General features: G+C 51.3%; 37 protein-coding genes, 2 rRNA genes and 1 pseudogene. 15 read left to right on the forward strand and 25 right to left on the reverse strand.

From position 1 onward, the window contains the following. Positions 1 to 737, reverse strand: a pseudogene (locus B5F34_RS14100) (conjugal transfer protein TraG); the annotation flags it as partial. 494 nt (positions 738 to 1231) lie between these two features. Here B5F34_RS14100 and B5F34_RS14105 point away from each other — a divergent pair. The 3 genes from B5F34_RS14105 (at position 1232) to B5F34_RS14115 (ending at position 5302) form a co-directional block, all read left to right on the forward strand. After that, positions 1232 to 2368, forward strand: coding sequence for a DUF4932 domain-containing protein (locus tag B5F34_RS14105; protein WP_087340302.1), 1137 nt, complete (start codon positions 1232 to 1234; stop codon positions 2366 to 2368). Between the two features lie 219 nt (positions 2369 to 2587). Then, positions 2588 to 3853, forward strand: a complete 1266-nt coding sequence (locus B5F34_RS17615) for a S41 family peptidase (RefSeq protein ID WP_162609342.1) — start codon at positions 2588 to 2590, stop codon at positions 3851 to 3853. A gap of 546 nt (positions 3854 to 4399) precedes the next feature. Further along, positions 4400 to 5302, forward strand: coding sequence for a DUF4377 domain-containing protein (locus B5F34_RS14115; protein WP_087340303.1), 903 nt, complete (start codon positions 4400 to 4402; stop codon positions 5300 to 5302). A 4-nt stretch (positions 5303 to 5306) separates the two neighbouring features. Here B5F34_RS14115 and B5F34_RS14120 read toward each other — a convergent pair whose 3' ends face one another. From B5F34_RS14120 to B5F34_RS14195, 16 genes are all read right to left on the reverse strand, one after another. Continuing rightward, positions 5307 to 6833 carry a cell envelope integrity protein TolA gene (locus tag B5F34_RS14120; RefSeq protein ID WP_087340304.1) on the reverse strand — a complete coding sequence of 509 codons (1527 nt, stop codon included), beginning with the start codon at positions 6831 to 6833 and terminating at the stop codon, positions 5307 to 5309. Between the two features lie 321 nt (positions 6834 to 7154). Then, complete coding sequence (locus B5F34_RS14125; RefSeq protein WP_087340306.1) at positions 7155 to 7880, reverse strand: hypothetical protein; 726 nt, start codon at positions 7878 to 7880, stop codon at positions 7155 to 7157. Between the two features lie 34 nt (positions 7881 to 7914). Then, positions 7915 to 8262 (reverse strand): hypothetical protein, encoded by a 348-nt coding sequence (locus tag B5F34_RS14130; RefSeq protein ID WP_087340307.1) that lies wholly within the window; start codon positions 8260 to 8262, stop codon positions 7915 to 7917. Beyond that, positions 8259 to 8654 carry a helix-turn-helix domain-containing protein gene (locus tag B5F34_RS14135; protein ID WP_087340308.1) on the reverse strand — a complete coding sequence of 132 codons (396 nt, stop codon included), beginning with the start codon at positions 8652 to 8654 and terminating at the stop codon, positions 8259 to 8261. The genes B5F34_RS14130 and B5F34_RS14135 overlap by 4 nt, the downstream gene beginning before the upstream one ends. 34 nt (positions 8655 to 8688) lie before the next feature. Next, entirely contained in the window at positions 8689 to 9795 is a 1107-nt protein-coding gene (locus B5F34_RS14140; protein ID WP_087340310.1) for a site-specific integrase, read from the reverse strand. A gap of 33 nt (positions 9796 to 9828) precedes the next feature. Then, a complete protein-coding gene (locus B5F34_RS14145; RefSeq protein ID WP_087340359.1) occupies positions 9829 to 10650 on the reverse strand; it encodes a helix-turn-helix domain-containing protein in 822 nt (273 codons plus the stop codon). Between the two features lie 168 nt (positions 10651 to 10818). Then, positions 10819 to 12246, reverse strand: coding sequence for an ATPase (locus B5F34_RS14150; protein ID WP_087340312.1), 1428 nt, complete (start codon positions 12244 to 12246; stop codon positions 10819 to 10821). Between the two features lie 108 nt (positions 12247 to 12354). Beyond that, positions 12355 to 12651 carry a DUF4133 domain-containing protein gene (locus B5F34_RS14155; protein ID WP_087340313.1) on the reverse strand — a complete coding sequence of 99 codons (297 nt, stop codon included), beginning with the start codon at positions 12649 to 12651 and terminating at the stop codon, positions 12355 to 12357. Positions 12652 to 12664: 13 nt separating this feature from the next. Further along, positions 12665 to 13033: a DUF4134 domain-containing protein gene (locus B5F34_RS14160; RefSeq protein WP_087340314.1), complete on the reverse strand. Its 369-nt coding sequence runs from the start codon at positions 13031 to 13033 to the stop codon at positions 12665 to 12667. Positions 13034 to 13078: 45 nt separating this feature from the next. Beyond that, positions 13079 to 13408 carry a DUF4134 domain-containing protein gene (locus tag B5F34_RS14165; RefSeq protein ID WP_087340316.1) on the reverse strand — a complete coding sequence of 110 codons (330 nt, stop codon included), beginning with the start codon at positions 13406 to 13408 and terminating at the stop codon, positions 13079 to 13081. Between the two features lie 2 nt (positions 13409 to 13410). After that, on the reverse strand, positions 13411 to 13851 hold the full coding sequence (locus tag B5F34_RS14170) for a hypothetical protein (protein ID WP_087340318.1): 441 nt from the start codon (positions 13849 to 13851) through the stop codon (positions 13411 to 13413). 246 nt (positions 13852 to 14097) lie between these two features. Next, positions 14098 to 14985: a toprim domain-containing protein gene (locus tag B5F34_RS14175; RefSeq protein ID WP_087340320.1), complete on the reverse strand. Its 888-nt coding sequence runs from the start codon at positions 14983 to 14985 to the stop codon at positions 14098 to 14100. Between the two features lie 108 nt (positions 14986 to 15093). Further along, positions 15094 to 16191 carry an AAA family ATPase gene (locus B5F34_RS14180; RefSeq protein WP_087340322.1) on the reverse strand — a complete coding sequence of 366 codons (1098 nt, stop codon included), beginning with the start codon at positions 16189 to 16191 and terminating at the stop codon, positions 15094 to 15096. Then, positions 16169 to 16564 carry a helix-turn-helix domain-containing protein gene (locus tag B5F34_RS14185; RefSeq protein WP_087340323.1) on the reverse strand — a complete coding sequence of 132 codons (396 nt, stop codon included), beginning with the start codon at positions 16562 to 16564 and terminating at the stop codon, positions 16169 to 16171. The genes B5F34_RS14180 and B5F34_RS14185 overlap by 23 nt, the downstream gene beginning before the upstream one ends. 178 nt (positions 16565 to 16742) lie before the next feature. Then, entirely contained in the window at positions 16743 to 17453 is a 711-nt protein-coding gene (locus B5F34_RS14190; RefSeq protein ID WP_162609343.1) for a hypothetical protein, read from the reverse strand. A gap of 196 nt (positions 17454 to 17649) precedes the next feature. Continuing rightward, the gene (locus B5F34_RS14195; RefSeq protein WP_087340324.1) at positions 17650 to 18786 is read right to left on the reverse strand and encodes a site-specific integrase; all 1137 of its coding nucleotides are present in this window, start codon (positions 18784 to 18786) and stop codon (positions 17650 to 17652) included. A gap of 481 nt (positions 18787 to 19267) precedes the next feature. Here B5F34_RS14195 and B5F34_RS14200 point away from each other — a divergent pair, with 481 nt between their 5' ends. From B5F34_RS14200 to B5F34_RS14240, 9 genes are all read left to right on the forward strand, one after another. Then, positions 19268 to 22453, forward strand: a complete 3186-nt coding sequence (locus B5F34_RS14200) for a TonB-dependent receptor (RefSeq protein WP_087340326.1) — start codon at positions 19268 to 19270, stop codon at positions 22451 to 22453. Positions 22454 to 22487: 34 nt separating this feature from the next. Continuing rightward, positions 22488 to 24437, forward strand: a complete 1950-nt coding sequence (locus tag B5F34_RS14205) for a RagB/SusD family nutrient uptake outer membrane protein (RefSeq protein ID WP_162609344.1) — start codon at positions 22488 to 22490, stop codon at positions 24435 to 24437. A 262-nt stretch (positions 24438 to 24699) separates the two neighbouring features. Then, on the forward strand, positions 24700 to 25578 hold the full coding sequence (locus tag B5F34_RS14210; RefSeq protein ID WP_239448983.1) for a discoidin domain-containing protein: 879 nt from the start codon (positions 24700 to 24702) through the stop codon (positions 25576 to 25578). 110 nt (positions 25579 to 25688) lie between these two features. Further along, a complete protein-coding gene (locus tag B5F34_RS14215) occupies positions 25689 to 28556 on the forward strand; it encodes a M60 family metallopeptidase (protein WP_087340331.1) in 2868 nt (955 codons plus the stop codon). Positions 28557 to 28799: 243 nt separating this feature from the next. Then, a complete protein-coding gene (rpoN, locus tag B5F34_RS14220) occupies positions 28800 to 30293 on the forward strand; it encodes an RNA polymerase factor sigma-54 (RefSeq protein WP_087340333.1) in 1494 nt (497 codons plus the stop codon). 18 nt (positions 30294 to 30311) lie between these two features. Then, positions 30312 to 31004, forward strand: coding sequence for a hypothetical protein (locus tag B5F34_RS14225; RefSeq protein WP_087340334.1), 693 nt, complete (start codon positions 30312 to 30314; stop codon positions 31002 to 31004). Positions 31005 to 31344: 340 nt separating this feature from the next. After that, on the forward strand, positions 31345 to 31725 hold the full coding sequence (gene gcvH, locus B5F34_RS14230) for a glycine cleavage system protein GcvH (protein WP_087340336.1): 381 nt from the start codon (positions 31345 to 31347) through the stop codon (positions 31723 to 31725). Positions 31726 to 32071: 346 nt separating this feature from the next. After that, the gene (gene purE, locus B5F34_RS14235) at positions 32072 to 32581 is read left to right on the forward strand and encodes a 5-(carboxyamino)imidazole ribonucleotide mutase (RefSeq protein WP_087340337.1); all 510 of its coding nucleotides are present in this window, start codon (positions 32072 to 32074) and stop codon (positions 32579 to 32581) included. Positions 32582 to 32675: 94 nt separating this feature from the next. Continuing rightward, a complete protein-coding gene (locus B5F34_RS14240; RefSeq protein ID WP_087340339.1) occupies positions 32676 to 34523 on the forward strand; it encodes a 4-hydroxy-3-methylbut-2-en-1-yl diphosphate synthase in 1848 nt (615 codons plus the stop codon). Between the two features lie 88 nt (positions 34524 to 34611). On the opposite strand, the gene B5F34_RS14245 is transcribed toward B5F34_RS14240, so the two are convergent. Then, on the reverse strand, positions 34612 to 35538 hold the full coding sequence (locus tag B5F34_RS14245; RefSeq protein WP_239448984.1) for a helix-turn-helix domain-containing protein: 927 nt from the start codon (positions 35536 to 35538) through the stop codon (positions 34612 to 34614). Between the two features lie 210 nt (positions 35539 to 35748). On the opposite strand from B5F34_RS14245, the gene B5F34_RS14250 reads away from it, so the two are divergent. From B5F34_RS14250 to B5F34_RS14260, 3 genes are all read left to right on the forward strand, one after another. Beyond that, entirely contained in the window at positions 35749 to 36780 is a 1032-nt protein-coding gene (locus B5F34_RS14250; protein WP_087340341.1) for an efflux RND transporter periplasmic adaptor subunit, read from the forward strand. A 305-nt stretch (positions 36781 to 37085) separates the two neighbouring features. Next, positions 37086 to 40193 carry an efflux RND transporter permease subunit gene (locus B5F34_RS14255; RefSeq protein ID WP_087340344.1) on the forward strand — a complete coding sequence of 1036 codons (3108 nt, stop codon included), beginning with the start codon at positions 37086 to 37088 and terminating at the stop codon, positions 40191 to 40193. A 108-nt stretch (positions 40194 to 40301) separates the two neighbouring features. Beyond that, on the forward strand, positions 40302 to 41585 hold the full coding sequence (locus tag B5F34_RS14260; RefSeq protein ID WP_087340346.1) for a TolC family protein: 1284 nt from the start codon (positions 40302 to 40304) through the stop codon (positions 41583 to 41585). A 183-nt stretch (positions 41586 to 41768) separates the two neighbouring features. Here the strand turns inward: B5F34_RS14260 and der are convergent, their stop codons facing one another. The 7 genes from der to B5F34_RS14300 form a co-directional block, all read right to left on the reverse strand. Further along, entirely contained in the window at positions 41769 to 43082 is a 1314-nt protein-coding gene (gene der / locus B5F34_RS14265) for a ribosome biogenesis GTPase Der (protein WP_087340349.1), read from the reverse strand. 61 nt (positions 43083 to 43143) lie between these two features. Continuing rightward, on the reverse strand, positions 43144 to 44025 hold the full coding sequence (gene era / locus B5F34_RS14270) for a GTPase Era (protein ID WP_087340365.1): 882 nt from the start codon (positions 44023 to 44025) through the stop codon (positions 43144 to 43146). Positions 44026 to 44111: 86 nt separating this feature from the next. Continuing rightward, entirely contained in the window at positions 44112 to 45116 is a 1005-nt protein-coding gene (locus tag B5F34_RS14275) for a beta-ketoacyl-ACP synthase III (protein WP_087340351.1), read from the reverse strand. A gap of 123 nt (positions 45117 to 45239) precedes the next feature. Next, complete coding sequence (gene rpmF, locus B5F34_RS14280) at positions 45240 to 45425, reverse strand: 50S ribosomal protein L32 (protein WP_087340352.1); 186 nt, start codon at positions 45423 to 45425, stop codon at positions 45240 to 45242. Positions 45426 to 45439: 14 nt separating this feature from the next. Further along, a complete protein-coding gene (locus tag B5F34_RS14285; RefSeq protein WP_087340354.1) occupies positions 45440 to 46018 on the reverse strand; it encodes a DUF177 domain-containing protein in 579 nt (192 codons plus the stop codon). A 676-nt stretch (positions 46019 to 46694) separates the two neighbouring features. Further along, positions 46695 to 46805: ribosomal RNA gene (gene rrf, locus B5F34_RS14295) — 5S ribosomal RNA — on the reverse strand. Positions 46806 to 46997: 192 nt separating this feature from the next. After that, a 23S ribosomal RNA gene (locus B5F34_RS14300) occupies positions 46998 to 47100 on the reverse strand; the annotation flags it as partial.

Consider the following 47100-nt stretch of genomic DNA (forward strand, 5'->3'; position numbering starts at 1 on the left):
AACACGTCCATGATGATGAGCGTCACGATGGGGAACAGCTTCTTGTTTTCCTTGATTGCGTCCACTTCGAAGACGATGAAGGTCTCCGAGAACAGGGTGGTGTCCACGTTCTCGTTCAGTATCTTGTCGTAGTTGCCGCCCTTGTAGAACGGCTGTATCATGTAGGTGTACTTGTCGTAGTCTATCTCCGTGATGTTGTTTTCCAGGCAGATGAGTTCCAGCCGCTCGCAGGAGTATTCATAGAAGGTGTTGAACGACAGCGAGGCCACCTTCAACACTTTCCGGCGTTCTTCCAGCATACGGATCTTGTCATCCACTTTCTGTTCCAGGGCCGGCAGGTCTTCCGCGCCCCAGGTGCCTTTCCGCTTCTCGGCGGCTGTCAGGGTCTTGCGCAGGGTCTCACGCTGCACGGGGTCGTAGCCGTCAAAACCGTGGAAGTAGGCGTCGTAGTAGTCCGTCACCATCTGCTCAACGATGCGGAACTCCAGTTCCGTAATCCTGGTGTCCGAACCTTTCCATATCAGCAGGATCAGATTTTTCAGGAAGTCTATCTTCTCGATGTTCAGCTCCGCCTGCGTGATGTTGAACGGGTTCATCGTGATGGGCTTTTCCTCCGTATAGCTGATGTACTTGCCGCCCAGGTATTCGCACAATCCCTCGTAGGAATTACCCGTATCGACCATCACCACGTCCGTGCCCTGCTCGTGGAGCTGGCGCACCACGCTGTTCATGTGGAATACATATGAGAGAGTATTTATAGTTGATTATCAACGACATAAGAAAATATCGGTACAAAAATAATCGCTGTAAGAAACAGGGTGAAAAAGCCGTTTTGGGGTGAAGCAAATAGGGAAAGAAAAAGGTAGGTTTAAGATGAAGATTTAACAAGATCTTAACAAGTAACAAGTATTTTTATACTTTACTGGTGGAAGTTCAGAGTATGGTCAAAACCACAAAGGACTTAAATCTGGGAATTGATTATACCTATTGATTTTCAATACCTTCTATACTTTGAGAGCCAACAGGGGTACAAATAGTGTATAAAATAAGAAATAAGTATTAAAACTCTGATTTTTGCTCTGCGCAGAAGGTCATTTAACAGGGAATTCACTACTTTTGTAATCAGATTGAGGCAAATCTTTCCAAAACATACGAGAAAAAGAAGAAGCGTTATGCTAACCTTAAATTTGCATAGTTGGCTTACGTTTTCTTTCACAAAAGAAAGTGAAATATGAATAGATTTTTTACATTAGCATTGGCAATTCTGTTTATTTCAGCCACTTATGGGCAAAGCTGTGGAGCAATAAAGATTAAAGCCCATTACGATGAACGCATAGAGTTGATGAGCATAATATGCCATCTTGCAGGTTTTCAGGAATATAATATGAACATCGGTGGGGATTATATTGCAGATATTGACACTTATTTTGGAGATGTAAGAAATCATCCTGCTGTGGAAATGATGGATAGCCTCCGCAAGGTAAACGGCATCTCTTTTGATTCACCTATGTTTTTTGCGGTCAATCTTAAAAAAGTCGGAAATGGTTTCGTCTTAGCTAACGACTCAGTAGTTCCTGAGAAACGTTGGGCAGGGGTCGATTTGAATAAAACGACCGCAATAATTTCTGACTTCTATAACCAAAGTAATTTTGCGAACTTCTTTGAGTTTCACAAACCTTTTTATGAAAGAATCTGCTCGCTTTTTGACACCAATGTTATTTCTAAGTTCAATCAGAACTGGTATGAACTGTTTTATGGTGTACCTCCAACTGACAACTTTGAGATTATATTAGGATTTACCAATGGAGGCGGTAATTATGGTCCGTCCCGTCAATTACCGGGCAAACCTCGTGATGTATATGCAATTATCGGTTATGCGTTGGACGATAACGGAGAACCTTATTATTCTTCTGAACCGGAAATGTATCTCAGCACGTTAGTACACGAATTCAATCACTCGTTTGTCAATCCTCTTGCCGGTAATCCTCAATTTGCTCTGACTATGGAAACAGCCGGGAACGCTATGCTGACGTACTCAAAGAAAGTAATGCATAAAAATGCATATTCGACTTGGCAAAATCTTGTCAATGAATCCATAGTCCGTGCTGCCGTGATTATATATCTGATTGACAACGGAGTTGCACCAAATAAAATACGTCAGAGCGTGATTGACGAAATGTCTGTTGGCTTTTATTGGACACCTGAATTGGTGAAATGCCTGCAATACTACTCCCAACATCGGGATAAGTATTCTTCTATTGAGTCATATTATACTGAAATAGCCGATTTCTTCAACAATTATGCAAATAGTTGTTCGGCAAAAATTGATGCTATATTTACATTAAATGTATATAACAATGAAAACTAAAGTTTTTCTTAAAATCCTTTTAAGCACAAATGTGTAGCTTTGCCGCAACGGAAAGTTCAACGACCTTACAATGGACATAACCTTACGGACTATCTTTTTATGCAGCTTCGCATCCGTGGGATAAAATTGATTGAATATCAACCTATAAAGTGATTTTTAAGGGTAGACTATTATAATATTAGCAAGTTAAAATTAGTATCAACCAAACAAATCATAGAAATGAATAAAAGAATTATAATAAATTGCTCACTTCTTTTGTTTTGTAGTGTTTCTTTTGGGCAAAAATTAAGTCCAACCCGGCAAATGGCCGATTTTGACACTTTATGTGCAAAATTAGAATATGTGCACCCGGATCTTTATCTCTATCAGTCAAGAGAAGAGTATGAAAACTACAAAACCAAGATTAAGTCCTCCATGACTGATTCAATCAGCATATCCGACTTCTATCTGAAAATAGCACCTTTTATGGCTAATATAAAGGATGGCCATAGTATGATGCTGCCGCCTATTTCTAACGATCTGATTGCTAACGCAGAGAAAGATGGCAAGACAATGCCTTTGAGAATAAAAGCATCCGGAGATTTCTTTATTGTAGATTATCCGGTAATTGATAACTCCGGAGTATGTGAAGGTGACACGATTCTCGGAATAAACGGAATCCGTTCAGAAGATATACTTGAAAAGATGTATAGCCTTTGGGGTTCGGAGAAAGGAAATGGCATTAAGGAAGGCAGTGTAAACGCCTATTGGTCTCCATTGTTGTGGTACATGTACAGATGGGGCGAGTCGTATGAGTTTACGGTAAAACGTGATGATAAAATGGAAGAGATACGTTTGGAAGGAGTTCCGCAAAGTGTGGCCATAAAGGTCATCAAGGAAAGACAATCCAAGAAAAGACCTGAAAGTTTCAGTTGCAGTTTCTCTTCCGATTTCACAAAGGCAACTCTCACCATTCGCAATGTATTCCAGGAAACTGAACTAAAGGCGTTTTGCGATTCAGTCTTTAAGGAAATAAACCTGAGAAAAATAAAGGATATAACCATTGACTTACGAAATAACACAGGCGGTTCAAGCAAGTGCGTAGAAAGACTTATTTCCTATTTCCCACATCCGGACTATTCATTGTATTCTAAAAGCCAGTTGAAGGTCAGTGCATATTCCAAAGCCTATAATAAAGACAAACATCCGGAAATATACAGGCAAATCTGCAATTTGAAGGACGGAGAACTTTTTGTGATGGAAGATACTCCAGTCAAGAGTAATTTGAAAAAAGCGGATCTATATCATGGCAAGACTACTATTCTTGTGAACAACAAGACTTACTCTGGTGCATCCACTCTGGCCCATACGATGGAGAAGTTGGGCATAGCGAGTGTGGAAGGAGAAACAGGATGTCCTGATGTATATTTCGGTAACTATCTGCATTTCACCTTACCAAATTCCAAGATAGATTATTATATCAGTTTTTCCAAATTCTTTGAATGACAGCAATACCCCTATGACAATAATGGATTTTTACTTATTTCACCATATAAACATTTCATATGAGAGAGTTTTTGTTTTGAATATCAGTAATATAAGAAAATAAAGGTACAAAAATCCGGCAAGGGAGAAACGGGGTATAAAAGCTGTTTTTGAGGAAGTGAGAGGATAGGAAGAAGATGCGTGTGAAGATGAAGATTTAACAAAAACTTAACAATCGGAAGGCATTTTTATCTTTTGCCGCAGGTCTGTCGGAACGGGGACAAAACAACAAAGGACTTGTCGGGGAATTGCTTGCCACGATTGATTTTTAGTATGTTTTGCACTTTAAGAGCCAATAGGAGTACAAATGCTGTATGAAATAAGTCTTAGAACTCTAATTTTTGCTCTGCGCAGAAGTTCATTGATAGGAAATTCACTACCTTTGTACTTGGATTGTGGATTGGAGCAACTTTATTCAAGACATACGGAATTAAAAGTTGCATCCGAGATGCAATATTTTTAGAGTTTCTGCATTTTTATAATAGCTAACAATTAAAAAAGATAAAAATGAATGCGAAAGACTTTTTCGGAATACTGCTTATGGCAATGTTTGCAGTGGTAGGACTGACAGCGTGTAGTGACGATGATGAAGAAGGCAGGAAAGTAACAGACTACAAAGAGTATGTGCTGACTGTGGCTTCGGAAAAAATACCGGGTGTCCTTTGGTCTGATGGATTAAATTATTTGTCGGAAGTTTATGCTGCAAAAAAAGAGCAATCCGATGAATGGAGTGCCTTTGGCTCTATCGCTGGGTTTGAGTTTGAGAAAGGATATGAATACCAGATAAAAATCAGTGAAACCAGTTATTTGGATTATAGTATGGGAACTCCTGCATGGACAGAGCGAGAGTTGCTTGAAGTGATATCCAAAGATAAAAAGGACTCGGAAAACTTGCCGTTACACTTTATTCCAGAAGCATTTTACGAAAATATCCCACTTCCACAATACAGATATGCGGTAGAAGCGGATAATAAAGACCTCATTGAACAGGATTTGAAAGACAACTCTCTCATTCCTTTGGATTATCACGACATGCTTTATCGTGGAGAAGACAATTTCCTTAGGTGTATAGCCCTGCACGATAGCGACAAAGTGCTTGGCCCATATATCATACAGACCAAAAATAAAGCACCGGAAGAAATGCCGGAGTCTTATAAAATACTTCCCCCAGATGCACAAATAGCAGGTTATGGAGAATGGACTTTTTTAGATGAAGCAGAAACCCCGATTGATAATCTGTCATTTGATGTATTTATGGGCTATGCTACTCAAACAAAAGATGTTGATAGAACACCAAGTGCCATCTATCTTTATAAAGACCTGACCGAGTATTACAAAACCAAATATCCGGAAGCCAACGTAAAAACGGTCGTGATATCTTATATGGTATCTGGAGAAAGCCTTTCGTAGGGCATTATATTCCTATTCCTTGTCCGTTTTTGATTTTCCAATCATACATACCCTCTGCGACATCGCCAACCTCTTTGAGCGTATGGCGATGTTTTATTTCGTCAAAAGGCTGTCGGCTCTCCGCATAGTCACAGAGCCATGCACCGACCATATTCTGTTGTTCGGTCGTTTCTCCGTACTCCTGCATCACGCTCTTGATGTCGGCGGCTTCGGACGGGGCGAAGAATGACTTGTGCTGTTCCGTTCCGAAATGGATAATCGCATCTATGGCTCGTTTGAATACCTCGCTTGCCTTGTAGAGCATATCCGCAAACAGGCTTAGGATATGCCTGCTCGCTTTCAGCGTACTCTGCAGCAGGCGGATGGTTTTGTCTTTCTCCGCCGTGGCTTGGCTCACCGCTTGGCTGATGCGCTGCCGCTCGCCGTCTTTCTGTTCCTGAAGCTGCCGTACTGCCTTGTCCTTTTCAATGGCAATTGAACGGTTTTGCACCAAAGCCCGGTCACGCTCGGCTTCGGCTTTCTGCTTTTCAGCTACCAATGCCTTTGTCCGTTCCTCCGCCTTTTTCTTTACGGCTTCGGCAAAGGCTTTTTTCATGCGCTCGTTCTCGGCTTTCAGCTTTGCGTTTTCCTTTTCGACCGCTGCGGACTTGCCGACCCCCACAAGGTTGCCAACGCTGTCCAGTATGCTGTCCACTTTCGCCTTTCGCTCGTCTTTTAACTGTTTCTCCTTTTCGGCAATCTCGCTGTCAAGGGAAAGGCGGTATTGCTCTTTCGCCTTGTTCTCGCCCTCCACGAATAAAAGTTCTGCTTCGGCTTCCTCTTTGGCGGCGATGGCGGCTTGCCTTGCAGCTTTCGCCTGTTCCGCTTCCTGCTTCTGCTTGGCGATGATGAAGTCTGTGCGCTCCAGATGTTCCATGCCCGTCACCTCCTTTGAGGTGCCCCTTTCCATTTCCAGACACCCAGCCAAAACGGTCTGCATCTCGCTCATGGCTTTCTCATCCAGTTTGCAGGACTTGCCCGTATCGTGGTTCATCCAGTCCCATACGATATGTGCGTGGAGATTGGGCTTCCATGTGGCATTGTCGCCGGGTATTCCATAATGTCCCTCGTCACGGTGGATGAACACCTGCAAGGCTGTGATATCCCAACGCTGCTTACACACCTCGCAGAAGTGCCGCAGCTGCTCCATCGTGGTGTCGTCCTTGATGACGACCACGCCCTCCTTGAGTGGGGTGCTGCCACGGACGATGGTCACCTTGCCCGTCTTCTTGTTCACCCGTTCCCGGTCTTTGGTCTGCATCGCCCGTCCTGTCTTTTCCTTGACCATAGTGGCTATCTGATTGTAGCGGTCAGTGAGCGTGGCTTCACCGAAATCAGGTGATACCCATGCCTCGTTTCCTGCCATGAGGTCGGTACGGATGTAGAACTTCTCCTTGCAGATATTGGCGAGGTATTCCGCTGTCCGCTTGTTATGCGCTTCGCTGCTGCCGATGTTGCACGGCTTGATGTTGATGGATGTCTTCTGTGCCATAGGCTTGTCTGTATTTGGGTTTCACTTCGGGTTATTAGGGCGGAGCCTTAATCGGAGGGTGCAGGGAGAGGGTCACTTCCTGCTCCGGGTTCTTAGGGGTGGAAGCCACTAAGCGGAGTTTCCAAAGAGGGGGTCACTCTTTGGTCGGGTTGCACAGGGCTGAAAGCCCTTGCCGGGTTCTTAGGGCAGCGTCCTAAGCCCCTCGGGAGAGCCCACAACTTCGGAGTGCAGCGGAGAAGTTATAGTGGGCTATATCTGGGCAAGCCCAGTCAGTCACGCCACGCCAACGGAGTACCGCTGAAATCCTGCGCTGTGCGCCCGTCAGTTCCTTCCGGCTATGTCGGGGTCTTCCACGCTGCCATTCGTGCCGTCCTGCGCTTCTTTCGGGCTTTCTACAGGGTTATTGCCATGCTGCCCTTTGCCGTTGTTTCCGGCATGGGAATTGTCGGTTTCGTCCTCCGCATCCGCTTTGTCATCCGACCTGTCGGAAACCACAGGCGAACATAGGGAAGAAGAAAGGGCGGCTGCTCCGCCTGCCATGCTGTCCGCATCCTGCCTTGGGCATTGGTAACCGTCCGGCACGGTACACGGCTTGTTCTCCAACGGCGTATCATTAGAATATGGTGTCCGCACTCCGTCTGTCTGTCCTTTAGAAAGTGCCGCAGGCTTGACATAATGGGGATTGGTCAGCAGGACACCATCCACATACCAACCTGTCAGGAAATGCAGGGTGTGTACGGAAGTGCGGTTGTTGGTTCGGGTGGTCAGCATACCGAGCCTGTTGAAACTGTCGATGAGCTTTCCGATGGTCTTGCGGTTGCAGCCCATGTATTCCGCCAGTTCCACATCGGAAGCTGCCGCCTGTCCCACCTCCAAGGCAATCTCAACGCCCTTGATGCGGAGGGCAGTCTTTGTCCGCACGGCTGCGGTCATCAGCCTGTGCAGGCACTTCTGCCTGTCGATGGCGGCTTTGCCGTCCAAAAGGAAATCCCACTGCCCGGCGGAAAGGATGGTGCAGTAATGTATGGTCTGTTCGTTCTTGCACATAGTCTATGATGTTTATAGGTGTTACACTGGTCAGCTACCTGCCCATGCCGTACCCGTGTTCCGGCATGTGGTATTCCCTGTCCGCTGCGATATGGTTCAACACATCCTGCAAGCGGTCGAGCTGGTCATGGTCAAGCACACGGATTGCGTTAATGGTTATCACCTGCGTGGCAATCCTGCGGTGTGCAATATTGTTCTCGCTCATCGTGCCGTCACCGTCAGCATGGACTGAACGGAGGTAGGCATTGACCGCTTCCGTCTGTTCCTTTGAGGGGTACGGTGCTGCCCACCTGTCCTGAATGTAGCCTACCATTTTGCCGACCGCATCAGCTAAAAGTGGGTCATACCGTGCGATGGCGGCTGTCAAATCTTCTGTCTTCATAAGGCTTCTTGTTTGTTGTCCGTCTGTAAAGAGCCCGGCTTGCGCTTCTTGCCGCTGCGCAATGCTTCGAGCCGTCTGTTGAAATCCTCCTCGCTGCCTGTCCCCGATGTTCCGCCCTGTTCAATCCACTGCATGACTTCATCCTCGAAGAAATAGAGCTTGTTGCCACGCTTGCGGTACGGTATGCGCTTTTCGGAAGTCATGGCATAGATGGTGGAAGCCGATTTGCCTAGCAGGGCGGCGACTTCTTCAAGGGAAAGCAGGCTGCGCTTGCCCGTGTCTCTTCCTGCCGCCTTGCCCAGTACCTCGTCCACCTTTCCGGCAAGCTGCTCCACCCGTTCTATCAGGGTGGAAACAGCCTGCGGCAGTTGTTCAAATGTGATGTTACCCATATTCAATCTTTTTACTTTGGTTGTCCTGTTCCGGTTATTTGAGTGTTATCTGTTCGGAAGCCTTGCGCTTCAGGTCGTTCACCACATCCGCATAGACCTGCGTTGTCGCCACGGTGCTGTGTGTAAGCATTTTTGATATGGTGTAAAGGTCAGTCCCTGCGGCGAGTTGCAGGGTTGCGTAGGTATGCCGGAAGCAATGAAAGGTTATGTGCTTCGTTACCCCGGCAGACCTAATCCAGTCCTTGAGATACAAGGGGAGCAGGGCTTGTGTCATTCCCTTGAACACCTGCCCCGTGGAACGCTCGCCACAAAGCGCAAGGGCTTCATCGGACAGCGGCAAGACGGCTTCCGTCCTTGTCTTTTTGGTCACGATGTGCATACACCAACCGCCGTCCGCACCCCTGATGATGTTCTCCCACTGCAGGCGTATGATGTCGCTGATGCGCAGTCCCGTAAGGCAGGAGAAAAGAGCCGCCGACTTTACAACAGGTTTCTCGCATGGCGTGTTGGCAAGCATCTTCACTTCCTCCAGTGTCAGGAACTCACGGCGTGTATTGGCTTCCTTGGCGTGTTTCAGCCGTGTGGCGATATTGTCCTTGATGCGCCTTTCCTCGTATGCCTGCCGCAGTACGCATTTCAGCTTGTTCAGGTTGTTGTTGGCTGTGGACGCCATCATCTTGGTGCGGTTATGCGTGGTGAGCGACAGCATGTAGGTAAGGAAGCCCTGACAGTATTCCACCGTCAGGTCGTCAAAGGTGCAGCTACCGCCGCAATACTTCTCGAAATGTTTGTAGGCAACATTCCAGTTCCTAAAATTGTCATCGTCCGCCATTTTGGAGCGGAAATACTCCAAGAAGCTCTCCTTGCCCCTGTTACGGTCGAGGAAACCGAACTCTTCGTTGATGATGGCTTCCGTCCGCTTGCACTTGATTAGCTCCGCATTGCGCAGCATGGTCTTGTTGAACTCTGCTTCAAACTTCTCTGTCGGGTTGGCATAGATGTAAATGCCGAGGTACTCCCTCCGTGTCAGCCTGCCCGTTTTCGGGTGCCGGACAGGTGGGTAGAAGTCCAGATAAAGCGATAACTGTCCGTTCTTGATGGGTCGTTTCCTGACCGTCACTTTCGTACAAATGTTCGTCATATAGCTAATGTATTTTGAATGTTTGAAAATATCTTATTCTTCCCGTTTGGCTTTCGTGCTTGCGCTTTTCCGCTCGGCTTCCTTCCGTGCCGCATCCCAGTCGGCTTTCAGGTAGTACAGGCGGTTGCCGTGTATGCGCTTTGTCCGTACCCCGTGGGTGAGGGCGAACCTGCGGACTTGGGTCTTACCCAGCCCGAACAGGCGCATGATGTCGAAGCACGAGTACCAATGCTCCGAAAGGTTGTTGCCCAGCCGTTCCGCTTCCTCCGCCATAGCCCTGTCCACTTCCGCTTTCGGAAAGCACTTGGTGGCATTGGCTTTGATGCAGGGTATCGAATAGCGCATACGGAGGTTGTAGAAACGCCCGTAGGTGTAATTGAACTTTTGGCATATCTCCGCCATCGTGTAAAGGTCGCCTGCGACATTCTCCCTGTCCGTAAACGTGTCACGCACGGACTGCTTGTAGTTAGCCGCCGGAATGAGCCGCCGTTTTGCCGTGCTGCCCTTTGCTTTCTTCTTTCCCTCCAGTCGTGTGAGGGCTGTTTCCTCTGTTGTCTGCATATCTTCTTTCATCTTCCCTTTTGTCTTTTTCCCCTGCTTGGCGAACACTGAAACGCTCCGCTTGCAGTAGGTTTTCTCTTTAATCATCAGGAAGAAATCCTCCTTGGTGATTAGCGTAATGTGGTATGTAATCCTGCAAGCCCGGAGCGTGCCGCTGTATATCAGGTTGTACACGGTACGGCTGCTCACTTGCAGCAGGTTCGCCACCTCCCCAATGGTGAGGAACGGCTTGTCTGGCATGACCCGTCCGAAGTCGGGCTGACCTGTTAACTTGTGTTCATTTTGACGGTCCATCATCGAAGAAATTTATTTGCACACTGTTGAAAGCTGTTGCACGCTGCTGAAAGGAAATCGAACCGTGCGACCCCTCCGGCGAGGTACAACTGTGGTACAAATTTACTCCAATAAGGACTAAACGCCAATAGCCGGTTTCTTCGTTTGTTAAAATATATTGGCTGTAAATCAAGTATTTATAACAATCATTTTTGTAATCGCTTGCCGCCGTTTTGTCCTGTTTTTCTCCATGTGGAAGCTCTTGCCGCTGCCGCTGGGCCCGAGGCAGAAGAAGTTCGAGTTGTCCGTCAGCTTGTTCTTTCCCTCCTTTCCCGTGATGTCGATGGCCACCGGCACGCCCTGGCGGTCGGTGTAGTAGATTTTCAGCGGCGTGTCCTCGCTATGCTGGATGTGCTCCTTGTACATCAGGCACATGGCGGCGTCGCTCAGGGTAAGGAAGCGGTCGTATTCCTCGTTCATGGCGTAACAGTTGCCGGGGAATGAGGCTACGAACAGCTCCAGCTGGTTGTAGGCGTGCTTGCTGATGTGGATGCCCATGCGCCCGAAGGCGTTCTCCAGATAGTTGGTGCATTTCTGTATGTCCCTGTCGGCTGACACTTCCACGATAAGGTTGAAATGGCTGTACACGAGCATCTTGCTCTCCCTTGCCACGACTTCCTGCACACGCCTGATGTCCTCCACGGCCATCTGGTTGCCGGGGTTGGGGATGCTCGCGTGGCGGTTCTTCTTCTTGTCGAGTGCCGCCAGTTCGCGCTTCTGGTTGGGCAGGAAGATGATCTGGTTATACACCACCGTCTCGGCTTCCGGGATGCTGTCGATGACGGACAGCAGGTCAACGGGCATCTCCGTATTGTTCACCTCTATGTTGGTATAGGGTCTGACAAGCGACGGCAGGGCGACGCAGTCCACGTCCACAAGGCTGTACACCTTGCAGCGCCTGCCGCCCATCGAGACCGTCTCGTCATCCACCTTGAAGTTAGTCATCGAGACAACCCTGTCCCTGAAGTTCATGGCGAAGTAGCGGTCAACGAACTCGCTTGCCCGCGACTTGTCCAGAAACTCCGCCTGTATGCCGGCATCGTGCAGCTGGTCATGCACCTTGCGTATCTTCACGAGGAAGTCGCGCCACTTCTTGCCGTCGAAAGAGAACAGGCCGCTCTTCCGGGCTTCCTGCGTGACGGTCAGGTAGCATACGCTGTCCGTGTACCTCCGGCCTTTGAAATACCGGAAATAGGCGGAGGACAGGAACTCGTGCATGTCGCCCGACCCGTCCTCGAACTGCTTGCGGACGAACACGTCCTGCTTGTGTATCGCATAGCCTTCGCCCAGCGTCTGCGCCACGGCCGTGAGCAGGCTCGAGAACTCGTAGTAGCTGTCGATGTCGGCGGAATGTTTCTGCACGGGATTCTCCATCCGCAGGACGGCGGAGTATTCCCCGGTCTTGGTGTACAGCACGCCGATGCCGTCCACGTCCTCCACGGTGAAATAGATGTCCTGGAAGATGCGCTTGCGCTTTCCTCCCGTGCCGAAGGCATAGACCGAGACGGCCATGCCCGCGCAAAGGGCGGCGAATGTCAATAAGATGTACAGTGTCATTGTCGGTTGCTTCAGCTTAAGTAAGGGCAGACTCGCTCTTGCACAAGCGGGCCTGCCCGGGTTCAACATTCAATAGGGCCACACGCTCTCCGTAATGGCTTTTCTCTTTCATATCTTCTTCGAGTGGGCATAGACATACACTCCTTTCCTGTTCTTCTTGGTGTGCAGTCCCTTCCTTTGCTTGAGGATGATGAGCGAGATGCCGGCTGACAGGATGACGGCCAATGCCGCAAGCCCCGCGACGAAACCGGCAAGGCAGTAGGCGACGATGAAGCCGGCAATGGCTCCGCCTGCCGACCCTGCCGCCCAGTAGATGTAGCGTCCCTGCATTCCCATGAACTCAAGAGGCCGCTGAAGCCCCTTGAACAGCGGGTAGTCCGGATAGCGTTCGTCACTGCCTTTCATCGCTCCTCCTTTCTTATCCGCCGATACCGAAGAACAGTGGCAGGGCCTGTGCCGCCGCTATCAGGAAGATGCAGGCGCCCACGACCATCATGATCTTCTTCTTGACGTCCTGCTCCTCGTTGTTCATCGCGATATAGACGCTGATGGCGCCCACTATCGCAACGACTCCGGCGATGGCATAGCACAGCTTCACCATGATGGGCACATACTTGGCGATTTCCTCCGCCACGGTGGTCAGGGCGTTGGTACCTGCCGTGTAGTCGCCTGCGGTGTTCTGCGCCATCAGTGCGGCAGGCCCCGACACCAGCAGGAGGGCGAGCATCGCAACCTTGTACAACACCGCGCCTACGATTCTTTGCATTGCTTTCTTTAACTTCTTCATTCTCATTGCTTTTAGTGATTATATCGTTGAATCTCAAATCCGTTTTCAGATGCGGTAGCCGAAGAAGGCCGGGAATACCAGGGTGGCTCCGATGAAGAACAGGCACGCACCGACCAGCATCACGATGTATTTCACGATGCTGTCGTCTCCCGTATTCCATTTGATATAGATCTGGAGCGCGGATATGACGGCCACCACCGAGGCGACGGCAAAGCAGATGTACTGCACATACAGCATCATCGTCACCACAAAGTCGTGCATGGTGGCAAGCGCGTCCGCTCCCCAGGAGTAGTTCACGGCTCCGCTCTTGGCGAAGACGCAGCAGGGTACTGCAAGCATGGACAGGGCGCATAATATCTTCTTCGTTTCTTTCATCGCTAAATTTTGTCCACCGGTTTCCAGTCCATTGCGGGACGGTTCTCCAGACGGCCGCCGCAAATCATCGCCTTGTACATATCGTCCGGCGTGAATCCGTCGGACAGGTAAGGGGTGCTGTCCTCCATCTTCGCCTCGGCTTCGGCCTTTATCCGGGCGAACCGTTCTTCGGCCGATTCCGTGTCCGCCTCCGCCGGACCGTCCTGCACGGAAGCGCCGGTGCCCTCAAAGGCGGTCTCGTACTTCTCCGTCCCGACATTGAAGCCGGTCTCGCTTTCCGTTACCGTCACGCTCTCCTGGCCGTCGTCGGGATCGAGTTCAAAGACTTCCTCTTCCGTCCCGCCACGGCTTTTCTTTCCGTACAGGTCTCTGGCGATGTTCACCGCATAGTAGATGATGTAGGCTACCGTCAGTACGATTGCAAATATCCAATATGATTTCATATTCTATCGTAATAGTATTATTTTGTATTCTGAATTTGGTTTGCAAAGAAAAACCAACAGAATTATATTAGGAAATAATTGATATACAAATCTTCATTTTCTTAATAAGATTTATGCTATTTCTCAAAATCATACTCTAAAATCATATTCTGACGGCTGTTTTATGCCTGAACAGGGTCGCTTGCGGACAAAAAAAAGAAGCCCTCCGGATGGAGGGCTTCCTTGTGTTCCGGCACGCCGGCCGCGTCAGAGCCTTTTGCCTCTCAGGTAGTCGTTCAGGTCCTTGTAGCCGTCGTACCTGTAGGCTTCGTTGTTGACCTTCCCGGCAAACAGCGAGGCGACGGTCTCCACCGTCTTCCGCCCGGCAAGGTCGTTGTCGAGGTAGCAATGGATGAAGGAATACTCCTGCAGGTGTCCCAATGCTTTTTTAAGGTTGGCCACAGAGTTCATCACAAGATGGTCGCTGGGGGCATCGAGGCATACCGTCCTGTCTCCGGCCTGCCGCAAGGTCATATAGGAGAGGAAGTCCATGAAGCCTTCAAAGACGCACACATGGCTCTGCGTCTCGCCGTGCGAGTGCCTTATCAGCGATATGTCCTTGTTCTTCAGGCAGCCTTTGTAATAGGGGTTGCGCACCTCGTAGCCGCCGGACAGGTTGCCGAACGCCAGTCCGAAATAGTGCCGCCTGCGCAGCTCGTAATGTATCTCCTTGCAGAACATCCTTCCGATGTCGGCGTCGATCATCCGGGAACGGAGGTACGACAGCAGCGCATGGTGACGCAGCGGCACCAGCCTCACGTCCTTCATTTCCGCTTCCACCGGCCGGAGCACCGCCGCCGGGAGCCGCACCCTCGGCAGGCTGCTGATGCCGGCGTGCCTTTCAATATGTGCCAGCACCTCGCTCACGCTGTCCGTCCCGTACAGGTGCTTCCCCAGTTCCACGAGGTCGCCGCCGGTGGCAGCCCCGAAGTCGTACCATTCATTGAGCCGGTCGTTCACCTTGAACGACGGCGTTTCCTCCCGACGGAACGGCGAGAGGTACCAGTATTGTCCCGATTTCACGTATTGCGCACGGTGTCCGAGCTGCGCCAGGAAATCCACGATGCGTATCTGTTTTGCTTCCGATATGTTCATGCCGTTTTTTCTTTCATTTATTTTCACGAAACAAGTTTAGTTTAGTTTGTTTCCCTATATATATCTGTACTAAATTAAACTGGATTATATATATGCCCGCGCCCGCCGTCATTCCTCGTCGAAAAGCATGGCCTCGGCGGGCGACATGTCGTAGTAGAACAGCTTGTCCCGCTTGCGTATCAGCTTCAGGTTGTCGGTCAGGTAAAGCAGCAGCTTGACCATCACGTTCCGCCCGCGCTTGAAGCCGATCGCCTCGTAGGAGGCCATGAGTGCCTGGAGCATGTTCTCGAACCCCTTGATGGGCTTGTCGCCGAAAGCGGCGGCGAGGGCTTCCCGGTGCTGCTCGATGCTCAGGTCCGTGAAGCTTGTCCGCTGCCTCGGCTTGGGATGCTCACATGCGGAATGGCCTTCCGCAATGACGGGCAGCCCGGCTTCGTCTATCGTGAAGGCGAACGGCCTGAACTCCTTTTCCCTGATATGGAGGGCGTGCACTTCGCTGACGCCGGGATTCTCGCTGTCCTTGCTGATGACCAGCACCGTTTCCGCCTTGTTGCTCATCTCCGTTCCGATATGCCCGCGCACGTTGTTGTCCCCTTTGTTCAGGTGCAGCACGCAGTGGATGTGCAGGTTGTATTTCGACGACCACTCCATCATCTTGTTGATGACCTCCACGGATTCGCTGGTGCTGTTGATGTCGAGCATCAGGTCGCGGATGCCGTCTATGACCACCAGCCCGTAGCCCTTGCCGCGCCGCAGCGCATAGTCGATCACCTCTATGCGGATGGCGGGGGAATATTCGCGCAGGCAGATGAAGTCGAGCCTGTCGTTGTCCGTCGTGTCCGGCAGTCCCGCCAGCTTGAGGATGCGTTCCAGCACGTTGTGGCAGTGGAAACGGCTCTGTTCCGTGTCCACATACAGGATACGCTGCTTCCCTTCCGGCAAATGCGCCCGGTAGTTCAGCACCTGCTTGCCTGCCAGGGAAGCGGCGACGATGGCCGACACGTTGAAGGTCTTCTTCGACTTCGCCTTGCCGGTCGATGCGCTGAAGTTGCCGAGCGTGGCGATGGTGGAGTTGTCTATCCAGATAATCTGCGGCGGGGTCTCGTAGCTGTCCGTCACCTTTATCTGCGAGGCGGACAGGATGTCCGAAAGGCGGCTGTCGTCAAGCTCCGCTCCGATGATGTTAGTCCTTCTTTCGCTTTCCATTTCGTCTCTGGTTAAAGAACGGTTCAACGGTTGCGGATTCGGCGGCCTGACGGGTCGCGTCGTCTATGGCGGGCTCGCAGTTCTGCAGGAGCCATGCGTCCAGCTCCTCCTTGGCGAAATAGACCATCTTGCCCCTCGGCTTGTAGTGGGGTATCTCCTTGTTTGCGGTGAGCTTGTACAGCATGCTTTCCGACACGCCGATGTACACGCACGCCTCCTGGAATGTGAACACTTTTTTTGTTGAGTAGAAAGAGTCCTCCAGCATTTCCAGCCTTTGCAGCAGGCTTTCGACCGGTTCCAGCTTCTTCAGTACCGATTCTACCGCGCTGAGCCTTTCGCTCAGCCGTTCCATGAATGTTGTTCTGTTCTGCATTATGTGTATGATTTGATTTTACAATGAAAGGCAAGCCTCCGTCGGGCGTTGCGCTGACGGAGGACAAAGTTATGCGATGCGGACGGCAATGGCAGGGAACCGGCAGTGATACCGGCTCCATATCATTGCTACGGTCAGCCTTTTATCTTTCACATGTTTGCCGTTCTTTCAGTTGGTTTCATTCACGGAGCTGGCTGACGGCTTTTCTTATGGCCATAGTGGTGGATGTCATACAGCTTCTTGCGGCGGACAGGGCCGTCGAGAGGCTCGAGGCGGTCACGAAGCGTTTGCCGTCCTTGGAAACCAGGAATTTCCCTCTTTCGAGGACGGACTGCCAGTGCGCCTGTATGTACGACCCTTCGAGCAGCGCGTCAAACAGCACGGCCACATGCCGGATGTTGTTCACCCGGATACGGAAACCCTCCCTGCAGGCAAAGAGGGCCTCCATGTCCTCCATGCTCACCGCAGAAACACAAAACAGATGATAGGTATTTGCGCAAGCCACGATACCTGTCATCTGTTTCTCGGTAAAATTGCAGTCGAAAGAAATGGGCGGGGCGTCCGGGACAAGGCCGGTTCCGTCCCGGCCGGCGGGAGCCCCCGGGTCTGAAATGTCATACACCATTTTTAGCTCCATGCAGTCCCCGAACGAAAAGGTGTCCGCCGCGAACGAAAGGCGGGTACGTTCGGCCAGGTCGGTAAGAAGGACCCTGGCGATGTGAAGGTTCATTGCGTGGCAGTTCCGGCAGACCGCGCTGTCGCAGTCTATGTACCGGTGGCTGTTGATGAAGTCATCCACAAAGCGGCCATACCGTTTGCCGCCTGCCACGACGTCATGCAGATAGATTTCCCTCGCTTCAGCGAGCAGTGCGAAAAGTTCTTCCGCCACATCCTGTGCTGCCGCAAAATGACGGCAGTGCTGCCTCCCTCCAAAAAGAGAGAAGGCCTTTGTCTGGTCTGTTCATGTCGAATTACTTTTTAATTGGTTAAAAATATCGTTACATAGCATTGCTTCAAATTTACATATAAATGAAGCCACTTCCTGTAAATATGCCCGTAAATTTGACATGATGATGGTGCGGCCGTCAGTCGAACAGGCCGTTTACAAGATTGACAGCCTCGTCTTTCTTCTTGTTGATGATCTTGGCATACACCTGGGTCATCTTCACGTCGGCATGGCCGAGCAGCTTCGAGGTCGTGTAGAGGTCCGCGCCGAGGGTCAGCATCATCGTGGCGAAGGTGTGCCGGCTGGTGTGGAATGAGAAACGCTTGCTGATGCCTGCCGCCTTCGCCCACGGTTTCAGCAGTCGGTTGATTTCGTTGCCGCTCGGCAAGTCGAACACAGTGTCGTCCGGAGTCTTGTCCCCACGTTCCGGCATCCACTTCAGGGCTTCGGACGAAAGCGGCAGGTAAATCGGTTCCTTGGTCTTCTTCATGGATACTGCCAGACGGTACTGCCCCTTGTCGATAAAGACATCCTTCCATTGCAGCCTCTTGACATCACTGATGCGCAGGCCGCAGAAGCAGGAGAACAGATAGGCACACTTTATCTCCTCATATTTCATAGGCGTTGCGATGAGTGCCTTCACCTCCTCGATGGTCATGTAGGAGCGTTTGCTTTCCGGCAGCCGGATTTTGTCCGACTTGTCTATTTTGTCAAAGGGATTCGACCTCATGAGTTCCGCACGGACAGCCGCGTTCAAGGCGCTGTTCAGCACACGGTAATAGTTCTTGAGCGTGAAGTTCGACACGCGCTTGCCTCTCGGACGGTATTCCATCATCAGATAGTCGATATAGCCCTGGCAGAACGCCTTGTCTATCTGGTCAAGCGTAACCCTTTTCCCCGCATAGTCCTCGATGATGCGGATGGCCACCTTGATCTGGTTCTCGTCTTTCTTTCCCCTCTTTTCCTGATTCTCCTTGTAGGTTTGCATCCAGTCCAGCAGAAAGACTTTCTCCTTTTCGTTCTCGATGCCCGCCTCTCCGTTGGTCATCTCGATGATGCGTTTCGACTTGATGGCATTGGCCGCATTCATGGTCGTCTTGTTCCGCTTGCGGGCATTTTCATCGGTCTCCGGGATGAGATACATCTTCAGATACTCATAGGTCCGCTTGCCGTTGCGGTATATGTCCAGATACAGGCTCTTGCTACCGTCGCTCAGATCCTTCATTCGGAGACGCACAGGCTCCTTCACTTTTTTAGGTTGTCTTATTCGTGCCATAGAAAATCGCTCTTTGTTTCTTCTGCCACAAAGGTACGAATAATAATCCAAAACGAGGAACAAACAAGAAACAAAAATGCACCAAAAAAGAACCAAACAACTGCAAACAATGAAAACAACTGCAAATAACAATACCCTTATAAATCCCTGTAATAAAGCCGTTTTCTTTGCACTTGTTTGGATGTTGTTTTCATTTCACACCTTTACATTATAAATCTGGAAAGTTTTCTCAGACAGATAAAGATTTGTCAAATTAGAAACTGTTTTTGATAAAAGAAACAATTTTAAAATTTTTAATACTAAATTTATAGCATGAAATTAAAATTTGACTTATCTTTGCAAAAACAGGCAGTTTTCCGCTTTCATGAAGCATACTTTTACCAAACAAAAGCCTACTCACGTTAATTAAAACAAGCGCAAGACTTCCTGCAGAGAATTTAAATTATTAACCAATTAACCAACTAATTTCATCATCAGAACTATGAGAAATTATCGGAAACACGTTTCCCGGACCACATTCGCCGCCTGCTGCCTGCTGGTATCCCTTTCAGGCAAAGCTTCCGGTCTGCCCGTCCCGGAAAAACCCGACGGCATTGCCGTAGAGGAATCGCAAAGCGTCCTGCAGACACCAGCCTTTTCCGTCAAAGGAGTAGTTATTGACTCCAATACCGGAGAACCGCTGATAGGATGTACTGTCAAGATTAAGGGCAGCAACCAGGGTGCAATCACCGATGTCAACGGAGAATTCAACATCCGTGCCAAAAAAGGCGATATGCTGGAAATCAGCTATATCGGCTACACAACGAAAGAAATCGAAGTAGGGGATGTCAAGATTCTGTCCATCACCCTGCAGGAAGACGCAGCCCAACTGGACGAAGTGGTAGTCACGGCCTTTGCCACCGGCCAGAAAAAAGAGACTGTCACGGGAGCCATCCAGACGGTAAGACCCGACGACCTGAAGATTCCCTCTGCCAACCTGTCCAACAGCTTCGCCGGACGCCTTTCGGGCGTGATAGCCTACCAGCGAAGCGGCGAACCGGGCAGCAACGGCTCCAACTTCTACATCCGAGGTATTTCGACCATGAGCGGCTTGACCAGCCCGCTGCTCATCATGGACGGCGTGGAAATCAGTTCGGCCGACCTGAACGCCATCGACCCGGAAATCATCGAGAGCTTCTCCATCTTGAAAGATGCCACGGCCACAGCCATGTATGGTACACGCGGTGCAAATGGTGTCATGATTATCAAGACCAAGTCGGGAGCTGATTTGGAAAAGCCGGCCATCGGGTTCCGTGTGGAATCCTACGTCAACCAGCCGACCAAGGTGCCGGAATTCGTAGATGCTGTCACCTACATGAAGATGTACAACGAGGCCGTAACCAACCAGGGAACTGGCTCCGTGCTCTTCACACAGGAACAGATGGACGGCGTGGCTCAAGGAAAAGACCCTTATATCTACCCGAATGTCAACTGGTATGATGAAATCTTCAAGAATGCCACGTTCAACCAGAAAGCCAACTTCAACATACGGGGCGGCACACAGAAGATTACCTATTTCATGAACCTCAGCATGAATCACGAGACCGGTATGCTGCAAGACAACAGCAGCAAGTACTACTCGTACAGCAACAACATCGACCTGAAGAAGTATGCTTTCCAGAACAACATAGACTTCAACCTGAGCAAATCGTCCAAGATTGCCCTGCACCTGAATGTACAGCTGAACGACTATACCGGACCGTATAACAGCGTAGACAACATCTTTACACAAATCATGAACAATAACCCGGTGGACTACCCCATTTCCTTCCCCAACACAGGAGACGGCGACTGGATACACTGGGGCAGCTATCAGGGTGGCAACGAGCAGGGGGCAGCCAACCCCATGGCATACGCCACACAAGGCTATACCGACTATACAGAAAGCACTGTCATCGCCAACATCGACTTTGACCAGAAGCTGGACTTCATTACGCCGGGGCTTTCGTTCAAGGCACTCTTCTCGTTCAAGAACTGGAGCTATACGTCAACCAGCCGTTACCAAGACTATAACAAGTATTACTTAGCCGGGTACACACAAAATGACGATGGGAGCTACGAATACGATGTCCAACCCATGGGCGAACCGTCCCGCCACAGCATGACGACATCGAACGGCACTACCGGCGACCGTAAATTCTACTTCCAGACCTACTTCAACTACGACCGTACCTTTGGCGATCACAACGTGTCGGGACTGCTTCTCTGGAACATCGAGCAATATAACAGCAATGCACCCAGCAGCCTCATCACCTCGCTTCCACAGCGCAAAATGGGATTCGCCGCCCGACTGGCCTACAACTACAAGCAGCGCTACATGCTGGAAGCCAATGCCGGTTACAACGGTTCGGAAAACTTTGCCGCCGGACACCGCTGGGGCTTCTTCCCGTCTATCTCTGCCGGATGGAACATCTCCGAAGAGAACTTCTGGCAACCGCTGAAGAATGTAGTAAGCCACCTCAAACTGCGCGCATCCTACGGTCTGGTAGGTAATGACCAGCTTTATGAAAGCGGCTCATTGGTGCGCTACATCTATCTGGCGCAAGTTGATCTCGACGGTTCCTCTGCCTACCAGACCGGATACGGGAACAACACAGTCAGTTACTCCGGTCCTACCTATACCCGTTTCCAGAACGACAACATCACTTGGGAAGTGGGACATAAGCTCAACGTAGGTGTCGATATGCAGCTGTTCAACTCGCTGAACCTCACCGTAGAGGCTTTCCAGGAAATACGCAGCGACATCTTCCAGGAACGCAACTCCATCCCGAACTACTTCGGCACAGGAAGCACGTCCATTTACGGCAACCTGGCAAAGGTCAAAAACTGGGGAGCTGAGATTTCCGTGGATTATGGCAAGCAGTTCAGCAAGGACTTCTACATGCAGTTTAAGGGCACATTCACTTTCGCCCGAAACAAAGTGTTGGAGTACGACGAAGGGGCAGGCGTACGTCCCGCGCTCAGCCAAGTGGGGAAAAGCCTGAACTCCATCTGGGGATATGTGGCCGACGGGCTGTACATCGACGAGGCCGACATAGCCAACAGTCCCACTTCGACCTTGGGTAACATCGCAATTGCTCCGGGAGACATCAAATATGTAGACCAACCGGATGCTGACGGCAACTATGACGGACAGATAACAAGCGACGACCGGGTTGTCATCGGAAACCCGACCGTACCGGAAATTGTCTATGGTTTCGGGCCGAGCTTTGTGTATAAGAACTGGGATTTCTCCTTCTTCTTCCAAGGACAAGCCAAAGTTTCACTGATGATGAGCGACTTCGAACCTTTCGGCGAATCGTACAACCGAAACGTATTGTCGTGGATTGCCGATGACTATTGGAGCGAAAACAACCAGAACCCCAATGCCGCCCACCCGCGCCTTACCCAATATGTCAACGACCACAATACCGTCAACAGCACCTACTGGCTGCGTAACGCCGCTTTCCTGAAGCTGAAGAACATCGAACTGGGCTATACTTACAAGAAAGCACGTTTCTATATCAGCGGTGCCAACCTGCTGACTTTCTCGCCGTTCAAATTGTGGGACCCGGAAATGGGAGGTGGCAAAGGCCTGACCTATCCTACTCAGCGCACATACAACATCGGCGTACAAGTCTCATTCTAACTTAATAAAAGCACAGAATATTATGAAACAGAAAATCAACCATATATATCTTTTATTGCTGCTCTCTGTCATGGGATTCACAGCAATCGGGGTATCATCCTGCAGCTTTCTGGACGTAGTGCCCGATGAAATCGACACGGAAGAGGATGCTTTCTCGGACTATACAGCCGTACGGAACTATCTGTATTCCTGCTATTCCTACCTCCCCGAGTCAAGAAGCGGTTCCTCATCGCTCGACCTGATGACCGGCGATGAGGTGGTGACGGCCTTCGAGCATGAAACTTTTGCCTCTTTCCCCAAAGGCAATTACTCCAGCTCCAATACGGTCATTTCCTATTGGAACACATTCTTCAACGGATTGCGTCAGTGCTACCTGTTCATGGAGAATGTAGACGGAGTGGTAGATGAAGAGTTCACAGAAGACGTGAAAGCTGACTACAAAGCCCAGGTGAAATTCCTGATAGCCTATTACCACTATATGCTCATACGCTGCTACGGTCCCGTCATCATCATCGACGGCGTGCAGGATGTCGAGACGCCTGCCGAGGATTATAAAGCACGCACGCCGCTGGACGACTGTGTGGACTTTGTCTGCAACCTGCTGGACGAAGCTGCAGCCGGCCTGCCTGCCGTACGTTCCGATTCCCAAGAGTTCGGGCTTGCCACCAGCCTGACGGCCAAGGCAGTCAAAGCCAAGATGCTGCTGTATGCCGCATCGCCCCTGTTCAACTACGGCGGGGGAAATCCCAGCCAGGAAATGCAGCAGTATTATGCCGCCCTGCAAAACAATGACGGCACGCCCCTGATGCCGACTGCCTACGATGCCAACAAATGGGAAGAATGCAAAACGGCCATGAAAGACGCCATTGACTCCGCCGAAGCGGCAGGCTTCAGCCTGTATGCGGTCGACGACCATACCGAAGACAGCAATACCTCTCCGGAAGACCCCTACCAGCACCGGCTGCGGTGGAACCTTATGGACTATCAAAGCGGAGGTGGCGGTGGCGGAAACTGCGAAGTGATTCTGCCCGATTCGCGCAGCGAAGGCTATTACGGCATACAAAACAAATCCATGCCCTACTGTTCGGGCTGCGCCTGGAACGGCATTGCTCCCACCTGGACCATGCTGAACCGCTTCTATACCAAGAACGGACTGCCCTGGGATGAGGACCCTGAGACCAAAGACCTCGACCCGCTGGAGATAGTCACCGTAGACAGCGAACACGAGAACGAAGCGGCTGTGGGAGAACAGACCATCCTCTTCAACTTAGACCGTGAGCCGCGCTTCTACGCCTGGGTAGCCTTCCAGGGAGGATATTACGAAGTGACAAGCGCTTCGTCATTAGGAGCCTATGCCGACGATGAAACCTACGACAGCGAAAAGCGCCGCCTGATATGCGACTTCGTGTTGGGTGGAAATACTTCCAGAGGCACCACCTCGTCGACGCGCACCAACAACTATTCGCCTACGGGATACCTGAACAAAAAAGGCGTGAGTCCCGACATGTCCATGACCACCAGCCTGCAAACACCGTTCTTCTATCCGTGGTCGGTCATCAGACTGGCCGACCTCTACTTAGGCTATGCAGAAGCCTGCGTGGAAACCAACGACCTGACCACCGCCAAGACGTATCTGAACATGGTCAGAGAACGTGCCGGAATTCCCGATGTAGACACTTCGTGGAGCGGCGTGGCCACACTCACCCAGGACAAGCTGCGTGAAATCGTCCGGCAGGAACGCATGATAGAACTGTATCTGGAGAACCAGAACTTCTGGGACATGCGCCGTTGGCTGCTGGCAGAAGACTACTTCAATGTCAAGGCACAAGGCATGAACATCAATGCCTCGACTTTGCAGGAGTTTGCCACACTGACAGAGGTGGATTTTGAACGCAAATTTACAAGCCCGACAAACTACCTGCTGCCTATCCCCAACAGCGATTTGAACACCAACGAAAACTTAGTGAACAATCCAGGGTATTAAAATGGCTTAAACATTTGGCAGCACAGGGCAGGGATGCCGGACCGAGCGGACGAGCAGCCCGGTTGACCCCGGGCTGGCTTCTAAGCGCCCGGAAGCAAAATTCCAGGCGATACGAAGCGGCTTTCCAAGGTATCAGAAGCAGGCTTCTTATATATAGGAAGCAACAAACTGTCATTCAACCAGTTGCGTATCCGTCCATCCGGTATCCCGCACAACCTGCCCCATTTATCAGTATCAACATTTAAACTAAATCATCATGACAATGAAATACATCAGCTGTTGGTTATTGACCATAGCGTCCGTAATCTTCCTCGGCGCCTGCTCTGAAGAGAGCACGCCGCCCACCTCACTGGACGAGTCGTCCATCACCACCCAATCGGGTCCCGGTTCTGTCACCATTTACTGGGACATCCCCGACGAAGCCAACTATTATTACGTGCGTGTCAACTATTCCACACCCGACGACGGCGACTGCATGAAGGCAGCCAGCATCTACAGCGACTCGCTGCTGATAGACAACCTGCTGGCACGCTACGGGAGTATAGATTTTGCCGTATGCACCGTGTCGCGCGACGGAACAGAAGGAAACACCTATCACATTTCGGCCCAGGCAGACCCGGCTGAATCGACCATCGAAATCATCAGCGAAACTGAGCTCACGCTCTCGGCCGACGGGCTGTATACCGACAACCAGGAATCTACCGAAGGCCCTATCGCCAACCTGATAGACGGCGACGAATCGACCTACTTCCACATGAACTGGTCGAACCCGAGCGCCTTCCCGCACTACATCGTGGTAGATGTGCAGAAAGAGATTTCCTCGTTCAGGTTTGCCTATACCACCCGCAACAACAGCAACAACGACAATCCCAAGACGATGAACATCTACGGCAGCAGCAGCTTTGACGAGACCTACGACCCGGAAGCCAACGGAGCCACGCTGATTGCCGAACTGGACGACAGCGTACTGCCCAGCGGCGTCACGTCGTACACCTCCGACAACTTCATCACCGAAGGAAGCTACCGCTACATCTGGTTTGAGGTGACCTCCAGCTATTCCGGTTCCAACTGGATTGCCCTGGCCGAATTGTCCATCACTGAACTGGAAACCGAAATATACGACCCGGAAGCGGAAGAATAATCTACGCAATCTTTCCACTTTACATTTAAAGTTCTACATTTGCAGGCGGATGTATGGAAAGGAACTCCAACGCACATCCGCCTGTTATTTTTTAACCAACAAAATTCACCATGAATCTGAAAGACATTCTCCACAGCCTCACGGTTGGCATCCTCTGCAACCTGATGCTGCTGCCTGCCTGCAGCGCGTGCAGCGACGAAAGCCCGGTAACGGAACAAAACCCGTACCTGAACGTAGAGACCACCAACGTCAACTTCGAAGAAGCCTCTTCGGAAAAAGAAATCACGGTCAACTGCAACACCACCTGGACATACACCACCCAGGGCGATGACACCTCGTGGCTGCACCTTAGCCAAGACAACCAAAGCCTGCTCATCTCAGTAGACGAAAACGAAGATAAGAACGTGCGACAGGCCAGTATCGTGATTACAGCCTCCAGCCTGCAAGAAACCATCGAAGTGGCCCAACTGGGATGGGGGAAGGCCATTCTCCTGTCACCCGCATCGGCCTCACTGGCTGCCGTTGGAGGCACCATCAGCTTAGAAGTAACGACCAACGTCGATTACGAAGCGCTGATACCTGAAACATGCGAGTGGATTACCCCGTCGACCGACACGCGCAGCACCGACAGTCATCCGGTAGTAACTACCTCGCTGACATTCAACGTGCTTCCAAACGAAAGCGACGCCGAACGCAAAGATACCATCACCTTGCAGGACACCGATGCCACCGCCGATACGGAACCGGTGAAGTTTGCCGTCACACAAAGCGGACTGGGCGAATACGAGGCACTCGACCCGGACGAAATTGCCGATGACATCCTCGTGGAGATAAGCAGCGGCGAAGCTTCCTCGTTCCAATCCGGCGAAGGAATCGAAAACTCGTTTGACGGCGACAAAAGCACCATCTACCACTCGAACTGGACAAACAGCGGAGACGATTATTTCCCCATCACGCTGACTTACTACTTCAACGAAGGCAGCGACATGGACTACTTTGTCTACTACCCGCGGGAAAGCGGGACCAACGGCCTGTTTAAAGAAGTGGACATCGAAGTGATGAGCAATGCCAACACGCGTAATGTCAACGAATGGAAGTTTGTCATGACACACGACTTCGGAGGCAGTTCGTCGGCAGCCAGGGTGGAATTCCCGGAATCACAGATAGGGGTGTCGGCCGTCCGCTTCACGATAAAATCCGGAGCTGGCGACGGACAAGGCTTTGCCTCGTGTGCGGAAATGGAATTCTACAAAAAGAATCCGGCCGGCTTTGACTACACCACGCTGTTCACCGACCCGTCGTGCTCCGAACTGAAACCGGGCATCACGGAGAATGACATCGTGGAATGCTCTTATTCGTTCTTCAAGAACATAGCCTGGTATATGTACCACGACAAATATGAGTCAGAGTTTCGCATTGCCGACTACTCTGCCTATCCACACCCCGACTTGCAGGCAACCTCCAACAAAACCTCACCTTACAGTCTGCTGGATAATCCTACGGGCATCAGCGTATCTGCCGGTGAAGTGCTGGTGGTGATGGCCGACCTGCAGGGACAGAGCGTTTCCCTGCGCGTACAAAACCTCGACGAACCGGGCGGAGACGGATTCGGTGGGTCTGAATACCCGCTGGCCGACGGTGTGAACAAACTGGACATCGAAGAGAAAGGCTTGGCCTATGTCATGTATCATACACCAGATTATGAATCCGCACCCGAAATCCGCATACACTTCGCCAACGGTACGGTCAACGGTTACTACGACAGCCAGAACCCCGACCACGAAGGACGCTGGAAAGAACTGCTCGACGGGGCCACGGACAAATATTTCGACGTAGTGGGACAATACGCACATCTCACATTCCCCACCACACGCTTCCGCAACCATACCAGCGACCTGAAGGCACTGATCGACGCCTACGACCAGATTGTTTACCATGAACAGGCTTTGATGGGACTGGAGAAGTACGGAAAGATGTTTGCCAACCGGATGTACTTCAACGTCATCTATACTTCTTATATGTATGCCACCAGCTACCACACCGCCTACAACGATGAAACACTGCCCGAATTGTGCGACGAAAGCCTGCTGACCACTTCTTCCTGCTGGGGACCGGCACACGAAGTGGGGCACTGCAACCAGACGCGCCCGGGACTGAAATGGCTGGGCATGACGGAAGTGACCAACAACATCATGTCGCAATACATTCAGACCAGCGTGTTCGGACAAAACTCCCGGCTGCAGACAGAAGACATGGGAAGCACCGAGTCGCCCAACCGCTATTCCAAAGCCTGGAACGGCATCATCGTTGCCGAAATGGCCCACAACGCCCACGATGACGTATTCTGTAAGCTGGTGCCCTTCTGGCAACTGGAACTGTACTTCGGGAAAGTGCTGGGACGCACTCCGATGCAACAGGACGACAAGGGTGGATTCTACCCTGATGTCTACGAATATGTCCGCACACACGACGACCTGTCCTCTGCAGGCGAGCAGCAGTTGGAATTCGTCTACAACGCATCGGTGGCAGCCGGCATGAACCTGCTGGACTTCTTCGGTAAATGGGGATTCCTGACACCCATCGACCAGGAAATGGATGATTACGGCACGGGGCAGTTCACCGTCACCCAGACACAAATCGACGCCCTGAAGGAAAGAGTGGAAGCATTGGGGCTCCCTCAACCGGAAGTGGCATTGGAATATATCACCGACAACAACTGGGAGACTTTCAAGAACAAAGCCTCCGTCGTCAAAGGAACCGCCACACGCAACGACGACCAGCTGACCATGAAGGACTGGCAGAACGTAATAGCCTATGAGGTTCGTGAAAATGATGCCGACGGCCAACTGATCGGAGCTTCCGATGGCATGCTTACCCCATCGACAACCGCCACCTTCACCGTGCCCGGCGGCTGGAAAGACAACTATAAAGTATATGCCGTATCGTTCGACAACCAAAGGACAGAAGTGATATTCTAACAAAACAAGACCGGCTGCATCCCCAATGAAGCAACAAGCATGAACTTCATGAGGATGCAGCCTTTGTATACGCATCTTACTAACACAAGCCTGCATAAAATCCTTCCAACCGACCAGACCAACCAACAGAACCTGCCAAAATCTGCCTCATCCCGAGAAATATCGGCCCGCAAAGTTTCGCTTTCACAAACTATTCACTACATTTGTGCCCGTAACAAGAGAAACGCAAGGAATAAAAGAAAAATGACACAGGCTTCCCGACAAGTACAGACGCAGACGCAACAGCAAGTGCAAACGCTCTCGCCCCAGCAGGTTCTGGTAGTGAAACTGCTGGAGTTACCCGCCATAGAGCTGGAAGACCGTGTGCGTGCCGAACTGCTGGAAAATCCGGCCCTCGAAGAAGGCAAAGAAGAAACTTCGGCAGACGACTACGCCGATTCTCCCGACACCGACCGCGAAAGTCCGGAAGACGGAGGAGACACCGACTACGACTCGCTAAGCGACTATCTGACGGAAGACGACATTCCCGATTATAAATTGCAGGAAAATAACCGGAGCCGCGATGACAAGGCCGAAGAGATTCCTTTCTCCGACTCTACCTCTTTCTACGAAACACTGAAAGAACAATTAGGAGAACAGAACCTGACACCTCATCAACGCGAACTGGCCGAATACCTCATCGGTTCGCTGGACGATGACGGCCTGCTGCGCAAGTCGCTGGACAGCATCAGCGATGAACTGGCCATCTACTCCGGAATCGACGCCAGCCCCCAGGAATTGGAAGAAGTGCTGCACATCATACAAGACTTCGACCCGCCCGGATTGGGAGCACGTAACCTGCAGGAGTGTCTGCTCATACAAATACGGCGCAAGATGCAACAGCGCCGCTCCAATCCCGACCCGTTGTTAAAGGTGGAAGAACGCATCGTGCAGAACTGCTACGATGAATTTACCCGCAAACATTGGGACAAGATCCAGCAGAAACTGGACATAGATAAGGATACAGCCGAACATGCCATCCGCGAAATCTGCCGCCTCAACCCCCGACCCGGTGCATCCATGGGGGAAACCATCGGCAAAAACATGCAGCAGATTGTGCCTGACTTTATCGTAGAAACGGCCGACGATGGCACCATCACCCTCTCACTGAACAACCGCAACGTGCCTGAACTGCGCATGAACCGCGATTTCACCACCCTGCTCGAAGAACATACCAAGAACAAGGCCAACCAGTCGAAGGAATCGCGTGAGGCGTTGCTCTTCCTCAAACAAAAGGTGGATGCCGCACAAGGATTCATCGACGCTGTGAAACAACGGCAAAACACATTGCTCAAAACCATGCAGGCTATCATCGACCTACAACGCCCGTTCTTCCTGGAAGGCGACGAGTCGTTGCTGAAACCCATGATTCTGAAAGATGTGGCAGAACGCACGGGGCTGGACATCAGCACCATCTCTCGCGTAAGCAACAGTAAATACGTGCAGACCAACTACGGCATCTATCCACTGAAATTCTTCTTCAGCGACGGCTACGTCACCGAAGATGGCGAGGAGATGTCGGTTCGTGAAATACGGAAAATACTGAAAGAATGCATTGAAAGCGAAGACAAGGCCAAACCTTACACCGATGACGAACTGACTGAAATTCTCAAAGAGAAAGGTTATCCCATAGCCCGACGTACCGTGGCCAAATACCGCCAACAGATGAACATCCCCGTAGCACGGCTGCGGAAATAATAAAGAAAAGACGCAACAATGACAAACGAAATACAAGAAGCGACCCCAACAGCCGAAGCCCGGGAAGAGAAAAGCCTCATCCGGACGGCACGGGTGATATCGGCCGTTTTCACGCCGTTCTCCATCCCTTTTCTGGCATTCCTGGTGCTGTTCTTCTGCACCTACCTGCGCATGATGCCCCTCACCTACAAACTGTTGGTACTGGGGGTAGTCTACTGCTTCACCATCTTTCTGCCTACCTTCACCATCTTCCTTTTCCGCAAGATGAACGGTTACAGTCTGCGCGACATGCTCGACAGACGGAAACGCTACATACCGTTCCTGCTCACCATCACGTCATACGCTTTCGGGCTGGCCATGATGTACCGCATGCGACTGCCGTGGTATCTGATCAACATGCTGTGGGCAGCACTGGTCATCATGGTCATCTGTGTAGTGCTCAACCTGAAGTGGAAGCTCAGTGAGCACATGGCAGGGGCCGGAGCGGTAATAGGAGGCATCACCGTATTCAGTTCGCTCTTTAACTACAACCCTGTGTGGTGGCTGTGCATCTTCATCCTCATAGCCGGCATGCTGGGAAGCGCGCGCATCATCTTGCGCCACCACACGCTGGGCGAAGTGTTGGGCGGCTTCGTTGTGGGACTGGTGTGTACCATACTGACACTCGACCCGATGCCGGCCATCTTCCTGAAACTATTGCTGAACGGATAAAAACGGTGGAAGCGTCTCTCACCCAATGGAGCAAGAAAAAAGAAACAAGCCTCCATGAAGAACAGGAAAAAGACTTGGTACACTCAAATAAAAGCATTACTTTTGCGCACATTAGTATCAACTCAGCCTTTGCGAGTTTATGTTGCAGCCTACAAAGGGTAGCCTGATAAAGACAGACCCCGGCTTTGAGCAGAAGAAAAGACACGTTTCCAACGCCAGCCCCCTGCAGGCTTGTCAACAGAAAAAACAGCAATAAGTGCTGTGCGCCTTACTCACCATAAGACCAATATGGGAAAAATTCAAATTACCATCATTAATAACCCGTTAAAATCAAACAATTATGAACTACCCGACTAACGTAAAGTACACCAAGGAACATGAGTGGATCCGCCTGGAAGGCGACATTGCCTACGTGGGCATTACCGACTATGCACAACAGCAGCTGGGCGACATCGTATTCGTAGATATCCAGACCGAAGGCGAGACCCTGGAAGCTGGAGATACATTCGGCACCATCGAAGTGGTGAAGACCATCTCCGACCTGTTCATGCCCGTCGCCGGTGAAGTGCTGGAACAGAACGCCGCCCTGGCCGACCAGCCCGAGCTGGTGAACCAGGACCCCTACGGCGAAGGCTGGCTTATCAAAGTAAAACCCGCCGCAGATGCCGACTTCGACAGCTTGTTGGATGCCGAAGGCTACAAAGCGCTGATTAACGGTTAATGGCAAGTGATAAATGGTTAATGGGGAGATGCGGTTCCGTACTCCAGACATTAACCATTTATCATTTTACACGCATCATTAACCATCTGTCACTGAAGTTATCTAAACTTCCGCATGCCTCCCGAAGACCTTGTGTACATAAGGGTACCCTTTCTGATAAGCCCTTCACAGGAAACAGCCAAGCGATAAGCAGCATGCTTCCAGGCGATAAGCAGTAAGCTCGTTATATATAAGAAACAGCATACTGATTACCAGCCAAGTAGCAGTCGGACCATACGGCAGTCGGAAAGTTTAAATCACTTCATCACCATCAATCATTAATCATTAACCATTAACCATTCAAAGAATGACTCCCTTAGTAAGCATCATTATGGGCAGCACCTCCGACCTTCCCGTTATGGAGAAGGCCGCCCAGTTGCTCAACGACCTGCACGTGCCCTTCGAAATGAACGCGCTCTCGGCCCACCGTACGCCCGAAGCCGTTGAAGAATTTGCCAAAAACGCCCGCAACCGCGGCATACGTGTCATCATTGCCGCTGCCGGCATGGCGGCTGCCTTGCCTGGCGTGATTGCCGCCAATACGACACTGCCCGTCATCGGCGTGCCCGTCAAAGGCAGTGTGCTCGATGGCGTAGACGCGCTCTACTCCATCATCCAGATGCCTCCCGGTATCCCCGTAGCCACCGTCGCCATCAACGGCGCCATGAATGCCGCCATCCTGGCCGTACAGATGCTGGCCCTGAGCGACGAAAAGCTGGCCGAGACCTTCGCTGCCTACAAGGAAGGGCTGAAGAAGAAAATCGTCAAGGCCAACGAAGAGCTGAAAGAAGTGAAATACGAATACAAGACTAACTGAATGCCTGGCTGCATGGCTCATGACAAATGGGCAATAGGCACCAAGCCGGCCCGCGTTATCAACCATTAGCCATCCATCATTAACCATTGAAAGAATGGACTTATTCAATTATTCCCGGCGGGAATCGTCCGTCGTAAACATCGGTGCCACGCCGCTGGGCGGCGACAACCCCATTCGCGTGCAGAGCATGACGAACACCAGCACGTTGGATACCGAGGCTTGCGTGGCACAAACCGAACGCATCGTTGCAGCCGGAGGCGAGTACGTGCGTCTCACGGCGCAAGGCACCCGCGAGGCTGAAAACTTGCGCAACATCAACGCTGCCCTGCGTGCCGACGGCTGCATGGTGCCGCTGGTAGCAGACATACACTTCAACCCCAACGTAGCCGACGTGGCTGCCCGCTACGTGGAGAAGGTGCGCATCAATCCGGGCAACTACGTGGATGCAGCCCGTACCTTCAAACACATAGAATATACGGACGAGGAATATGCACAGGAGTTACAAAAGATACGCGACCGCTTCGTCCCCTTCCTGAACATCTGCAAGGAACATCACACAGCCATCCGTATCGGCGTGAACCACGGTTCGCTGTCGGACCGCATCATGTCGCGCTACGGTGACACGCCCGAAGGCATGGTAGAATCGTGCATGGAATTCCTGCGCATCTGTGTGGAAGAGCACTTTACAGACGTGGTCATCTCCATCAAGGCATCGAACACCGTGGTGATGGTACGCACTGTGCGCCTGCTGGCTGACACGATGGAGCGCGAGGGCATGCACTTCCCCCTGCATTTAGGCGTGACTGAAGCGGGTGACGGCGAAGACGGACGCATCAAGTCGGCTGTGGGTATCGGTGCTCTGCTGGCTGATGGGCTGGGTGATACCATCCGCGTATCGCTGAGCGAAGCACCCGAGGCAGAAATCCCCGTGGCCCGCAAGCTGGCGGACTACATCGCCCAACGGGCAGGACATCCCTACATCCCCGGTCCGCAGGATACGTCCTTCGACTTCCTGCATCCCGTACGCCGTGAGACCTGTGCTGTGCGCAACATCGGCGGCGACCATGTGCCCGTGGTGCTCTCTGCCCGGTTAGACGGTTGCCTGGACTTTGACCCGCAGTTCACTCCCGACTATGTGTACGTGGGCCGACAGCTTCCCGCCAACCGTCCGCAAGGGCCACAATACATTGTCGATGCCGATCTCTGGCAAGGGCAGGCGGACTGCTGGCCCGCTTTCAAAGCCGACCAGCTGTTCTTCGTAAGCGGTTGCACGGCTCTGCTGAAGTTTCTCTTTGTCACCTACATGGGGCTGAACGACGAAGTGCTTGCCTGCCTGAAATACCATCCAGAGGTAGTGCTCATCGCGCAGAGCAACCACCCCAACCGCCTGGGCGAACAGCGTGCGCTGGCCCTGCAACTGGTGCAAGAGGGATTGAAGAACCCTGTAGTCTTCTTCCAGCACTATGCAGAGAACAATCTGGAAGACTTCCAACTGAAAGCGGCTACCGACATGGGCGCCCTGCTTATCGACGGACTGACGGACGGCATCTTCCTCTTCAACCAAGGCGAACTGCCAGCCCCGGCCATCGACAGCACTGCCTTCAATATCCTGCAGGCAAGTCGCACACGCATCAGCAAGACAGAATATATTTCCTGTCCGGGCTGCGGCCGCACGCTCTACGACCTGCAAAGCACCATTGCCCGCATCAAGGCTGCCACTTCTCATCTGAAAGGACTGAAGATTGGCATCATGGGCTGCATTGTCAACGGACCTGGAGAAATGGCCGATGCCGACTACGGCTACGTAGGGGCAGCCCGTGGCAAGGTAAGTCTTTATAAAAAGAAAGAATGTATTGAGAGGAACATCCCCGAAGAGGAAGCTGTAGAGAAGCTCATCGAACTGATTAAAAACAGCGGAGAATACGGGAACAGCATTGAATAACAAAAGACTGGTCACATAAGAGCGCAGAGGCATGAGACTGAAACAAGTCCTACATGCCTCTGCGTTTTTGTATCTGCGACTTTCTTTATTACTCTTTATCCGCTGCATGCGGACAGTCGTCAAGCACCTTCTCCCGATACTGTTTGGGCGATGCTCCCAGATGTTTCTTGACATAACGCCCAAAGAATGAAAGATTGGGAAACTCCAGCTCGTTGCAGATTTCCTTGATGCTCTTGCCTGGCTTTTTCAGCAGATACTCAATATCCTTCACTACATAGCGGTTGATCAGTTCGGAAGCCGTATATCCGCTGCTCTCCTTGCAGACTGTAGACAGGTATTTGGGCGTAAGGCACAGACGGTCGGCATAATAAGACACGCTGCGCGACTTGGGATAGGATGCGGTAAGCACTTCCAGAAAATCGTGGAACACACGGTCGGCCGAAGTATAAGCCTGCGCCTTGAAATCGCCGAAACGCTCCAGGGTATCACGGAATTCGTAAAGGAAGGCCATCAGCAGAGCATCCACCAGTTCCTTCTGATGCCTCCGCGGAGTGCCGCTCAACTTTGAATATATCAGCTCGTAATACTGACAGAAAAGCTTGACTTCCTCCGGCAACAGCGTCAGCACAGGCGACTTCTCCAGAAAATTGAGGGCATCCCACGGGTCTGTGCCACCTATCATAGTCATCTGCTGCAGATATTCTTTGGACAGGCAAAGGCAGCGGAAGTCCAGATCCATACTGGCTGTGCTCTTTTCCAAGATGATATTAGGGTGGCAAATCAGCAACTGGTTGGGCTGGGTCTCATACAGTTTTCCATTGATGTAGACCGAAGCTTTGCCACGCAGACACAACACGGCAATAAAAGCATCCAGACGGATAGGTCCCTCCGTACCGATATTCTGCAAACTATCAATAAAGGCAATGCGGTCGTCGCTGTAAACGGTTATCCCACGTGAACGGGCTGTCTCCAAATTTCCCACCGGTTCTTTTCTACTTTCCAAGTACATATCCATATTTCTTACTCTTACAAATGTTGATTCTGATTTCGCAGCAAAGTAAGACATTTATCTCTAAATGCAGCTAACAAAAAACACACTTTTCATGTTCCATTTTTCTTTTTTCGCCCATAGATAAGAAAATAAAACACTTGGAAGGAAAAACAGACAGCGCTCATTTCGCAAAAAGGACATTCCTTTGCACCGGAATTAAAAAAATCGAACGATATGAAACAATCGAATCAAGCCATCACTTGGCTGCTGCTTCCCCTCATTCTGGTCGGATGCAGCCAGGACGAGCAAGGGGCAGGCATTGTCCAAGAAGCCGTCCGCGTAAAGACACAAAGAATAGAAGCTGTACCCTTAGAAAAAACGAACACTTTTTCTGGAACAGTAGAAGAGAAAAACGGAACAGCTCTCAGCTTTGCCACCGCAGGAACCATCCGCACCCTCAACATCCATCTGGGCGACCGCGTAAGCAAAGGGCAACTCATCGGCACATTAGACGACACCTCGGCACGCAACAGCCACGCTGCCGCACAGGCCACATTGGCGCAGGCCGAAGACGCCTACCACCGCATGAAGGAACTGTATGACAAAGGAAGCTTGCCCGAAATCAGATGGGTGGAGACACAAAGTAAACTACAACAGGCACGCTCCATGGAAGCCGTGGCACGCAAGCAAATGGAAGATTGCCGCCTCACTGCGCCTTACGACGGGGTAATAGCTGAAAAGACCGGTGAAACCGGACAGAACGTATTGCCCGGTTTCGCCGTGGCACGGCTGGTGACCACCACCGGGCAACAGGTGCGTATCGCCGTACCCGAAGCGGAAATAGGCCGCATCCGGGAAGGACAGCAGGCCAGCATCCGCGTGCCTGCCGCAGGCGGGAAAACCTACACGGGCACAGTGGTGGAACGGGGAATCAGAGCCGATGCCTTGTCACGTTCCTATCCCGTGAAGCTGAGGGTGGATGATGCCGACAGCGAACTGCTGCCCGGTATGGTGGCCGAAGTGTCTCTTTGGCCTGCCGACGGAGAGACTGCCTGCATACTTCCTCTGCACATCGTACAATTAGACGAGCGGAACCGCAACTTCGTATGGGTGAACCGGGAAGGAAAGGCCGAGCAGCGCTTCATCACCTGCGGTGACTTTGCAGGCGACGGTGTCATCGTCACCCAGGGACTGCAACCGGGTGACATCGTCATCGTGAAGGGACAGCACAAAGTATGCAACGGAACAGTAATAAATGAGGAATGAATTGTTCACTCCCAAAGACCTTAACTGTTTGACTATATATTTCATATTTATCTGACCGAAGCTGTTTAAGCTTCTGATGCGCGGCATCGGCATACCATGTACCGGGCAGTTCCGCTGGTAAGCCCTCCGGAGGAAACCGCGAGGCGATTGGCAGCCGACTGCCGGGGTATTAGCAGCAAGTCTGTTATATATACGAAGTACCATTCTGATTATCAACAGCATGCCAGAGGCATCGTTTATCGGAAGAGAAGCTTAAATCACTTCATGGTGTAACAGTGATTCCTCATTTTTAATTAAAGAAAATTATGGAAAGAAAGAAACGCAACTTCGTCGAATGGGCCATGCACTACCGCCAGATAGTCATCCTGGTGGTGACGTGCCTGGTGGCTTTCGGCGTGTACAGCCTGCCGCAGATGAACAAGAACGAATTTCTCGACTTCACCGTGCGGCAGGGCATCGTGGTAGCCGTAGCTCCCGGCAACACGGCGCAGGAGATGGTGGAGCAGGTGACCAAACCGCTGGAAGAATACATCTTCACTTATAAAGAGGTGAAGAAAGAGAAGACTTTCTCGAAGAGCCGCGACGGCATCGTCTACATCCAGGTAGAGCTGAACGACGACCTGACGAACAAGGACGAGTTCTGGAGCAAGTTCAAACACGGCGTGTCGCAGTTCAAGGCACAACTGCCACCGAACGTGCTGGCCGTGGTGGTACAGGATGACTTCGGCGACACCTCCGCCCTGCTGATTACGATGGAAAGCGAGGAGAAGACCTACCGCGAACTGGACGACTACATGGACCTGCTGCAAGGACGCTTGCGCCGCATCCCTGCCGTAGGACGCATGACGGTGAGCGGAATGCAGAACGAACAGATTTCCGTCTACCTCGACCACGACCGCCTCTCGAAATACGGGCTGAACGAACAGACGCTGGCCCTCGGCTTGATGCAGAAAGGGTTCACTACCAGTGGCGGACGGGTGAAGGACGGTACGATGGTAGAACCTATCTACGTCAGCCGCTCGCTCAACACCGTGCGCGACGTGCAGGAACAGATTGTCTACGCTGACCCGCAGGGCAACATCGTCAGACTGAAGGACGTGGCACGTGTGGTGCGCGAATATCCCGACCCCGACAGCTACATCACCAACAACGGACGCAAGTGCCTCCTGCTCTCTGTCGAGATGAAAAAGGGACAGAACATTGTGGCGATGGGCGAAGAGGTAAACCAGGTGTTGGACGAATTCCAGCCGGAACTGCCCGCCGATGTCACCCTGTTCCGCATCACCGACCAGCCGAAGGTAGTGGACGACAGCGTGTCGAACTTCCTGCATGAACTTGTCATTGCCATCGTGGCGGTGGTCATCGTAGTGATGCTTCTGCTGCCTCTGCGTGTGGCATTGGTGGCCGCATCGACCATCCCCATTACCATATTCATATCCCTCGGGTTGTTCTACGCCTTCGGCATCGAGCTGAACACCGTGACCTTGGCCGGACTGATTGTGACGTTGGGCATGATTGTGGACAACTCTATTGTTATCATCGACAGCTACTTGGAGAAGCTGGGCGAAGGCATGTCACGCTGGCACGCCTCCATCCAGAGCACCACGCACTTCCTCAAGTCTATCTTCTCTGCCACGCTGGCCATCAGCATCACGTTCTTCCCCTTCCTGGCGACGTGTACGGGCATGATACACGATTTTCTGCTGCACTTCCCGTGGGGCATTACCATCGTGCTGGCGGTGTCGTTGCTCGTAGCTACGCTGCTCGTGCCTTTCATGCAATTCTGGTTCATACGCAAGCCGATGGAGGTGAAGGAGCAAGGCGGCAAAAAGGCTTTCTCCTTCCTCGACCTCTTGCAGAAGTATTATAACCGCTTGTTCGGCTGTTGCTTCGCCCATCCCAAGATTACGGTAGCGTTTGGCTTGGTATTTGTCATTATCGGCGGGGTTATGCTCTCCCGGCTGCCCCAGCGCATGCTTCCCGTGGCCGACCGCAATCAGTTCGCTGTGGAAATCACCTTGCCTACGGGCACGGACGTGGATGTGACGGCACAGGTTGCCGACAGTCTGGAACATATCCTGCGCCAAGACCCGCGTGTGGTGAGCGTGGCTTCCTTCAAGGGATGTGCTTCGCCCCGCTTCCAGACATCGTATGCTCCCCAAATAGCGGGAACAAATTATGCTCAGTTCATCGTGAATACGACAGGAGTGGAAGCGACGGAAGAGCTGTTGGATGAATATACGCCGGTGTACACAGACTATTTCCCCGGTGCCCGCGTGCGCTTTAAGCAGCTCAGTTATAGCGATGCGGTCTATCCTGTCGAAGTGCGCCTTTCAGGCGAAGACCTGGAGGCTATCAAGCATGATGCACGGAAGATAGAAGAGCGGTTGCACAGGATGGATGGCTTGTTGCTGGTGCAGACCGACTTCAACGAGCCGTTGCCCGCTGTCGATATTCGACTGAAAGAAGATGAAGCTACTCGCCTTGGAGTAACCAACTTGGGGCTGGAGTCGACCCTCAGCATGCGTTATGGCGACGGACTGGCGATAGCCAATATGTGGGAAGGAGACTATAATATTCCGGTCATGCTGAAGAGCACGCAGGCAGACCATGCCCGACCCGCCGACCTGGATGACGAACTGGTGCCCGTAGCTGCCGGACTGGCAGACGTGCCTCTGCGCCAGGTGGCCGATGTAGTACCTGCATGGAAAGAAGGACAGATCGTGCAACGTAACGGTATCTATACTGCCAGCGTACAAGCCGACCTGGCACGGGGCGAGAACGCCATGCAAATGACTGCCCGCATCCGGGAAGAACTGAAGGATTTCCCGCTCTCGCCGGGCGTCACCCTGAGCTACGGAGGTGAACAGGAGAAGACAAATGAACAGATGCCCCAGATTATGGGTGGACTGATGCTGGCTGCTGCCATCATTTTCTTTATCCTCTTGGCGCACTTCCGCAAAATCAGCATTGCTCTGCTCATCTTCGGCAGCCTGGTTCTCTGCCTCTTCGGTACCGCCTTCGGAGTATGGATTCAGGGCGTGGAATTTGGTGTGACCTGCGTGCTTGGTGTAGTCAGCCTGATGGGCATCATTGTCCGCAACGGCATCATCATGTTCGACTATGCCGAAGAACTGCGCACCACGGAGCACATGACCAGTTCACAGGCCATCTACCACTCTGCCCAACGGCGTATGCGCCCTATCTTCCTCACCTCTGCTGCTGCCTCGATGGGAGTCATTCCCATGATATTGGGCGGCTCCGGGTTGTGGATGCCGATGGGTACGGTCATCTGCTACGGCACGCTCATCACGATGCTCTTCCTCCTCACCGTCCTGCCGTGCATGTACCTGCTCACCTTCCGGGGCAGTACGGAGAAGCGGGCCAAGTGGGATGCGCTGGAGCAACAGTAATACCTTGTCAGGGTGCCTGTGATACTCCTTGCAGGAGTGTCGATGGCACCCCTTGCAAGGAATCGGATACACCTTATATTATATATAAAACAGAAATAACATTGAAAGATGAAACATACAAGTAAATGCTTTTTGCTGGCTTGTGCATGGGGTTGCATGACCGCCCCGATTGCCGCCCAGCAGGTCTACACGCTGGACCAGTGCGTAGAACAGGCTCTGCGCAACAACGCCCGCATGCAGAACGCACAGAATGAACTCGGCATGGCCGAACAACAAAGGAAATCTGCCTTTACCAAATACTTCCCTACTGTCAGCGCCACTGGTATAGGTTTCATGGCGGACAAAGACTTGCTACAGATGGACGTCGCCCCCGGCATGAGCATGAAACTGCTGAAAAACGGACTGATGGGCGGCGTCAATGCCACCCTGCCTCTCTTCACCGGAGGACAAATCGTGCAAGGCAACCAACTGGCCAAAGTCAATGTGGAGAAATACCGCCTTTTGGGACGCCAGGCCGAAAACGAGGTACGCCTCACCACCGAGCAGTACTTCTGGCAGGTGGCTATGCTGAAGGAGAAACTCCGTACCCTCAGCGTGGTAGAGTCGCAGCTGGCTGGAATGCATAAAGACGTCGATGCGGCTGTCAGCGCCGGTATCACCAACCGCAACGACTTGCTCCAGGTGCAACTCAGGCAGAACGACACCCGCAGCACGCGCATCAACGTAGAGAACGCACTCACTCTTTCGCGCCGCCTGCTGGCACAGTATATCGGTACACCCGACGATAGCGTAGACGTGGCTTTCGCCGTAAGCGACTCGCTTCCTCCTTCGCCCCTCGGACTCTACCGCGCGCCAGAGGCTTCACTCGTGCTCACACCGGAATACAATCTGCTGCAGGCCCAACTCAAGGCCAGCCATATTGAGCACAAGATGAGTGTGGGCAAGAACTTACCGACGGTGGCCATCGGTGGCGGCTTCATGCACGACAACCTCTCCGACCGCCATAAACCTTTCTGGATGGGGTTCGCCACTGTCAGCATTCCCCTCAGCGGGTGGTGGGAAGGTAGCCACAACATGAAGCGGTCCCGCCTGGCCGTTCGCAACAACGAAAACAACCTGCGCGACGGAAGCGAACTGTTGGTCATCAACATGCAGAACACGTGGAACGCCCTGACCGATGCCTACAAACAGGTGCAGATTGCCATTGAATCCATTGGCCAGGCCACAGAGAACCTGCGCCTGCAGACCGACTATTACCACGCTGGCACCTGCACCATGAGTGACCTGCTCGAAGCACAGACCCTCTACCAACAGAGCCGCGACAAGTATGTAGAAAGCTATGCACAATATGAAGTCAAGAAACGGGAATACCTGCAGGCCACAGGACGGTGAGATACGAGTAACGAGCTACAGCTATAAGTGATGAGCGTTGAATAATGAGCGATGAATACAAAAGGAGCTACGAGTAGAAAGGCCTCTGCCACTCGTAGCTCCTTTTTCAAACTTACTAATCGCTACCACTAAACACCGGTCGATAATCACTTGTGGCTTGTAGCTCGTCACTCGTAGCTAAACTTATTTCTGCCGGACAAAGATATTGATAGGTGTTCCGCTCAGGTTCCACTTCTCGCGCATCTTGTTCTCCAGGAAGCGACGGTAAGGCTCCTTGACATACTGCGGCAAGTTGGCAAAGAACACAAACGACGGCACTCGCGTGTTGGGCAGCTGCGTTACATACTTAATCTTGATGTACTTGCCCTTGATGGAAGGAGGCGGGTAAGCTTCGATAAGCGGCAACATCTCTTCGTTCAGGCGGGCAGTGGGAATGCGCATGTGTCGGTTCTTGTACACCATGCGAGCCGATTCAAGCACCTTGAGGATGCGCTGCTTGGTCAACGCCGAAGCAAAGATAACGGGGAAGTCGGTAAAAGGTGCCAGTCGTTCACGGATAGCCGCCTCAAACGTATTCATCACCTTCGAGGTCTTCTCTTCCACCAGGTCCCACTTGTTCACCACCACTACCAGGCCCTTCTGGTTCTTCTGTATCAGAGAGAAGATATTCAAGTCCTGGCTCTCAATGCCTCGCGTGGCATCCAACATGAGGACGCAGACATCCGAGTTCTCGATGGCACGGATAGAACGGATGACAGAGTAATACTCCAAATCCTCGTTCACCTTATTCTTCTTGCGGATACCTGCCGTATCCACCAGGTAGAAGTCGAAGCCGAACTTGTTGTAGCGCGTGTAGATAGAGTCGCGAGTAGTGCCGGCAATCTCGGTCACGATGTGCCTGTCTTCGCCGATGAAAGCATTGATGATGGACGACTTTCCGGCATTGGGACGCCCCACTACAGCTATACGGGGGATGTCTTCTTCCAATTCCTCTGCCGTTTCCTTATGGAACTTGCCGACCAACACATCCAGCAAATCGCCCGTCCCACTTCCTGAGAGAGCAGAGATGCAGTACGGATCGCCCAAGCCCAAAGAATAGAACTCGGCCGAGCCATATTGCAGGTCATAATTATCCGTCTTATTGGCCACCAGCAGCACCGGTTTACGGGCACGACGCAAGATATCGGCCACTTCCTGATCCAGGTCGGTCACTCCGTTAGTCACATCTACCAAGAAGAGAATGACATCGGCTTCATCCACCGCTACCAACACCTGCTTGCGTATCTCTTCTTCAAAGACATCGTCCGAATTGACTACCCATCCTCCGGTGTCTACCACCGAAAACTCACGGCCCAGCCACTCGCTCTTGCCATACTGGCGGTCGCGCGTAGTGCCTGCCTCTTCATTGACAATCGCCTGCCGCGTGCGCGTCAGACGGTTAAACAGCGTGGATTTTCCCACATTGGGACGCCCCACAATGGCTACTAAGTTTCCCATAATCGTCGTCTTTTGTCTGCGACTGTCACAGTCGTATGTCTTATTATTATAAATGTATTACTCAATCCTGCTGATAACCGAAGTTGCGCAGTTCCTTGTCCGAATTCCTCCAGTCCTTATCTACCTTGACAAAAATCTCCAAGAAGATTGTCTTGCCGAAAAACTTCTCCAACGAACGTCTTGCTTCCGTGGCAACCTTTTTCAAAGCGCGACCTTGCTTGCCGATGATAATACCCTTCTGCGAATCGCGCTCCACATATATCACGGCATTGATATGAATAGACTTTCCACTCTCCTTGAACTGTTCCACGACCACCTCTACCGAATACGGGATCTCCTTGTCGTAATACAACAGAATCTTCTCGCGGATAATTTCCGTAACGAAGAACCTCGCGGGTTTGTCCGTCCACTGGTCTTTGCCAAAATAGGGAGGCGAATCCGGCAACAGCGCCTGTACCCGTTTCATGACATAATCCAGGTTAAACTTGGCCTGTGCCGAGATAGGAATCACCTCTGCCTTGGGCAACAAGGCAGCCCACTCCTCCACCAACTTCACCAGTTTATCCTGGTCTACCAGGTCTATCTTATTAATAAGCAGAAGCACCGGCACATCCATCTGGGCCACCTTCCCGATGAAATCTCCGTGCTTATCGGGCGTTTCCACCACATCTGTCACATAGAGCAGCACATCGGCGTCTGTCAGAGCCGATGTAGAAAAATTCAGCATAGACTCCTGCAACTTATAGGCAGGCTTCAATACGCCGGGAGTATCCGAGAATACAATCTGCATATCCTCCGTATTATAAATACCCATGATACGATGGCGTGTAGTCTGTGCTTTGAAAGTCGCAATAGAAATGCGCTCGCCCAGCAGGGCATTCATCAGCGTGGACTTGCCCACATTGGGATTTCCCACGATGTTAACGAAACCGGCTTTATGCATAAACAGTTCAAGTATTTGATTAAGAACAAAAAAACGCATCGAATCTGTTCAATAGGATGCGTTTTTCTGTCTTATAGGGTGAGAATTTACTCTTTCTTTCCGTCGTATCCCCACTTCACATACACGGCACCCCACGTAAAGCCGGCCCCAAATGCGGTGAAGATGAGGTTGTCGCCCTTCTTCAGTTTGTCTTCAAAATCCCAAATACAGAGCGGCAACGTGCCGGCACTCGTATTGCCATAACGCTGGATGTTAATCATCACCTTCTCATGAGGCACCTCCAGACGGTGAGCCACGGCATCAATGATGCGCAGGTTGGCCTGGTGCGGGATAATCCAGTCGATATTGTCCTTATTCAAGCCATTCTTCTCGGCAATTTCCGCACTTACATCCGACATGTTGGACACAGCGTATTTGAACACCGTACGCCCTTCCTGATAAACACAATGCCAATGATTGTCAATCGTAAAATAAGAGGGCGGACAAACAGAGCCACCCGCCTTCATGTGCAGGAAAGGCAATCCCTTGCCATCGGTACGCAAGATAGAATCCAGGATACCAACCTCTTCTGTGGTAGGCTCCAGCATAAAGGCTGCTGCTCCATCACCGAAGATAGGACAAGTGGAACGGTCCGTATAGTCTGTAATAGCCGACATCTTATCGGCACCTACGATAATCACTTTCTTGCATCTACCCGACCGTATAAAATTAGCACCCGTCTCCATGGCGTACAAGAAGCCGGAGCACGCAGCCTGCATATCGAAAGCGAATGCATTCTTTAAGCGCAATTTGTCGCACAAGATAGAAGCAGTAGAAGGAAAATGATAATCGGGAGTAGTGGTGGCGACAATAACCAAATCTATGTCGTCCGGATTGGAATTAGTACGCTGCATCAACTGTTTGGCAGCCTTGCGAGCCATGTAGGAAGTACCCAAACCCTCTTCATTGAGGATGTGTCTTTCCTTAATCCCGATTCGGGTCATAATCCATTCGTCGTTGGTATCCACCATCTTCGAGATTTCATCGTTCGTCAAGATGTAATCAGGGACGTAACCTCCGACTCCTGTAATTACTGCATTTATTTTTTCCATTAAAACTTGGTTTAATAAACAAGACACTTAAACGAGAGCAGTCTAAAAAGGTTTGCTTCTCATCCACAAATCTTTTTAGACGCCCGCCATTTAGTTCAACTTAAAGTAATAAGACTGCTCCTCTTAAACGGCAGCTTCTTTCTGAATAGCCAGCTTGCCTCTGTAATAGCCGCAAGCATTGCAAACAGAATGATATTCGTGCCATTCTCCACAATTCGGGCAGATTGCCAATGTAGGAGCTACTGCCTTATCATGAGTTCTTCTCTTTGCAGTTCTAGTCTTTGACTGTCTTCTTTTAGGATGTGCCATTTTTCTAAACTATTTTAATTGTTATCTAATATTTTCTTCAACTCATTCCAACGGGGATCAACAGGTTTCTCAACCTCTTCCTCCTCCTGCACAAAGTCACTGGAATCGCCCATCTCATCCATGCCGAGTTCATCTTCCGACACACGCAGATATTTGTGCAACCGACTGTTCATGTCACGGTTACACTGTCCGGGAGCATGCGCATGTTTCATCGGTATGGCCAGCGCCACAAACTCGTACATAAACCACGCCACATTCAGGGTGCCCTTGTCTTCAGGAACAATCACCAGGTCTTCGCCTTCCTCCGAGTATTCCGGACCAAACTTGACCCGAAAAGAATCGTCTGAAACAACCGGTTGTTCCATGTCATCCAGGCAGCGGTCGCACGGTACAATGACCACCCCTTCCGTATGGAAATTCAAATTAAAACCATGAGATGTTTTTCTAACTGATAAAGAGACATTGACCTTACCTTTCTGCACCTCTGGCACGTCAATAGCGGCAAAGAAAGCATTGTCAAGCATGAACTCATACTTGGCCGAACTTTCCCGCATTCCTTTCAAGTCAATTTCGTATTTATCAAACTTTCCCACAACTTCGCTAATTTATTCGGGCGACAAAGATACAAATAATTATCCTCATAATGCAGCAATTAGACTAAAATAATTACTAAATTAAAATCTATTCCGACTTTTATCGGAATTTTGTTCCCCCAAAGGGACAGCAATCAGGCTCAGGCGGCCCACATATTTACTCACCTCCCTACCAGAACCGCAGGCAGCAAGTATGGGAAACCCATTTCCGCCAACTGCCCATAGGGCCTGTCCGAAAGACAAAGACCTTCATTCCGGGTGGGGCAACAAGGCAGAATGACACCACCAGCTTACCCATCAAAGAATTGCGAGCCCCCAAGCAGCCGGATGCCAAGCGCTAGGAAGCGGACTTCCAAGAAACAAGCAGCGGGTCTGTTATATACATGAACCAAATTGCTGATTATCAGCAGGATAATTCTATACATATATCAGGTTCTTCCTGGCCCGACGGAGGGTCTTACAGGCACATACACAAGCATGCGTATCCGGCAGAAAGCCCAAAGGCTCCAAGAAGAAGAGAAGGGAAAGAAGAAAAGGAAGTGCAGGAAGACAAGGGGGCAGCATAACGCGGTGGCCGAGGTTCGGTCCGGACAGCGGGTTGCCCGCTGAGCCCGTCCTTCGTGCATGGGCATACAAAAAATCCCTTCCCCGTTCATCACGGGGAAGGGACCTGTAAAGACGGCGGCTACCTACTCTCCCACTGTTACGCAGTACCATCGGCGCGGTCGGGCTTAACTTCTCTGTTCGGAATGGGAAGAGGTGGAACCCCGGCACTATAGCCACCTTAATAAGGTTGACTGCCGTACAGAATGACCGGCCTATCAGAACGGCCGGAAAAACAGAAAGAAAATACCACCAATCCATATATCAACATATACCGTCAACTCATGTTGTCAACATATACTGTCGACACATATATCATTGACACATGACACATGGGACATGCCGCATGAAACATGCCGACATGCAAAACATACAAAGACACAAAGGGAAGGGGCAATTAGTAATGCTCGGCTTTGGTGTCGCCACCTTTACACCTGCATCCTATCGACGTCGTCGTCTACGACGGCCCTCAAAGAAAT

It is taken from the genome of Mediterranea sp. An20, from assembly GCF_002160055.1.
Taxonomy (GTDB): domain Bacteria; phylum Bacteroidota; class Bacteroidia; order Bacteroidales; family Bacteroidaceae; genus Bacteroides; species Bacteroides avicola.

What these genes read in the sequence shown, in the direction of transcription:
- purE (WP_087340337.1), top strand. Translation starts at nt 32,072, where the DNA reads ATGACTCCCTTAGTAAGCATCATTATGGGCAGCACCTCCGACCTTCCC.
- B5F34_RS14135 (WP_087340308.1), bottom strand. Translation starts at nt 8,654, where the DNA reads ATGGGTAACATCACATTTGAACAACTGCCGCAGGCTGTTTCCACCCTG.
- B5F34_RS14170 (WP_087340318.1), bottom strand. Translation starts at nt 13,851, where the DNA reads ATGAAATCATATTGGATATTTGCAATCGTACTGACGGTAGCCTACATC.
- B5F34_RS14145 (WP_087340359.1), bottom strand. Translation starts at nt 10,650, where the DNA reads ATGGACCGTCAAAATGAACACAAGTTAACAGGTCAGCCCGACTTCGGA.
- B5F34_RS14275 (WP_087340351.1), bottom strand. Translation starts at nt 45,116, where the DNA reads ATGGAAAAAATAAATGCAGTAATTACAGGAGTCGGAGGTTACGTCCCT.
- B5F34_RS14255 (WP_087340344.1), top strand. Translation starts at nt 37,086, where the DNA reads ATGGAAAGAAAGAAACGCAACTTCGTCGAATGGGCCATGCACTACCGC.
- B5F34_RS14175 (WP_087340320.1), bottom strand. Translation starts at nt 14,985, where the DNA reads ATGAACATATCGGAAGCAAAACAGATACGCATCGTGGATTTCCTGGCG.
- B5F34_RS14200 (WP_087340326.1), top strand. Translation starts at nt 19,268, where the DNA reads ATGAGAAATTATCGGAAACACGTTTCCCGGACCACATTCGCCGCCTGC.
- B5F34_RS14125 (WP_087340306.1), bottom strand. Translation starts at nt 7,880, where the DNA reads ATGTGCAAGAACGAACAGACCATACATTACTGCACCATCCTTTCCGCC.
- gcvH (WP_087340336.1), top strand. Translation starts at nt 31,345, where the DNA reads ATGAACTACCCGACTAACGTAAAGTACACCAAGGAACATGAGTGGATC.
- B5F34_RS14185 (WP_087340323.1), bottom strand. Translation starts at nt 16,564, where the DNA reads ATGCAGAACAGAACAACATTCATGGAACGGCTGAGCGAAAGGCTCAGC.
- B5F34_RS17615 (WP_162609342.1), top strand. Translation starts at nt 2,588, where the DNA reads ATGAATAAAAGAATTATAATAAATTGCTCACTTCTTTTGTTTTGTAGT.
- B5F34_RS14225 (WP_087340334.1), top strand. Translation starts at nt 30,312, where the DNA reads ATGACAAACGAAATACAAGAAGCGACCCCAACAGCCGAAGCCCGGGAA.
- B5F34_RS14160 (WP_087340314.1), bottom strand. Translation starts at nt 13,033, where the DNA reads ATGAAGAAGTTAAAGAAAGCAATGCAAAGAATCGTAGGCGCGGTGTTG.
- B5F34_RS14210 (WP_239448983.1), top strand. Translation starts at nt 24,700, where the DNA reads ATGAAATACATCAGCTGTTGGTTATTGACCATAGCGTCCGTAATCTTC.
- B5F34_RS14245 (WP_239448984.1), bottom strand. Translation starts at nt 35,538, where the DNA reads ATGGATATGTACTTGGAAAGTAGAAAAGAACCGGTGGGAAATTTGGAG.
- B5F34_RS14240 (WP_087340339.1), top strand. Translation starts at nt 32,676, where the DNA reads ATGGACTTATTCAATTATTCCCGGCGGGAATCGTCCGTCGTAAACATC.
- B5F34_RS14105 (WP_087340302.1), top strand. Translation starts at nt 1,232, where the DNA reads ATGAATAGATTTTTTACATTAGCATTGGCAATTCTGTTTATTTCAGCC.
- B5F34_RS14140 (WP_087340310.1), bottom strand. Translation starts at nt 9,795, where the DNA reads ATGACGAACATTTGTACGAAAGTGACGGTCAGGAAACGACCCATCAAG.
- B5F34_RS14195 (WP_087340324.1), bottom strand. Translation starts at nt 18,786, where the DNA reads ATGGCACGAATAAGACAACCTAAAAAAGTGAAGGAGCCTGTGCGTCTC.
- rpmF (WP_087340352.1), bottom strand. Translation starts at nt 45,425, where the DNA reads ATGGCACATCCTAAAAGAAGACAGTCAAAGACTAGAACTGCAAAGAGA.
- B5F34_RS14250 (WP_087340341.1), top strand. Translation starts at nt 35,749, where the DNA reads ATGAAACAATCGAATCAAGCCATCACTTGGCTGCTGCTTCCCCTCATT.
- B5F34_RS14120 (WP_087340304.1), bottom strand. Translation starts at nt 6,833, where the DNA reads ATGGCACAGAAGACATCCATCAACATCAAGCCGTGCAACATCGGCAGC.
- B5F34_RS14130 (WP_087340307.1), bottom strand. Translation starts at nt 8,262, where the DNA reads ATGAAGACAGAAGATTTGACAGCCGCCATCGCACGGTATGACCCACTT.
- B5F34_RS14165 (WP_087340316.1), bottom strand. Translation starts at nt 13,408, where the DNA reads ATGAAAGAAACGAAGAAGATATTATGCGCCCTGTCCATGCTTGCAGTA.
- era (WP_087340365.1), bottom strand. Translation starts at nt 44,025, where the DNA reads ATGCATAAAGCCGGTTTCGTTAACATCGTGGGAAATCCCAATGTGGGC.
- B5F34_RS14180 (WP_087340322.1), bottom strand. Translation starts at nt 16,191, where the DNA reads ATGGAAAGCGAAAGAAGGACTAACATCATCGGAGCGGAGCTTGACGAC.
- der (WP_087340349.1), bottom strand. Translation starts at nt 43,082, where the DNA reads ATGGGAAACTTAGTAGCCATTGTGGGGCGTCCCAATGTGGGAAAATCC.
- B5F34_RS14155 (WP_087340313.1), bottom strand. Translation starts at nt 12,651, where the DNA reads ATGAAAGGCAGTGACGAACGCTATCCGGACTACCCGCTGTTCAAGGGG.
- B5F34_RS14260 (WP_087340346.1), top strand. Translation starts at nt 40,302, where the DNA reads ATGAAACATACAAGTAAATGCTTTTTGCTGGCTTGTGCATGGGGTTGC.
- B5F34_RS14115 (WP_087340303.1), top strand. Translation starts at nt 4,400, where the DNA reads ATGAATGCGAAAGACTTTTTCGGAATACTGCTTATGGCAATGTTTGCA.
- B5F34_RS14150 (WP_087340312.1), bottom strand. Translation starts at nt 12,246, where the DNA reads ATGACACTGTACATCTTATTGACATTCGCCGCCCTTTGCGCGGGCATG.
- B5F34_RS14215 (WP_087340331.1), top strand. Translation starts at nt 25,689, where the DNA reads ATGAATCTGAAAGACATTCTCCACAGCCTCACGGTTGGCATCCTCTGC.
- rpoN (WP_087340333.1), top strand. Translation starts at nt 28,800, where the DNA reads ATGACACAGGCTTCCCGACAAGTACAGACGCAGACGCAACAGCAAGTG.